At 70.9% G+C, this 56,736-nt stretch carries 53 protein-coding genes (2 of these 53 running past the window's edge); 35 read left to right on the forward strand and 18 right to left on the reverse strand.

Annotated elements, in window-relative coordinates:
• The 6 genes in view from IEY87_RS21320 to IEY87_RS21345 are tightly spaced (at most 2 nt apart) and all read right to left on the reverse strand, a layout consistent with a single transcriptional unit that may run on beyond the window.
• Positions 1 to 316: the beginning of a PfkB family carbohydrate kinase gene (locus tag IEY87_RS21320; protein ID WP_308112950.1), read on the reverse strand. Its footprint begins 1,082 nt before the window's first position; the window shows 316 of its 1,398 coding nt (coding positions 1–316); the start codon lies at positions 314 to 316; its stop codon lies beyond the left edge, outside the window.
• Positions 313 to 861, reverse strand: a complete 549-nt coding sequence (locus IEY87_RS21325) for a D-sedoheptulose-7-phosphate isomerase (RefSeq protein WP_189140485.1) — start codon at positions 859 to 861, stop codon at positions 313 to 315. Before IEY87_RS21325 ends, IEY87_RS21320 begins: the two co-directional genes overlap by 4 nt.
• A gap of 2 nt (positions 862 to 863) precedes the next feature.
• Positions 864 to 2,063 (reverse strand): glycosyltransferase, encoded by a 1,200-nt coding sequence (locus IEY87_RS21330; protein WP_189140486.1) that lies wholly within the window; start codon positions 2,061 to 2,063, stop codon positions 864 to 866.
• Positions 2,060 to 3,163: a glycosyltransferase family 9 protein gene (locus IEY87_RS21335; protein WP_189140487.1), complete on the reverse strand. Its 1,104-nt coding sequence runs from the start codon at positions 3,161 to 3,163 to the stop codon at positions 2,060 to 2,062. The genes IEY87_RS21330 and IEY87_RS21335 overlap by 4 nt, the downstream gene beginning before the upstream one ends.
• Positions 3,160 to 4,185 carry a glycosyltransferase family 2 protein gene (locus tag IEY87_RS21340; protein ID WP_225277222.1) on the reverse strand — a complete coding sequence of 342 codons (1,026 nt, stop codon included), beginning with the start codon at positions 4,183 to 4,185 and terminating at the stop codon, positions 3,160 to 3,162. Before IEY87_RS21340 ends, IEY87_RS21335 begins: the two co-directional genes overlap by 4 nt.
• Positions 4,182 to 5,813 (reverse strand): carbamoyltransferase family protein, encoded by a 1,632-nt coding sequence (locus tag IEY87_RS21345; protein WP_189140489.1) that lies wholly within the window; start codon positions 5,811 to 5,813, stop codon positions 4,182 to 4,184. Before IEY87_RS21345 ends, IEY87_RS21340 begins: the two co-directional genes overlap by 4 nt.
• Positions 5,814 to 5,987: 174 nt before the next feature.
• Between IEY87_RS21345 and IEY87_RS21350 the strand changes: the two genes are divergently transcribed.
• From IEY87_RS21350 to IEY87_RS21360, 3 genes are read left to right on the forward strand one after another with little or no spacing between them, the layout of a single operon-like run.
• Complete coding sequence (locus tag IEY87_RS21350) at positions 5,988 to 6,602, forward strand: D-glycero-alpha-D-manno-heptose-1,7-bisphosphate 7-phosphatase (protein ID WP_189140490.1); 615 nt, start codon at positions 5,988 to 5,990, stop codon at positions 6,600 to 6,602.
• Positions 6,599 to 7,519 (forward strand): glycosyltransferase, encoded by a 921-nt coding sequence (locus tag IEY87_RS21355; RefSeq protein WP_189140491.1) that lies wholly within the window; start codon positions 6,599 to 6,601, stop codon positions 7,517 to 7,519. Before IEY87_RS21350 ends, IEY87_RS21355 begins: the two co-directional genes overlap by 4 nt.
• 34 nt (positions 7,520 to 7,553) lie before the next feature.
• On the forward strand, positions 7,554 to 7,835 hold the full coding sequence (locus tag IEY87_RS21360; RefSeq protein WP_372462254.1) for a WhiB family transcriptional regulator: 282 nt from the start codon (positions 7,554 to 7,556) through the stop codon (positions 7,833 to 7,835).
• Here IEY87_RS21360 and IEY87_RS21365 read toward each other — a convergent pair.
• A complete protein-coding gene (locus IEY87_RS21365; protein WP_189140493.1) occupies positions 7,771 to 8,253 on the reverse strand; it encodes a peptide deformylase in 483 nt (160 codons plus the stop codon). The two genes, IEY87_RS21360 and IEY87_RS21365, sit on opposite strands and share 65 nt — an antisense overlap.
• Positions 8,254 to 8,483: 230 nt before the next feature.
• Between IEY87_RS21365 and IEY87_RS21370 the strand changes: the two genes are divergently transcribed.
• Complete coding sequence (locus IEY87_RS21370; RefSeq protein ID WP_189140494.1) at positions 8,484 to 9,659, forward strand: uroporphyrinogen-III synthase; 1,176 nt, start codon at positions 8,484 to 8,486, stop codon at positions 9,657 to 9,659.
• 87 nt (positions 9,660 to 9,746) lie between these two features.
• A complete protein-coding gene (locus IEY87_RS21375) occupies positions 9,747 to 10,442 on the forward strand; it encodes a sirohydrochlorin chelatase (RefSeq protein ID WP_189140495.1) in 696 nt (231 codons plus the stop codon).
• 122 nt (positions 10,443 to 10,564) lie between these two features.
• Here the strand turns inward: IEY87_RS21375 and IEY87_RS21380 are convergent, their stop codons facing one another.
• Positions 10,565 to 11,119, reverse strand: coding sequence for a hypothetical protein (locus tag IEY87_RS21380; RefSeq protein WP_189140496.1), 555 nt, complete (start codon positions 11,117 to 11,119; stop codon positions 10,565 to 10,567).
• Between the two features lie 72 nt (positions 11,120 to 11,191).
• Positions 11,192 to 12,046: a PAC2 family protein gene (locus IEY87_RS21385; protein WP_189140497.1), complete on the reverse strand. Its 855-nt coding sequence runs from the start codon at positions 12,044 to 12,046 to the stop codon at positions 11,192 to 11,194.
• 147 nt (positions 12,047 to 12,193) lie between these two features.
• On the opposite strand from IEY87_RS21385, the gene metH reads away from it, so the two are divergent.
• The 8 genes from metH to IEY87_RS21425 all read left to right on the forward strand — a co-directional run bounded on the left by metH (position 12,194) and on the right by IEY87_RS21425 (position 23,538).
• Positions 12,194 to 15,655: a methionine synthase gene (gene metH / locus IEY87_RS21390; RefSeq protein ID WP_189140498.1), complete on the forward strand. Its 3,462-nt coding sequence runs from the start codon at positions 12,194 to 12,196 to the stop codon at positions 15,653 to 15,655.
• Positions 15,656 to 15,866: 211 nt separating this feature from the next.
• Positions 15,867 to 16,511 (forward strand): HAD family hydrolase, encoded by a 645-nt coding sequence (locus tag IEY87_RS21395; RefSeq protein WP_189140499.1) that lies wholly within the window; start codon positions 15,867 to 15,869, stop codon positions 16,509 to 16,511.
• Between the two features lie 359 nt (positions 16,512 to 16,870).
• A complete protein-coding gene (locus IEY87_RS21400) occupies positions 16,871 to 17,371 on the forward strand; it encodes a cellulose synthase (RefSeq protein ID WP_189140500.1) in 501 nt (166 codons plus the stop codon).
• 222 nt (positions 17,372 to 17,593) lie between these two features.
• Positions 17,594 to 18,586: an ABC transporter permease gene (locus IEY87_RS21405; protein WP_189140501.1), complete on the forward strand. Its 993-nt coding sequence runs from the start codon at positions 17,594 to 17,596 to the stop codon at positions 18,584 to 18,586.
• Positions 18,587 to 18,633: 47 nt separating this feature from the next.
• A complete protein-coding gene (locus IEY87_RS21410) occupies positions 18,634 to 20,397 on the forward strand; it encodes an ABC transporter substrate-binding protein (RefSeq protein WP_189140502.1) in 1,764 nt (587 codons plus the stop codon).
• 86 nt (positions 20,398 to 20,483) lie between these two features.
• On the forward strand, positions 20,484 to 21,497 hold the full coding sequence (locus tag IEY87_RS21415; RefSeq protein ID WP_189140503.1) for an ABC transporter permease: 1,014 nt from the start codon (positions 20,484 to 20,486) through the stop codon (positions 21,495 to 21,497).
• Entirely contained in the window at positions 21,494 to 22,519 is a 1,026-nt protein-coding gene (locus IEY87_RS21420) for an ABC transporter ATP-binding protein (RefSeq protein WP_189140504.1), read from the forward strand. The genes IEY87_RS21415 and IEY87_RS21420 overlap by 4 nt, the downstream gene beginning before the upstream one ends.
• Entirely contained in the window at positions 22,480 to 23,538 is a 1,059-nt protein-coding gene (locus IEY87_RS21425; protein ID WP_372462251.1) for an ABC transporter ATP-binding protein, read from the forward strand. Before IEY87_RS21420 ends, IEY87_RS21425 begins: the two co-directional genes overlap by 40 nt.
• 34 nt (positions 23,539 to 23,572) lie before the next feature.
• Here IEY87_RS21425 and IEY87_RS21430 read toward each other — a convergent pair whose 3' ends face one another.
• The 3 genes from IEY87_RS21430 to IEY87_RS21440 are packed head-to-tail and all read right to left on the reverse strand — an operon-like array spanning position 23,573 to position 26,342.
• Positions 23,573 to 24,256, reverse strand: coding sequence for a response regulator (locus IEY87_RS21430; RefSeq protein WP_189140506.1), 684 nt, complete (start codon positions 24,254 to 24,256; stop codon positions 23,573 to 23,575).
• Positions 24,253 to 25,422: a sensor histidine kinase gene (locus tag IEY87_RS21435; RefSeq protein WP_189140507.1), complete on the reverse strand. Its 1,170-nt coding sequence runs from the start codon at positions 25,420 to 25,422 to the stop codon at positions 24,253 to 24,255. The genes IEY87_RS21430 and IEY87_RS21435 overlap by 4 nt, the downstream gene beginning before the upstream one ends.
• 59 nt (positions 25,423 to 25,481) lie before the next feature.
• A complete protein-coding gene (locus tag IEY87_RS21440; protein ID WP_189140508.1) occupies positions 25,482 to 26,342 on the reverse strand; it encodes a RecB family exonuclease in 861 nt (286 codons plus the stop codon).
• A 114-nt stretch (positions 26,343 to 26,456) separates the two neighbouring features.
• On the opposite strand from IEY87_RS21440, the gene IEY87_RS21445 reads away from it, so the two are divergent.
• Together IEY87_RS21445 and IEY87_RS21450 are read left to right on the forward strand one after the other, a co-directional pair.
• A complete protein-coding gene (locus IEY87_RS21445) occupies positions 26,457 to 27,593 on the forward strand; it encodes a site-2 protease family protein (protein WP_225277223.1) in 1,137 nt (378 codons plus the stop codon).
• A gap of 340 nt (positions 27,594 to 27,933) precedes the next feature.
• Positions 27,934 to 29,400, forward strand: a complete 1,467-nt coding sequence (locus tag IEY87_RS21450; RefSeq protein WP_189140509.1) for an FHA domain-containing protein — start codon at positions 27,934 to 27,936, stop codon at positions 29,398 to 29,400.
• A gap of 211 nt (positions 29,401 to 29,611) precedes the next feature.
• Here the strand turns inward: IEY87_RS21450 and IEY87_RS21455 are convergent, their stop codons facing one another.
• Positions 29,612 to 30,709, reverse strand: a complete 1,098-nt coding sequence (locus IEY87_RS21455) for a GNAT family N-acetyltransferase (protein ID WP_189140510.1) — start codon at positions 30,707 to 30,709, stop codon at positions 29,612 to 29,614.
• Between the two features lie 55 nt (positions 30,710 to 30,764).
• Between IEY87_RS21455 and IEY87_RS21460 the strand changes: the two genes are divergently transcribed.
• The 4 genes from IEY87_RS21460 to dop all read left to right on the forward strand — a co-directional run bounded on the left by IEY87_RS21460 (position 30,765) and on the right by dop (position 36,584).
• Positions 30,765 to 31,616 (forward strand): tRNA (adenine-N1)-methyltransferase, encoded by an 852-nt coding sequence (locus IEY87_RS21460; protein WP_189140511.1) that lies wholly within the window; start codon positions 30,765 to 30,767, stop codon positions 31,614 to 31,616.
• 194 nt (positions 31,617 to 31,810) lie between these two features.
• Positions 31,811 to 33,583, forward strand: a complete 1,773-nt coding sequence (gene arc / locus IEY87_RS21465) for a proteasome ATPase (protein ID WP_225277224.1) — start codon at positions 31,811 to 31,813, stop codon at positions 33,581 to 33,583.
• Positions 33,584 to 33,853: 270 nt separating this feature from the next.
• Positions 33,854 to 34,984 carry an acyltransferase family protein gene (locus tag IEY87_RS21470; RefSeq protein WP_225277225.1) on the forward strand — a complete coding sequence of 377 codons (1,131 nt, stop codon included), beginning with the start codon at positions 33,854 to 33,856 and terminating at the stop codon, positions 34,982 to 34,984.
• A gap of 85 nt (positions 34,985 to 35,069) precedes the next feature.
• Positions 35,070 to 36,584 carry a depupylase/deamidase Dop gene (dop, locus tag IEY87_RS21475; protein ID WP_263651904.1) on the forward strand — a complete coding sequence of 505 codons (1,515 nt, stop codon included), beginning with the start codon at positions 35,070 to 35,072 and terminating at the stop codon, positions 36,582 to 36,584.
• Between the two features lie 88 nt (positions 36,585 to 36,672).
• Here dop and IEY87_RS21480 read toward each other — a convergent pair whose 3' ends face one another.
• Positions 36,673 to 37,077, reverse strand: coding sequence for a hypothetical protein (locus IEY87_RS21480; RefSeq protein WP_189140513.1), 405 nt, complete (start codon positions 37,075 to 37,077; stop codon positions 36,673 to 36,675).
• 150 nt (positions 37,078 to 37,227) lie between these two features.
• Here IEY87_RS21480 and IEY87_RS21485 point away from each other — a divergent pair, with 150 nt between their 5' ends.
• Entirely contained in the window at positions 37,228 to 37,437 is a 210-nt protein-coding gene (locus IEY87_RS21485) for a ubiquitin-like protein Pup (protein WP_189140514.1), read from the forward strand.
• Positions 37,438 to 37,655: 218 nt separating this feature from the next.
• Here the strand turns inward: IEY87_RS21485 and IEY87_RS21490 are convergent, their stop codons facing one another.
• A complete protein-coding gene (locus IEY87_RS21490; protein WP_189140515.1) occupies positions 37,656 to 39,029 on the reverse strand; it encodes an extracellular solute-binding protein in 1,374 nt (457 codons plus the stop codon).
• Between the two features lie 155 nt (positions 39,030 to 39,184).
• Between IEY87_RS21490 and prcB the strand changes: the two genes are divergently transcribed.
• The 8 genes from prcB (at position 39,185) to IEY87_RS21530 (ending at position 46,197) form a co-directional block, all read left to right on the forward strand.
• Positions 39,185 to 40,048, forward strand: coding sequence for a proteasome subunit beta (prcB, locus tag IEY87_RS21495; protein WP_225277226.1), 864 nt, complete (start codon positions 39,185 to 39,187; stop codon positions 40,046 to 40,048).
• Positions 40,049 to 40,069: 21 nt separating this feature from the next.
• Entirely contained in the window at positions 40,070 to 40,846 is a 777-nt protein-coding gene (gene prcA, locus IEY87_RS21500; protein ID WP_189140739.1) for a proteasome subunit alpha, read from the forward strand.
• Positions 40,847 to 40,949: 103 nt separating this feature from the next.
• A complete protein-coding gene (locus tag IEY87_RS21505) occupies positions 40,950 to 41,471 on the forward strand; it encodes a hypothetical protein (RefSeq protein ID WP_189140517.1) in 522 nt (173 codons plus the stop codon).
• Between the two features lie 110 nt (positions 41,472 to 41,581).
• Positions 41,582 to 42,940, forward strand: coding sequence for a Pup--protein ligase (gene pafA, locus IEY87_RS21510; protein WP_189140518.1), 1,359 nt, complete (start codon positions 41,582 to 41,584; stop codon positions 42,938 to 42,940).
• 76 nt (positions 42,941 to 43,016) lie between these two features.
• A complete protein-coding gene (locus IEY87_RS21515; protein ID WP_189140519.1) occupies positions 43,017 to 43,958 on the forward strand; it encodes an FKBP-type peptidyl-prolyl cis-trans isomerase in 942 nt (313 codons plus the stop codon).
• A gap of 145 nt (positions 43,959 to 44,103) precedes the next feature.
• Positions 44,104 to 44,964, forward strand: coding sequence for an FKBP-type peptidyl-prolyl cis-trans isomerase (locus IEY87_RS21520; RefSeq protein WP_189140520.1), 861 nt, complete (start codon positions 44,104 to 44,106; stop codon positions 44,962 to 44,964).
• Between the two features lie 76 nt (positions 44,965 to 45,040).
• On the forward strand, positions 45,041 to 45,685 hold the full coding sequence (locus tag IEY87_RS21525) for a helix-turn-helix transcriptional regulator (protein ID WP_189140521.1): 645 nt from the start codon (positions 45,041 to 45,043) through the stop codon (positions 45,683 to 45,685).
• Positions 45,686 to 45,717: 32 nt separating this feature from the next.
• Complete coding sequence (locus IEY87_RS21530) at positions 45,718 to 46,197, forward strand: DUF3291 domain-containing protein (protein WP_189140522.1); 480 nt, start codon at positions 45,718 to 45,720, stop codon at positions 46,195 to 46,197.
• Here the strand turns inward: IEY87_RS21530 and IEY87_RS21535 are convergent.
• Positions 46,143 to 47,243: a DUF3866 family protein gene (locus IEY87_RS21535; RefSeq protein ID WP_225277227.1), complete on the reverse strand. Its 1,101-nt coding sequence runs from the start codon at positions 47,241 to 47,243 to the stop codon at positions 46,143 to 46,145. The two genes, IEY87_RS21530 and IEY87_RS21535, sit on opposite strands and share 55 nt — an antisense overlap.
• Before the next feature lie 37 nt (positions 47,244 to 47,280).
• Between IEY87_RS21535 and IEY87_RS21540 the strand changes: the two genes are divergently transcribed.
• From IEY87_RS21540 to IEY87_RS21565, 6 genes are all read left to right on the forward strand, one after another.
• Positions 47,281 to 48,243 (forward strand): helix-turn-helix transcriptional regulator, encoded by a 963-nt coding sequence (locus tag IEY87_RS21540; protein ID WP_189140523.1) that lies wholly within the window; start codon positions 47,281 to 47,283, stop codon positions 48,241 to 48,243.
• Positions 48,240 to 49,205, forward strand: coding sequence for a helix-turn-helix transcriptional regulator (locus IEY87_RS21545; RefSeq protein WP_225277228.1), 966 nt, complete (start codon positions 48,240 to 48,242; stop codon positions 49,203 to 49,205). Before IEY87_RS21540 ends, IEY87_RS21545 begins: the two co-directional genes overlap by 4 nt.
• 227 nt (positions 49,206 to 49,432) lie before the next feature.
• Positions 49,433 to 49,777, forward strand: coding sequence for a Sec-independent protein translocase subunit TatA (gene tatA / locus IEY87_RS21550; RefSeq protein ID WP_189140525.1), 345 nt, complete (start codon positions 49,433 to 49,435; stop codon positions 49,775 to 49,777).
• 103 nt (positions 49,778 to 49,880) lie between these two features.
• Positions 49,881 to 50,666: a twin-arginine translocase subunit TatC gene (tatC, locus tag IEY87_RS21555; RefSeq protein WP_225277229.1), complete on the forward strand. Its 786-nt coding sequence runs from the start codon at positions 49,881 to 49,883 to the stop codon at positions 50,664 to 50,666.
• A gap of 16 nt (positions 50,667 to 50,682) precedes the next feature.
• Entirely contained in the window at positions 50,683 to 51,570 is an 888-nt protein-coding gene (locus IEY87_RS21560) for a diacylglycerol/lipid kinase family protein (RefSeq protein WP_189140527.1), read from the forward strand.
• Positions 51,571 to 51,661: 91 nt separating this feature from the next.
• Positions 51,662 to 54,385: a DEAD/DEAH box helicase gene (locus IEY87_RS21565; protein WP_189140528.1), complete on the forward strand. Its 2,724-nt coding sequence runs from the start codon at positions 51,662 to 51,664 to the stop codon at positions 54,383 to 54,385.
• 54 nt (positions 54,386 to 54,439) lie between these two features.
• On the opposite strand, the gene IEY87_RS21570 is transcribed toward IEY87_RS21565, so the two are convergent.
• Positions 54,440 to 54,967, reverse strand: coding sequence for a helix-turn-helix domain-containing protein (locus tag IEY87_RS21570; RefSeq protein WP_189140529.1), 528 nt, complete (start codon positions 54,965 to 54,967; stop codon positions 54,440 to 54,442).
• Positions 54,968 to 55,025: 58 nt separating this feature from the next.
• On the opposite strand from IEY87_RS21570, the gene IEY87_RS21575 reads away from it, so the two are divergent.
• A complete protein-coding gene (locus IEY87_RS21575; RefSeq protein WP_225277230.1) occupies positions 55,026 to 55,979 on the forward strand; it encodes an alpha/beta hydrolase in 954 nt (317 codons plus the stop codon).
• Positions 55,980 to 56,134: 155 nt separating this feature from the next.
• Here IEY87_RS21575 and IEY87_RS21580 read toward each other — a convergent pair whose 3' ends face one another.
• Positions 56,135 to 56,736 carry the end of an RNB domain-containing ribonuclease gene (locus tag IEY87_RS21580; RefSeq protein ID WP_189140530.1) on the reverse strand. 823 nt of this gene lie beyond the right edge of the window, so the window shows 602 of its 1,425 coding nt (coding positions 824–1,425); its start codon lies beyond the right edge, outside the window — the gene reads right to left on this strand; its stop codon occupies positions 56,135 to 56,137.

The following is a 56,736-nucleotide window of genomic DNA, read 5'->3' on the forward strand; positions in this document are numbered from 1 at the left end:
GTACCAGATCCAGCTCGTCCGACAGCAGGCCGCACAGGCGGCGGCCGGCCGGGTCGTCGCCGATCGCGGTGATCAGCACCACCTCGGCGCCGTCGCGGGCGGCGAGCAGGGCCGCCAGGCCCGCGCCGCCGGGGCGGGCGTGCTCGGCGGCGACGTCCACCACCGGGACGGGCGCGTCCGGGCAGAGCCTGTCGGTGTCCCCCTCGACGTCCACGTCCAGCAGCGTGTCGCCGATGACCACGAGCGGCCCCAGCACGGGCCGGCCCCTGCCCGGGGCGCCGTGGCGGAGGTCCGCGCTCCGCCGCTGACCCGTCACAGCGCCTCCTCGACCGCGTCGCAGAGCATGTGGATCATCGCCAGATGCACTTCCTGTACGGTCGCCGCGTCGTCGGCGGGCACGGCGACCGTCTCGTCGCAGAGGCCGGCCAGCGGGTTCGGCGCCGGGCCGGTCAGCGCCCACGCGAGGATGCCGTGCTCCTGGGCCGCGCGGGCGGCGGCGAGCACGTTGGCGCTGACGCCGCTCGTCGACAGGCACACCAGCACGTCACCGGGGCGGCCGTGGGCGCGCACCTGCCTGGCGTAGACCTCCTCGGCGCCGAAGTCGTTGGCGATCGCGGTCATCGAGGAGCTGTCGGCGTGCAGCGGGATCGCCGCGTACGGCGGCCTGTCGGCCCGGAACCTGCCGACCAGCTCGGCCGTCAGATGCTGGGCCTCCGCCGCCGAGCCGCCGTTGCCGCAGGCCAGCAGCCTGCCTCCGGCCGACAGCACGCCCGCGAGCTTTCCTCCCCAGGCGCGAACCGTGACCGCGTGGCCGTCGACCTGGGTCAGGGCGGCGCGGAGCTTGCGCAGGTGCGTGTCCATGGCTAACCCCCCAGAGCGGTCAGACGGCCCAGTTGCCCGTCGATGACCTGCGTGTACACGGTCTCGGTCTGTTCGGCGACCCGCGGCCAGCCGTACCTCTCACGAGCGCGGCGCGCCCCGGCCGCGCCGAGCGCCCGCCGGCGGTCCGGATGCTCGAGGACCTCCCTCAGCGCCCTGGCGAGCGCTCGGGGCCGGCGCGGCGGCACCAGCAGACCGCAGCCCGCCACCGTGTCCAGATGCCCGCCGACCGCCGACGCCACGACCGGCACGCCGCACGCCATCGCCTCCACGGGGACCAGGCCGAACGGCTCGTACCACGGCACCGTGACCAGCACGTCGGCCGCGCGCATCAGCGGCGGCACCTGCTCGCGCGGCACACTGCCGATCACGTGCACCCGGTGGCCGAGCCCGTAGCCGGCCGCCAGCTCCCGCAGCCGTACGGCCTCCTCGTCGTCGGCCCGGCCGCCCGCGATCACCAGCTCGGCGTCCGGCAGCTGCCGCAGGGCCGCGATCACCGTGTCCACGCCCTTGCGCGGCACCAGGCGGCCGATGCTGAGCACCATCGGCCCGCCGGTGCGCGGCGCGACCGGCCCCTGCGGGCGGAACATGTCCACGTCGACGCCGCACGGCACGACCGCGATGCGCTGCTCGGGCACGCCCATGGCGCGCAGCTCGTCCACCTCGTCGCCGCAGGTGGCCAGCACCGCGTCCGCCCGCCTGCCGATCTCGCGCTCGGTCTCGATCCGGTGCGCCGGGCTGGTGTCGGCGTCGCCCTGCCAGCGCCGCTTCACCGCGCCGAGCGCGTGAAAGGTCTGCACCACCGGCACCCCCACCGGCAACGTCTGCGCGGCCCGCAGCGCCGCCTGGCCGCTCATCCAAAAGTGCGCGTGCACGATGTCCGGCCGCCGCCGGGCCCAGCGGTCGGCCAGCCGCTCGGTGAACTCCGGCATGTACGGCGGGAGCTCGTCCTTCGGCAGCGGCGTGGCCGGACCGGCCGGGACGTAGGCGACCGTGACGCGCGGCGCGAGCCGCACCGTGGCGGGCCGCATCGGATCGGAGCGCCGGGTGTGCACGACCACCGTGTGCCCGCGGGCGCCCAGCGCGGCGGCCAGCTTGGCCACGTACACGTTCTGGCCGCCTGAGTCGACGCCGCCGATCGTGGCCAGCGGATCCGCGTGCTCGGAGACGAGATCGATCTTCACTGCGTCAGCTCCCTCACTGCCTTGACCACCTGCTCACCGGTCACCTCCGACAGGCACGGGTGCCCGGCGACCGGGCAGGTGCGCGCCCTGCTCAGCCGGCAGGGGGCATGCTGGTCACCGAGCAACACCGTCGGCACGCGGTACGGGGCCCACCGCGCGGCGGGGACGACCGGCGCGAACAGGCTCACGACGGGGGTGCCGACAGCCGCCGCCAGGTGCGCGGGGCCGGTGTTGCCGGCCACGAGCACGCCGGCGCGTTCGATCACGGCGGCCAGCTGGCCCAGCGTCGTCCTGCCGCCCAGGTCGACGGCGACCCCGTGGGCGACGAAGGCGGTGAGCTCACGTTCCTTGCCGGTGACGACGACCCGATGGCCGTCCTCTACCAGCTCCCGCACGGCCTGCCGGTGCCTGTCGGCCGGCCAGGTCCTGGCGGGGGCAGAAGTCCCTGGGTGTACCACGACATACGCGCCTGCGTCGGCAGCGCCGCCGACGCCCAGGGACTTCCCCAGAACGGGGCCGATATCCGGAAGGGGCCTGCGAACTGCGAGTCGGCCGTCGTCGCCGGGTGGCAGCTCGAATCCGGCGGCGCGGGCGAGCGCCAGCATCCGCTCCGCCTCGGGCACGTCGACGCTCTCGTCCACGACGTGGCGCACGTCCAGCAGGGAGCCCGGGTAGTCGTTGCTGATCGCGGCGATCCGCCGTACCCCGGCCAGCCGCAGCAGCAGCGCCAGCGGGAGGGCCGACTGGTGGAAGGAGGTGAGGATCAGCGCCTCGCCGATCCCGCCGAGCCGCCGGACCAGCTCGGTGACCTGGCCGAGGTCCACCGGCGGGGGGTCGCCGTCGATCCACGGGGCCCGCCACTCGATCACCCGGTCCACGCCGGGCAGCAACTCGGCGGCCGCCCTGCCGTTCGGGCCCGCCAGCATCACCACCTCACGCGCGCCTTCCCGTACGGCCCGTACGGCGGGCCCGGCCAGCAGCACGTCCCCGGCGTCGTCGAGCCGGGCCACGAGGACCCGCTCCCGGCGGGGTCGCCGCCGGGCGGCCGGCTCACCCGCCGCCGGTCTGGCTCGCGACAGCACCCCCAAGCGACCGTTCATCGCCGTGCCCTCCATTCCCCCCGAAGCCGGTGCGCGCAGGCGACCGGCGGGATCACGACGCTGGTGACCACCATCCGCAGCACCTCCTGGGGAGTCCGGGGCCCGGGCGCCACCCTGGCCCACACGAACTCCGCGGTGAGCCCGATCCACCCAGCGGCGGCCACCACCCCCAGCACCGCCCCGACGACCGGCCTGGCGACCGGCACCGCCCCTACGAGCGGCGCTGGGGCCGGTCCGGCGCCCAGCGCGCGCCCACGGGGTGGTGCTGTGCTGGGCATGAGCCTCGTAAGGGCGTAGGTGGCGAGGGCGGTGAGGCCGAGGGCGGTGGTGAGCGCGTGGCGGCGTAGCCGGGTGGGGCCGCCGCCGATGGCCTCCCGCCAGCCCGGCCCGAAGCGGCGGCGCAGGCGGGCGTCGTCGGCGTTGCCCCGCTGGAACCGCACGCTCGACCAGAACCCGTCCACCCGCACCGGGTGAACCGTCACCCGGGCCCCCTTGACGAGCCGATAGCCCGCCTCGAACATCCGCAGCGCCAGGTCGGCGTCCTCCCGGTAGGCGCGCGGGAAGCCCTCGTCGAACCCGCCGACCCGCTCCAGCGCCGCCCGGCGGTAGGCCATGTCGGCGGTCGGCCAGTTCGCGCCGACCAGCCCGGCGGTGTGGCGCTCGGCGTCGGTGGGGCGGCGGTCGCGGGGGAGCGGCACCACGATGCGCCCCTGACTGCCCGCCACGTCGTCGGCCAGACCGGCCAGGTCCTGAAACGCGGCCCGTGCCCAGCCGTCCCCTGGCACCACGTCGTCGTCCAGGAAGGCCACCCACGGCGTGCCGGTCGCCCGCCAGCCGGCGTTGCGCGCCGCGGCGGGCCCGCGACCGCCGGTGCGGACGACCCGTACATGCTCCGGCATCTCCAGCGGCGCGGCGCCGTCCGGGCGGTCGTCCACGACGACGGCCGGCACGTCCGGCCCGAGCGCGGCCAGCGTGGCCCGCAGGCTCGGGCGGCCGATCGTCGGGATCACGACGGTGATCACCGGGCGAACACCTCCCCGCGCCGCACCAGGTACGGCCCCAGGGCGAGCACCTCCACCGGGGAGGAGCCGAAGCATTCGAGCGCGTCCCGCGGGTCGTCCACCATGGGCCGCCCGGCGGTGTTGAGGCTCGTGTTGACCACCACCGGCAGCCCGGTGCGCGACTCGAACTCCGCGAGCATGCGGGCGAGCAGCGGCTGGGCGGCGGGGGAGACCGTCTGCACGCGGGCGGTGCCGTCCACGTGCACCACCGCGGGGATCCGCGCGCACCACGACGGCCGCACCTCGTGCACGAACAGCATGTACGGCGAGGGCGTCGGGCCCCGGCCGAAGATCTCGGCGGCCCGCGACTCCAGCACCATCGGCGCGATCGGCCTGAACTGCTCGCGCCCCTTGACGTCGTTGAGCCGTTCGGTGTTGCGGGCGTGCCCGGGGTGGGCCAGCAGCGACCGGTTGCCCAGCGCCCGCGGGCCGTACTCCGACCTGCCCTGGAACCAGGCGACGATCCGGTCGGCCGCCAGTTCGGCGGCCACGGCGGCGGCCAGGTCGGTGGGCCGGGAGTGCGGCACCCTGGCCACGTCCAGCCAGGCGCCGAGCTCCTCGTCGGTGAAACCGCGGCCGAGCGCCGCGCCCGGCATGGGGGCGGCGGGCTCGCCGTGGGCCTGCGCCAGGTGCAGCGCGCCGCCGAGCGCGGTGCCGGAGTCGCCGGCGGCCGGCTGCACCCACACCTCGTCGAACGGGCCCTCGGCCAGCAGCCGGGTGTTGGCCACGCAGTTCAGCGCCACCCCGCCCGCCAGCGCCAGCCGGCGCTCCCCGGTGCGCTCGTGCAGCCAGCCGACCAGCTCCAGCAGCACCTCCTCCAGCCGGACCTGCACGCTGGCGGCCAGATCGGCGTGGTCGGCGGTCCACGGCTCGCCTCGGGCCAGCGCCTTGGCGTAGCCGTTCCAGTCGATGGCCGCGACGTGGAAGCCGCCGTCGCCCGTGGTGCGGATCAGCTCGCGCAGCGCGTCCAGATGCCGGGGGCGGCCGTAGGAGGCCAGCGCCATCACCTTGTACTCGTCGCAGGAGCGCAGGAAGCCCAGATGCTCGGTCACGTCCTCGTACATGAGACCGAGCGAGTGCGGCAGCCGTTGCGCGGCGAGCACCTCCAGCTCACCGTCGCGGTAGCGGCCGGCCAGGTGGGAGACGTCCTCGCCGCGGCCGTCGCACACCAGCACCGCGCAGTCGCGCCACGGCGAGGCCAGCCCCGCCGAGGCGGCGTGCGCCACATGGTGCGGCACGAAACGCACCCGCGCCGGGTCGAGACCGGGCAGCGCCGTGGACAGGAACAGTGGCGCGCGCACCGCGTACCTGGTGCGCAGATCCTCCCAGTCGCCGTCGGGGCGCTGGCGGACCAGGGCCGGATCGTAGGAGTAGGCCACCGCGTCGAGGTCCTCGGGCCCGATCCCCGCCTCCCGCAGGCACCAGGCGGCCGCCTGCTCCGGCAGCTCCCAGGCGGAGAACGGCAGCGGCCGCTTGCCGTGCTTGCGCCGGCTGAAGCGCTCCTCCTCCGCGGCGGCGACCACCTTTCCGTCGGCCACCAGAGCGGCGGCCGGGTCGTGGAAGATCGCGTTGATGCCGAGAAATCTCATCGGTCCCCTCCCCCTGAGGAATGGAGAACCGCTACCGAGAGAAGCGGCTCTCAAACACTGAGGCATCCCGTGAGGTGTGAAAACAGGCTGAACCGCCTGGGGTTGGTCACGGAGAGTAGCGTTGTTTGCCGGGTGGCCCCCCGGGTAGCTGGCGAAGACGTGAGCCGGAGGTGAATGGTGTTCGAACAACGACGTCCCGGAGCCGTACTCTTCGACAGGGACGGAACCCTGATCAGGGATGTCCCCTACAACGGCGATCCGGCGCGCGTGGAGGTCATGCCGGGCGCGCAGGAGGCGCTGGGCCGGCTGCGGCAGGCCGACGTGCCGGTGGCGGTCGTGACCAACCAGTCCGGCGTCGCCAAGGGCCTGCTGACGGCGGACGAGATGGAGCAGGTGAACGCCAGGGTCGAGCAGTTGCTCGGGCCGTTCGACGCCTGGGCCATCTGCGTGCACGACGACAACGACGGCTGCACCTGCCGTAAACCCGCGCCCGGACTGGTGATCAGAGCCGCGGCCGTGCTCGACGTGAGCCCGCGCGACTGCGTCGTGGTGGGCGACATCGGCCGCGACATGGACGCCGCCAGGGCCGCCGGCGCGCGCGGCATCCTGGTGCCCACCCCGCAGACGCTGCGCGAGGAGGTGGGGCGCGCCCCCGAGGTGGCCGACGACCTGCTCGACGCCGTCGACCGGATGCTGACCGGCACCGTCACCGCCACCCCCGTCACCGTGGGGACGACCGTCGGAACCTCGACCACCTGGTCCCGGACGACCGGCTGGAACCGCTGGTGAGAATCCTGCTGTGGCACGTCCACGGCTCGTGGACCACCTCGTTCGTACGCGGCCGCCACGACTACACGCTGCCCCTCGTCCCCGGCCGGGGGCCCGACGGCCGGGGCCGGGCCGCCACCTACGACTGGCCGGTCACCGCCCGCGAGGTGCCCTGGGACCGGCTCCGCGACGAACCCCTCGACCTGGTCGTCTACCAGCGCCCGCACGAACTGGAGCTGGCCCGCCAGTGGCTCGGCCGCGACCTGCCCGGCGTCTACGTCGAGCACAACACCCCCGGCGGCGACGTGCCCCGCACCCGGCACCCCCTCGCCGGGCGCACCGACCTCCCCCTGGTGCACGTGACCCACTTCAACGAGCTGTTCTGGGACAACGGCCGGGCGCCCACCCGGGTGATCGAGCACGGCATCCCCGACCCCGGCCACCTCTACACCGGCGAGCTGGCCCGAGCCGGCGTCGTGGTGAACGAGCCCGTCAGGCGCACCCGCGTCGCCGGCACCGACCTGCTGCCCCGCTTCGCCGCCCAGGTGCCGCTCGACGTGTTCGGCATGCGGGTCGAGGGCCTGCCGTACGGCACCTACGAGGATCTGCCGCAGGCCCGCATGCACGCCGAGCTCGCCAGGCGGCGCGCCTACCTGCACCCCTACCGGTGGACCTCGCTCGGGCTGGCGCTCATCGAGGCGATGACGCTCGGCATGCCCGTGGTCGCGCTGGCCGCCACCGAGGCCGTCGAGGCGGTGCCGGCCGAGGCCGGCGTCCTGTCCACCAGGACCGACGTGCTGGTACGGGCGCTGACGGATTTCGTGTCCGACCCCGAGCGCGCATCCCAGGCGGGCAAGGCCGCGCGGGCCGCCGCGCTGGCCCGATACGGGCTCGCCAGGTTCCTCGACGACTGGGACCGCCTGCTCGAAGAGGTATGACCCCAGGACGCCTGGGTAGGCGCGGACCATGGTGATGAAGCTGGAATGGTCGCGCAGCGCCGCCTGCCTCGACCTGGACCCAGAGCTCTTCTTTCCGATCTCGCTGCAGGGCGCCGGCCACTCTCAGGTCGAACGCGCCAAGGCCGTGTGCCGGGGCTGCCCGGTGCGCCGGCCCTGCCTGGACTACGCCGTCAGCAGCGGCCAGACCCACGGCGTCTGGGGCGGAACCGATCCCGAACAGCGCCGGTCCCTCATTCCGAGGGCAATGCCGCCGCCAGGAAACGTTCCCGCTCGCTCGCTTCGAGGTGGTCGCTGAACAGCACGCCGTCGAGATGGTCGGCCTCGTGCTGCAGCACCCTGGCCAGCACGCCCAGCGCGCGCACGGTCACGGACTTGCCGAACATGTCCCGGCCACGCGCCGTGACCATGTAGGAACGTTCCAGGGGCCACCACACACCGGGCGCCGACAGGCACGCCTCGTCGGCCGTGATCCGCCTCGGCGACAGCTCCAGCCGCGGATTGACCAGATGGCCGGACGCGCCGTCGTAGGCGTAGACCAGCACCCGCAGCGGCACCCCCAGCTGGGGTGCGGCCAGCCCGGCCCGGCCCGCGCCGGCGCGCATCGTCAGCGTCAGCGACTTGACCAGCCTGCGCAGCTCACGATCGAAGTCCCGCACCGGCGCCGCGACAGCGCGCAGCACCGGATCGTCGAACCTTCGGATGGGCTCTGTCACCCGCGACTCCCCGATCGATCACCCGCCGGACACCGGAGTGGTTTCCCGCCGGAAGGGCTCGCCAACCATGCGGGATCTGGCTTGTAGCACAGCGGTAACAACAGGGACCCAACCCGGAAACCCCCCGAACGCACTATCAGGTGCGTGATCTCACTACCGGCTCACGTGCCTGTGATGCCTGGCCGAGTGCTCGGGGCCCGGCCAGGCATCCCCCTTGACGAGGAGTTCGCATGAGCGCGCATCCCATCGAGGGCGCCGCCTCCTCACCGGAGACCGCGCCCGACGCCCTGGCGGGCTTCACCGTCGGCGTCACCGCCACCAGGCGGCGAGAGGAGTTCGGCGCGCTGCTCGAACGCCGCGGCGCCCGCGTGCTGAGCGCCCCAGCGATCCGGCTGGTGCCGCTCGCCGAGGACACCGACCTGCTCGCCGCCACCCGGCACAGCCTGGAACGCCCCGTCGACGACGTGGTGATCACCACAGGCGTGGGCTTTCGCGGCTGGATGGCGGCGGCCGAAGGCTGGGGCCTGTCCGGCGACCTGGCCGACCACCTGGCCGGGGCCCGCCTGCTCGCCCGCGGGCCCAAGGCCAGGGGAGCCGTGCGCGCCGCCGGGCTGACCGACCACTGGACCCCCGCCACCGAATCGTGCGAGGAGGTCAAGCAGTATCTCCTCGCCCAGGACCTGCGTGGCCGCCGTATCGCGGTGCAGCTGCACGGCGAGCCGCTGACCGAGTTCGTCGCCGCCCTGCGGGAGGCGGGGGCCGAGGTGATCGAGATCCCGGTCTACCGGTGGCTGCCGTACCGCGACCCGTCACCGCTGCGCCGACTGATCACCCAGACCATCTCGGGCGCGGTCGACGCGGTCGCCTTCACCAGCGCGCCCGCCGTCCACGCCATGCTCGGCGCGGCCCGCGCAGAAGGCGTGGAGGACGCGCTGGTCGCCGCCTTCTCCGGGTCCGTGGTGGCCGCCTGCGTCGGCCCGGTCACGGCCGCCCCGCTGGACGCGCGCGGCGTGCCCACGCTCCAGCCCGACCGCGCCCGGCTCGGCGCCCTGGCGCGGGCGCTGGCCCGGCACCTGCCCGAGCACTCCGTCACCCGCCTGGACGCGGGCGGGCACCGGCTGGAGATCCGCGGCCACGCCGTGGTGGTCGACGGCGAGCTCCGCCCGCTCCCGCCCGCCCCGATGTCGGTGCTCAAACGCCTGGCCGACAAGCCCGGCCACGTCGTGTCCCGCGCCGACCTGCGTACGGTGCTGCCCGGCAGCCTCGCCAGGGACACCGCCGAGCACGCCGTCGAGATGGCCATCACCCGCCTGCGCCGCGCCCTCGGCGCCTCCGGGATCGTCGAGACGGTCGTCAAACGCGGCTACCGCCTGGCCTGCACCTACGGCTACGAGGCCACCCCGTGACGCCCACCCTGGCCTGCACCTACGGCTACAAGGTGGCCCCGTGACACTTCCCCTCGTGTTTGCCGCCTACGGTTATGAGGTGGCCCCGTGACGCCTACCCTCGTGCTGGCCGCCCACGGCACCAGGAGTGAGCAGGGGGAGCGGACCCTGGCCGCGCTGGCCGAAGCCGTCAGGCGGGACCGCCCCGGGCACCGCGTCGAGCTGAGCTACCTGGAGATCAGCTCACCGCTGCTGGCGCAGGTGCTGCCCGCCGTCCCCGGGCCGGTCGTCGTGGTCCCGCTGCTGCTCGCGGGCGGTTACCACGTCCACATCGACCTGCCGGAGATCATCGCCGAGCACCGCCCCGACGCGCTCATCGCCCCCAAGCTCGGACCGCACCGGCTCCTCACAGCAGCGCTGGCCCGTGCGCTGGCACGCTCGGGCCTGCGCCCCACCGACGCCGTCATCCTGGGCGCCGCGGGCTCCTCCGACCCGGCCGGGCTGGACGACGTACGCGCCGCCGCGCACCTGCTCGCCCTACGCCTGGCCCGCCCGGTCACGGCCGCGTTCGCCTCGGCGGGCACGCCGACCCTGGAGCAGGCCATGGACCGGCTGCGCTCGGGACCGGCCACCCGGGTGGCCGTCGCCTCCTACCTGCTGGCGCCCGGCCACTTCCACTCCCGCCTGGCCGCGGCGGGCGCCGACCTGGTCAGCGTCCCCCTCGGCGCCGACCCCGACGTGGCGGCCCTGGTCTGGCACCGCTACGACCAAGCCAGGCGACTCGCCACCAGGCTCATCTCCTAGCGCTCTCCCAACCGATCTCCAAGCCGGTCTTCTCGCCGGTCCTTGACCCAGTCGGTCCCCAAGCCGGTCTTCTAACCCGTCCCTGAGGCCGGTCCCAAAGGCCGGTCCCAAAGGCCGGTCCTTCAGCCGGGAACGGGCTCCAGGCGCAGTTCGCGGACGATCTCCTCGGCGCCCGCGTCGCGCGTGGGGCCCGCGTCGGCGCCCACGAACATCTCGATGTAGGCATGGTGGAAGCAGCCCGCCAGCAGCAGCCGGGCGCTCGCCTCCGGATCCACCCGTGGCACGACCCGGCCGAGCCGCTGCTCGGCCGTCAGGTAGGCGGCCAGCGGCCTGACCTCCGTCGGTGGACCGAGACCGTTGTCCCTGAGCGCCTGCCGGAAGCGGACCCGGACCGAGGGGGAGGTGAACGCGGGCAGCGCCGCCGACTGCACGTCCAGGTAGTAGTCGATGCCCGCCCGCGCCACCGGGACCAGATTGTCCGGCACCCGGCCCTTGCCGGCGCGGTGCGTCAGCTCGTTGAGAATCCGCATCCAGAGCGGGAGCCGGTCCTGGAGCAGGGCGAGGAAGTGGTCGACCGAGCCGTCGACGCGGTTCTCCCTGAGCGGGACGGCCATCTGGAGCACGCGTCGCCTGGTGTCCTGGCTGGTGTGGTGCGGGTCACCGGGGGAAGTCGACATGATCCGCCTAACGTGCGCAGACACGTAAAACCTAAGTATGAACCCAATTGCTGCCTTTGGGTATTTGTCAGGTCAGCCGTCGGTGTCGCGGTCCCGGCGCCTCAGGTAGCGCTCGAACTCGGCGGCGATCGCGTCGCCACTGGCCTCGGGCAGCTCGGCAGCGTCCTTGCGCTCCTCCAGCTCCTTGACGTACTCGGCCACCTCGGTGTCCTGTGAGGCCAGCTCGTCCACCCCCAGCTCCCAGGCGCGAGCCTCCTCGTCCAGCTCGCCCAGCGGCATCGGGATCTCCAGCAGATCCTCCATCCGGCGCAGCAGCGCCAGCGTGGCCTTGGGGTTGGGCGGCTGGGCCACATAGTGCGGCACCGACGCCCACAGCGTGATGGCGTCGAGATCGGCCTCGCCGAAGGCGTGCTGCAGCACCCCCACGATGCCCGTCGGGCCCTCGTAACGGCTGAGCTCCAGATGGGTCGAACGCGCCAGGGCCTCGTCGGTGGCACTGCCCAGGATCGGCACCGGGCGAGTGTGCGGCGAGTCGTTGAGCAGCGCGCCCAGCATCACCGCGAACTCGACGCCCAGCTCACGGCAGACCGCCACGATGTCGGCGCAGAACGACCGCCACCGCATGTTGGGCTCGATGCCGCGCAGCAGCACCACGTCCCGCTCGACACCCGGCGGGCGGGCGTGGAGCAGCCGCGTGGTCGGCCAGATGATCGACCGCGTCAGGCCCTCGCCCATCTCCACGAGCGGACGGGTGACCTGGAAGTCGTAGTAGTCGTCCGGGTCGAGCTGGGCCAGCGGCTCGGCCTTCCAGGCGGACTCGAGATGGGCGATCACACCGCTCGAGGCCTCGCCCGCGTCGTTCCACCCCTCGAACGCGGCAATGAGCACCGGGTCGACGAGCTCGGGGAGCCCTTCGAGCTCGATCACGTGTCGCCTCCTGTCTCAACCATCACGCTAAGCCTATGCGGTGAGGTGGTACTCGTGTCACGTGGTGACCGCGATCCGCGCACACCCGGCGCCGGCGGCGTAGCGGGCGTCGCCGGATGGCCTCGGGGCAGCCGATAAGCTTGCCGCATGAGCCTGCCCACGTCCTTCCGTGAAGTATTGTCCCAGCGCGTGATCGTCGCCGACGGCGCGATGGGGACGATGCTTCAGGCCCAGGACCCGACGCTCGACGACTTCGAAGGCCACGAGGGCTGCAACGAAGTGCTCAACGTCACGCGGCCCGACATCGTGCAGGGCGTCCACGACGCCTACTTCGCGGTGGGCGTCGACTGCGTGGAGACCAACACCTTCGGCGCCAACCTGGCCGCCCTGGCGGAATACGACATCGGCGCCAAGGTCTTCGAATACTCCGAGGCGGGCGCGCGGATCGCGCGCGAGCGGGCCGACCACTGGGCCACGCCGGAGCAGCCCCGCTACGTGCTCGGCTCGATGGGCCCCGGCACCAAGCTGCCCACCCTCGGCCACCTGCCCTACCAGAGCCTGCGTGACGCCTACCGCGACAACGCCGCCGGCCTGATCGCGGGCGGCGCCGACGCGCTCATCATCGAGACCTGCCAGGACCTCCTTCAGGTCAAGGCCGCCGTCATCGGCGCCAAGCGGGCCATCGAGGCGGCCGGCCGGGACGTGCCGATCATCGCCCAGGTGACGATCGAGACCAACGGCGCGATGCTGCTCGGCTCCGAGATCGGCGCCGCGCTCACCGCGATCGAGCCGCTCGGCGTCGACGTGCTCGGCCTCAACTGCGCCACCGGCCCCACCGAGATGAGCGAGCACCTGCGCTACCTCGCCCGCCACTCGCGCCTGAAGCTGTCGTGCATGCCCAACGCCGGCCTGCCGGTGCTGACCTCCGACGGCGCCTACTACCCGCTCAGCGCCGAGGAGCTGGCCGGCGCGCACGACACCTTCACCCGCGACTACGGCCTGTCCCTGGTCGGCGGCTGCTGCGGCACCACCCCCGAGCACATGCGCCAAGTGGTCGAGCGGGTGCGTGAGCGGCAGCCCGTGGTCCGCCGCCCGCACCCGGAGCCCGGCGCGTCCTCCCTCTACCAGACCATCCCGTTCCGCCAGGACACCTCCTACCTGGCGATCGGCGAGCGCTGCAACACCAACGGCTCCAAGGCGTTCAAGTCGGCCATGCTGGAGGGCCGCTGGGACGACTGCGTGGAGACCGCCCGCGACCAGGCCCGCGACGGCGCCCACATGCTCGACCTGTGCATCGACTACGTCGGCCGTGACGGCGTCGCCGACATGAAGGAGCTGGCCTTCCGCCTGGCCACCGCCTCCACGCTGCCGATCATGCTGGACTCGACCGAGCCCGAGGTCCTGCGGGCCGGGCTGGAGATGCTCGGCGGGCGCGCGGTCGTCAACTCCGTCAACTACGAGGACGGCGCCGGCCCCGACTCCCGGTTCCAGAAGATCATGAGGCTCGTACGCGAGCACGGCGCCGCCGTCGTCGCGCTGACCATCGACGAGGAGGGCCAGGCCCGCACCGCCGACTGGAAGGTGCGCGTCGCCTCCCGCCTCATCGAGGACCTCATCGGCAACTGGGGCATGCGGGTCGAGGACATCATCGTCGACTGCCTCACCTTCCCCATCGCCACCGGCCAGGAGGAGACCAGGCGCGACGGCCTGGAGACCATCGAGGCCATCCGCGAGCTCAAGCGCCGCTACCCGGCGGTGCAGACCACCCTGGGCCTGTCCAACATCAGCTTCGGCCTCAACCCGGCCGCCCGCGTGGTGCTCAACTCCGTCTTCCTCAACGAGTGCGTCAACGCCGGCCTCGACTCCGCCATCGTGCACGCTTCCAAGATCGTCCCGATGGCGCGCATCCCCGACGAGCAGCGCCAGGTCGCGCTCGACATGGTCTACGACCGGCGCCGCGAGGGCTACGACCCGCTGCAGCGGTTCATGGACCTGTTCGAGGGCGTCGACGCGGCGGCGGTGCGGGCCGGCAAGGCCGAGGAGCTGGCCGCGCTGCCTCTGTGGGAGCGGCTCAAGCGGCGCATCATCGACGGTGAGAAGAAGGGCCTCGAAACCGACCTGGACGACGCGCTCGCCCAGCGCCCCGCCCTGGAGATCATCAACGAGGTGCTGCTCGACGGCATGAAGACGGTCGGCGAGCTGTTCGGCTCCGGCCAGATGCAGCTGCCGTTCGTGCTGCAGTCGGCCGAGGTGATGAAGACCGCCGTCGCCTACCTGGAGCCCTACATGGACCGGGTCGATGGTGAGACCAAGGGCCGCATCGTGCTGGCCACCGTCAAGGGCGACGTGCACGACATCGGCAAGAACCTCGTCGACATCATCCTGTCCAACAACGGCTACCAGGTGGTCAACCTCGGCATCAAGCAGCCTGTGTCCACCATCCTGGAGGCGGCCGAGGAGCAGAAGGCCGACGTCATCGGCATGTCCGGCCTGCTGGTCAAGTCGACCGTCGTGATGAAGGAGAACCTGGAGGAGATGAACTCCAGGGGCATGTCCGACTACCCGGTGCTGCTCGGCGGCGCCGCCCTCACCCGCGCCTACGTCGAGCAGGACCTGGCCGAGGTGTTCACCGGCGAGGTCCGCTACGCCCGCGACGCCTTCGAGGGGCTGCGCCTGATGGACGCCTTCATGGCCGTCAAGCGCGGCGTCGAGGGCGCCAAGCTGCCGCCGCTGCGCGAACGCCGCGTCAAGGCCGGCGCCGTGCTGACCCGCACCCCGGTCGAGGAGCTGCCGTCCCGCTCCGACGTGGCCGCCGACAACCGGGTGCCGCGGCCGCCCTTCCACGGCGACCGCATCGTCAAGGGCATCCCGCTGAACGACTACGCGGCCTTCCTGGACGAGCGGGCGCTGTTCCTGGGCCAGTGGGGGCTCAAGCCGACCAGGGGTGGCGACGGCCCCGGCTACGAAGAGCTCGTCGAGAGCGAGGGCCGCCCCCGGCTGCGCATGTGGCTGCAGCGGATGCAGACCGAGGGGCTGCTGGAGGCGGCCGTCGTCTACGGCTACTTCCCGTGCGTCGCCGACGGCGACTCGCTCATCATCCTCGACGAGGCCGGCGACGAGCGCACCCGCTTCACCTTCCCGCGCCAGCGCCGCGACCGGCACCTGTGCCTGTCGGACTTCTTCCGCGGCAAGGACACCGGCGAGGTCGACGTGGTCGGCTTCCAGGTGGCCACCATGGGCAGCAAGATTTCCGAGGCCACCGCCGAGCTGTTCGCCAAGGACGCCTACCGCGACTACCTTGAGCTGCACGGCCTGTCGGTGCAGCTCACCGAGGCGCTGGCCGAATACTGGCACGCGCGGACCCGGTCGGAGTGGGGGATCGGCGGCGACGAGTCGCTCGACGACATGCTCAAGGTCAACATCCAGGGCTGCCGTTACTCCTTCGGCTACCCGGCCTGCCCCAACCTGGAGGACCAGCGGCAGCTCTTCCAGCTGCTCGACCCGGAGCGGATCGGGGTCACCCTGTCGGAGGAGTTCCAGCTCCACCCCGAGCAGGCCACCTCCGCCCTCATCGTCCACCACCCCGAGGCCAAATACTTCAACGTCTGACCCCGCTCGCCCCGGTCGGGTGACCGGGGCCTGCGGGCGGTTCCCGTCCGGCGCTCGCCGGTCGGGCGGGTGGTGGAGGTCACGGGGGTTTCCGTCCGGTGCTCGGTGGTCGGGCGGGTGGTGGTGGTCACGGGCGTTCCCTATCGGTGCTCGGTTGCCGGGCGGGTAGTGCGTGGTGCGCAGGGTCATGGACGATTCGGTAGGGGGATGTATGGAAGCGGTCTTCTTCGACATGGACGGGCTTCTGGTCGACACCGAGAAGGTGTGGCTGGAGGTCGAGACCGAGGTGATGGCGGAGCTCGGCGGGCAGTGGACGCTGGAGCACCAGACGCACCTGGTCGGCGGGTCCATGGAGCGGACCGTCGACTACATGCTCACCGTGTCCGGCTCCTCGGTCGCCCCGGAGCGGGTGCGCGATTCGATGATCACCGGCATGGTGTCGCGGCTGGCGGGAGGCGTCCAGGTGATGCCGGGCGCGGGCGAGCTGCTCGACGCGCTGCGGGACGAGGGCGTGCCGGTGGCGCTGGTCACCTCGTCCCTGCCGGACATCGCCGACGCGGTGCTCAAGAGCGTCGGCAGGGATCGCTTCGACGCCATTGTCACGGCCGGCGACGTGCTCCGGCCCAAGCCTGACCCGGAGCCCTACCTGACGGCCGCCCGCCTGCTCGGCGTACGGCCGGTCCGCAGCGTGGTGCTGGAGGATTCGCCCACCGGGGTGGCCGCGGCCACGGCGGCGGGCTGCGCGGTGGTGGCCGTCCCCAGCCTCCTGCCCATCCAGGCGGTGCCAGGCCGCCTCGTCGTCTCATCCCTCACCGAGGTCACCGTCTCCACCCTGCGCGCCCACATCTCCGCCTGACGCCCGCGCCCGCCCAGCCCTCGCTCCCGCCGGCTCCCGCGCCCGCCCGCTCCTTCCGCTCCCGATCCTTTCCCCTCCCGGTCCCTTCGCTCCCGCCTGCTTCCGCGCCAGCCCGCTCCTTCCGCTCCCGGTCCTTCGCTCCCGCTTGCTTCCGCTCCCGCCCGGTCCCGCGGTCGTGCCCGTCGGGTGCCGTCGCTCACTGTCAGTGATGGGCGCCGTACGGTGACCTCGGTCGCAGGCGGGCCCGTACGGGATGGTCTGGTCTTCCCCTAGGGGACGGGTGGTTCTCGCGGAGGAGGAGCACGCGCCATATCGCGTGCCAGGATGGAGGGGTAGCCGAAGACGGAGGGTGGCCCCGAATGCCTTTTGACCAGATCGCATGGTTCCCGCTGTGCGTGGGACTGACCGTGGCCGGGCTGGTGCTGAGCTTCATGGCGTTCCGGCGCCGGGGCGCGGCATCCGGGATGCGGGTGGCCGCGTGGGCGTTGCTGCCGCTGGCCGCCTATCTGACGAACGCGCTGCAGGCGCTGTGGACCATCGGCTCGACCCTCGTGGGTTTCGTGACGAGCCTGGTATTCAACCCGCTGGTGTGGGCGGGCGTGGCCGTGGCCGGGCTGTCGGTGGTGCTGTTCGTGGTGTCCGGTGTGCTGCGGGGGCGCAAGCTGGCCAAGGCGGGCGGCGGCAAGAAGGCCGGCGAGGCGGCGGCCGAGGCCCCTGCGGGCCGGCAGGCGCCCGCGGGCCGGCAAGCTCCGGCGGCGCGGCCGGCGGCGGCCAAGCCGGCGGTCGAGTCGAAGAAGAAGAGCGCCGACGACGACTTCTCCGACATCGAAGATCTCCTCAAGAAGCGGGGCATCAGTTAGCCCGCTGTGTCACAGTTCCGGGACGTAACCGAGACTGGTCCCAGACAAACTCCGCAAGATCGATACGAATGAGTTTCGCGACAATCACAGTTGAGCCACATAGCTGCCCTAGGGACTAGTCAGCGCAGCTCAGGGCATAGATCCTGCCTCCTGAGGTCGCGACGAGCGGTCTGTATCAAGAACGCACAGACAACGTCGTCTGAAATCAGGGGGCAATCCGGCATGACCGCACCGCTAGACGTTTCCGGTTCGGCTTCCGAAGCGCAGCCGGAGGTCGTGCTCACGGGAGCGGGGCAGGCCGTCCAGGGACGATCCCTCACCGGGATCGCCTGGATGCGGCTGCGCCGGGACAAGGTCGCGCTGACCGGCGGGATCACCGTGCTCCTGCTGGTTCTGGTGGCCGTCTTCGCGACACCGATCATCGCGCTGTTCGGGCATCCGCCGCTGGAGTTCCACCAGGACATGATCGACTCATCCACGTTGCTGCCCAAGGGCGACTTCGGCGGCATGGGCTCCGAATACCTGCTCGGCGTCGAGCCCGTCAACGGCCGTGACATCTTCAGCCGGATCGTGGCCGGCGCCGGCATCTCGTTGCTGATCGGCTTCCTGGCCACGCTCGTGTCGGTGCTCATCGGCACCGTGATGGGCGTCGTCGCCGGCTACTTCGGCGGCTGGGTCGACCAGGTCATCGGCCGCCTGATGGACGTCTTCCTCGCCTTCCCGCTGCTGGTCTTCGCGATCGCGCTGGCCGGCGTCGTCCCCGACAAGGGGTTCGGCCTGGAGGGCAACGGGCTGCGCATCGCGATGCTGATCTTCATCATCGGCTTCTTCAGCTGGCCCAGCATCGGCCGCATCGTCCGCGGCCAGACCCTGTCCCTGCGCGAGCGCGAGTTCGTCGACGCGGCGCGGAGCCTGGGCGCCCGCAACGGCTACATCCTGTTCCGTGAGATCCTGCCGAACCTGATCGCGCCGATCCTGGTCTACGCGACGCTGCTGATCCCGGCCAACATTCTGTTCGAGGCGGCGCTGTCGTTCCTCGGCGTCGGCATCAACCCGCCCACCCCCACCTGGGGTGGCATGCTCTCGGAGGCGGTGCGCTTCTACACGCTGCCGCACTTCGTGATCTTCCCCGGTCTGGCGATCTTCGTCACGGTTCTGGCCTTCAACCTGTTCGGCGACGGGCTGAGGGACGCCTTCGACCCGCGGGCGCACTGACCCTTCGCCCATGCTCCATCCCCATCTCCACTAACAAGGGGTAGTGAATGAAAAGGAAATCCGCACTGGCGGCGGCCGCGACAGCGGCACTCGCCTTGGTGCTCTCCGCCTGTGGCGGCGGAGGGGGCGGCACAACCCAGCCGGCCCAGTCCGCTTCGGGCGCCGCCGCGCAACCCGTGGCGAACGCCGCGCTGACCGAGGTGTTCAACCCCTCGACCAAGAAGGGCGGCACCCTCAAGGCCGCCCACTCCGCCGACTGGGACAGCCTCGACCCGGGCGACACCTACTACGGCTACTCGTTCAACTTCGGCCGGTTCTACTGGCGGACGCTGACGATGTACAAGCCGGGTCCCGGCCCTGACGGCAACACGGTCATCCCTGACCTCGCCGAGTCGCTGGGTGAGCCGAGCGACGAGGGCAAGACCTGGACGTACAAGATCAAGCCTGGTCTGAAGTACGAGGACGGCACGCCGATCGGGGCGAAGGACGTCGCCTACGCGGTGGCCAGGACCTTCGACAAGGAGACCTTCCCGCACGGCCCGTCCTACCTGAACGAGCTGCTGGACTGGCCGAAGGACTTCAAGGGCGTCTACAAGACCCCTGACGTCGACTACAAGTCGGCCGTCGAGGCGACGGACGACACGACGGTCGTCTTCCACCTGAAGAAGCCGTTCGCGTCCATGGACTACATCGTCCAGATGCCGATGACCGCTCCGGTGCCCAAGGACAAGGACACCGGCGCGAAGTACCGTGAGAAGATCATCTCCTCCGGGCCGTACAAGTTCGAGACGAACGAGATCGGTAAGAAGTTCGCGCTGGTCCGCAACGACCAGTGGGACCCGGCGACCGACCCGAACCGTCCCGCGCTGCCGGACCGCATCGAGGTCCAGCTCAACGTCAACGCCGACGACCTGGACAACCAGCTCATCTCCGGAGACATCCACCTCGACATCCCGGGCACCGGTCTGCAGCCGGCCGCGCTGGGCAAGGTCCTGCCGGACCCGGCCCTGAAGGCGCGTACGGACAACCCGACCATCCCCAGGCTCTGGTACATCTCCGTCATCCCGGACAACCCGCCCCTGGACAACGTCGACTGCCGCAAGGCCGTGATGTACGCCGCGGACCGCGTCGCCAACCAGACCGCCTACGGAGGCGAGGTCGCCGGCGGCGAGATCGCCACCAACGTGATGCCGCCGCCCATCGTCGGCCAGGAGAAGTTCGACACCTACCCGTCCGAGGGCAACAAGGGCGACACCACCAAGGCCAAGGAGGCGCTCACCGCCTGTGGCCAGCCCAACGGCTTCTCCACCACGATGACCTTCCGTGCCGACCGCCCGCGTGAGAAGGCGCTGGCCGAGGCCATGGAGCAGGCGCTGTCCAAGGTGGGCATCAAGCTCACGCTCAAGGGCTTCCCGGCCTCCAGCTACTTCTCCGACTACGCCGGCAACACCGCGTACGTCAAGAAGAACGGCATCGGCCTGGCCACCCACGGCTGGGGCTCCGACTGGCCTGACGGCTACGGCTTCATGCAGGCCATCGTCGACAGCCGCACCATCCGTGACGCCGGTAACTACAACCTGAGCGTCAAGAGCGACAAGGTCGACGGCCTGATCGACCAGGCCTCGGGTGAGCTCGACACAACCGCCCGCAACAAGCTGTGGGTCGACGTCGACAAGGCCGTCATGGAGGACGCCTCCCTCCTCCCGGTCGTCTGGGCCAAGGCGCTGCTGCTGCGCGGCCAGGGCGTGACGAACGTCGCCTACAACGAGGGTCAGAGCATGTACGACTACATCATGCTCGGCGTCGAGTGACCAGGCGATATTCGGGGATCTAAGCGAAGGCAGGTGAAGGCAGGGATGGCCTGCCCGGCGACGGGCAGGCCATCCGGCCGGTAGCGGTGCTCACATACATCATCAGACGACTCATCGGCGCTTTCGCCATGCTGATCGTCATCAGCATGGTCACCTTCGGCATCTTCTTCGTGGTGCCGCAGTGGGCCGGTTCCACCCCGGAGGCTCTCGCCTCGCGGTATGTCGGCCGCGCGGCCACTCCTGAGACGGTGCACCTGGTCGCCGAGCGACTGGGCTTCAACGACCCGATCGTCGTGCAGTACGGCCGGTTCCTCAAGGGCATCTTCGTCGGTGCCGAGTACGACTACGGAGCCGGCGTCGAGCAGTGCCCGGCGCCCTGCCTGGGCTACTCCTTCATCAGCGGCCAGCCCGTCTGGCCGGACCTGCTCGACCGCATGCCGGTGACCTTCTCCCTGGCCATCGGGGCGGCCCTCCTCTGGGTGGTCTTCGGCGTGTCCGTCGGCGTGCTCTCCGCGCTGCGGCGCGGCAGCTTCTTCGACCGGCTGTCCATGGGCACCGCGCTCGCCGGGGTGTCGCTGCCGATCTTCTTCACCGGCATGGTCTCCCTGGTCGTCTTCAGCTACGGCCTCGGCTGGACCCCGCCGGGCGGCGCGTGGACCGACCTGACGGAGAACCCCGCCCAATGGGCTTACAACCTGCTGCTGCCGTGGATCACGCTGGCGTTCCTGTTCGCGGCGACCTACGCCAGGCTCACCCGCGCGGGCATGCTGGAGACCATGGGTGAGGACTACATCCGCACCGCGCGCGCCAAGGGCCTGCGCGAACGCGAGGTCGTGGTCAAACATGGGCTGCGCGCCGCGCTGACCCCGATTCTCACCCTGTTCGGCATCGACTTCGGCCTGCTGATCGGCGGAGCCATCCTGACGGAGACGACCTATACTCTGCCCGGACTCGGCCAGTTCGCCATCCTGGCCATCAGAAACCAGGACCTGCCGCAGGTCATGGGCGTGGTCCTGTTCGCCGCCGGCTTCGTGGTGGTCGCGAGTTTCGTCGTCGACCTCCTCTACGCGGTGGTCGACCCGAGGGTGAGGTTGTCGTGAGCTTCCTGGACGTCAAGGATCTGCGGATCCATTTCCCCACCGACGACGGGCTCGTCAGAGCCGTCGACGGCCTGACCTTCAGCCTCGAGCGCGGCCAGACCCTCGGCATCGTCGGCGAGTCCGGCTCCGGCAAGAGCGTGACCAGCCTCGGCATCCTCGGCCTGCACAAGGGCGGCCGGGCCAAGATCTCCGGTGAGATCTGGCTCGACGGCGAGGAGCTCGTCGGCGCCTCGGCCGAGGCGGTGCGCGGCCTGCGCGGCAAGAAGATGGCGATGATCTTCCAGGATCCGCTGTCCTCGATGCACCCCTACTACACCGTCGGCCACCAGATCATCGAGGCCTACCGGATCCACCACGACGTGAGCAAGCAGGTGGCGCGCAAGCACGCGGTCGACCTGCTCGGCCGCGTCGGGATCCCCGAGCCGGCCAAGCGCGTCGACAGCTACCCGCACGAGTTCTCCGGCGGCATGCGCCAGCGCGCCATGATCGCCATGGCGCTGTCGTGCGACCCCGAGCTGCTCATCGCCGACGAGCCCACCACCGCGCTCGACGTGACCGTACAGGCACAGATCCTCGACCTGATGCGCGACCTTCAGCGCGAGTTCAACTCCGCGCTGATCGTCATCACGCACGACCTCGGCGTCGTGGCGGAGCTGTCGGACGACATCCTGGTCATGTACGGCGGCAAGTGCATCGAGTACGGCAAGGCCGACGACATCTTCTACCAGCCCGAGCACCCCTACACCTGGGGCCTGCTCAGCTCCATGCCCCGCCTCGACCGGGAGCGCACCGAACGGCTGCTGCCGATCAAGGGCTCCCCGCCGTCCCTCATCAACGTGCCCCCGGGCTGCGCCTTCCATCCCCGCTGCCCGTACGCCGACCGCACCGACGGCCGCTCCTCCACCGAGGTGCCGGACCTGGCCCCGACCGAGCGCGGGCACCTGGTGCGCTGCCACATGGGCAGGACCGAACGGCGGACGCTGTGGGAGACCGAGATCAAGCCAGTGCTGGAGACCCAGTGAGCGAGAACGAGCCGCTTCTTTCGGTACAGAACCTCGAGAAGCACTTCCCCGTCACCAAAGGCCTCCTCAAGCGGGAGGTCGGCGCCGTCAAGGCGGTCGACGGGATCAGCTTCGACGTGTTCAAGGGCGAGACGCTCGGCCTGGTGGGCGAGTCGGGCTGCGGCAAGTCCACCACCGGCCGGCTGGTGACCAGGCTGCTGGAGCCCACCGGCGGCAAGGTCGTCTTCGAGGGCCGCGACATCACCCACATGGGTCAGGGCAAGCTGCGCCCGCTCCGCCGCGACATGCAGATGATCTTCCAGGACCCCTACTCGTCGCTCAACCCGCGGCACACCGTCGGCGCCATCGTCGGCGCCCCGTTCCGCATCCAGGGCGTGAAGACCGAGAACGGCACCAAGAAGGCCGTACAGGACATTCTGGAGATGGTCGGCCTCAACCCAGAGCACTACAACCGCTACCCGCACGAGTTCTCCGGCGGGCAGCGGCAGCGCATCGGCATCGCCCGCACCCTGGCGCTCAAGCCGAAGCTGATCATCGCCGACGAGCCGGTCTCCGCGCTCGACGTGTCGATCCAGGCCCAGGTCGTGAACCTGCTCGAAGACCTGCAGAACGAGCTCGACCTGACGTACGTGGTCATCGCCCACGACCTGTCGGTGGTGCGCCACATCAGCGACAGAGTGGCCGTCATGTACCTCGGCAAGATCGTGGAGATCGCCGACCGTAAGCGCCTCTACACCGCGCCCATGCATCCGTACACCAACGCGCTGCTGTCGGCGGTGCCGGTGCCGGACCCCAAGGCGCGCAGGGACCGCGACCGGATCCGCCTCACCGGCGACGTGCCGAGCCCGCTCAACCCGCCTCCCGCGTGCCGCTTCCACACCCGCTGCTGGAAGGCCCAGGAGATCTGCAAGACCGTCGAGCCGCCGCTCGAGGAGCTGGCCGGCGGCCACCGCGTCGCCTGTCACTTCCCGGAGAACGCGCCCGTCGCCGCCACCGCAGAGGACGCCACCAAGGCGTGAGGTGACCCACCCGGCCCTGTCCTGGCCCGTCGGCTCAGGACAGGGCGCCCGGGGTGATCAGGCCGGTCTCGTAGGCCAGCACCACTGCCTGCACCCGGTCGCGCAGCCCCAGCTTGGTCAGCACGTTGCCCACGTGCGTCTTGACCGTGGTCTCGCTCACCACCAGCTTGGCCGCGATCTCCGCGTTGGACATGCCCTTGGCGATCAGCCGCAGCACCTCCAGCTCCCGCTCGGTGAGCCGGTCCAGCCGGACGGGCGTGGTCTGCGCGTAGGCCGACGGCAGCCTGGCCGCGAACCGGTCGAGCAGCCGCCGGGTCACGCTCGGCGACACGATCGCGTCACCCGCCGCCACCACCCTGATCGCCTGCACCAGCTCGTCGGGCGGCACGTCCTTGAGCAGGAACCCGGACGCGCCGGCCCGCAGCGCCTCCACGATGTACTCGTCCAGGTCGAAGGTCGTCAGCACCAGCACCTTCGGCACGTGCGCGCTCGGCGCCGCCTCCCGCACGATCCTGCGGGTCGCCTCGATGCCGTCGACCCCCGGCATCCGGATGTCCATGAGCACCACGTCGGGCAGCAGCGCCCTCGTCTGCTCCTGCGCCACCTGGCCGTCGCCCGCCTGGCCCACGACCGTGATGTCGGGCTCGGCCTCCAGGATCAGGCGGAACCCCGTACGCAGCAGCGGCTGGTCGTCGACCAGCAGCACTCTGATGGTCATTGTCCGTCCTTCAACGGGAACCTCGCCCGCACCTTGAAACCGCCTCCGGCTTTCGGGCCGATGGTCAGGATTCCACCATAGAGGGCGACTCTCTCGCGAATGCCCACCAGACCATGGCCCGGCCGCCGCGGCGAGGCGGCCGCGCCCAGCCCGTCGTCCTCCACCCGCACCTCGAGCTCGTCCCGCCCGTGCCGCACGGTCACCTCGGACCGCGCGCCCGCGCCCGCGTGCCGCAGGGAGTTCGTCAGACCCTCCTGGACCAGGCGGTAGGCGGCCAGGTCCACCCCGGCGGGCACCCGCCGCGCCGCGCCCTCCACCGACAGCGTGGTGCTCAGCCCGGCCTCGCGCATCTGCTCCACCAGCGCCGGCAGGTCCCGCAGGCCCGGCTGCGGCGTCAGCTCGGCACGGGCGTCCGCCCGCAGCACGCCGACGATGTCGCGCATCTCCGCCATCGCCGTGCGGCCCGTCGACTCGATCGCCGACAGCGCCTCACTCGCCGACTCCGGATCGGTGGCCAGCACCTTGCGCGCCGCCGCCGCCTGCACCGTCATCACGCTCACGTGGTGGGCGACGACGTCGTGCAGCTCGCGGGCGATCCGCGTACGCTCCTCCGCCCTGGCCGCCCGGGTGTCGGCCGCGCGCGCCCGCTCCAGGCGGGCGGCCCGGTCCCGCAGCTCCTCCAGGTAGGCGCGGCGCAGCCGCAGGCTCCGCCCGCCGCCCCAGACGGCCACCAGCACCACGAGCACCGCCACATGATCGCTCCAGCGGGTCGTGGTGAGAGGGCCGGCCGCCGCGCCCACCCCGTAGACGACCAGCGACAGCAGCAGCCCGCCCAGCGCCGCCGCCAGCCCGCGATAGGACGCCACCGCGTACAGCAGCACCACCACCGCGACGCCCGCCAGCCCCACGCCGTAGCCGAGGGCGGACAGCAGCGTCGCGGACACCAGGCTCGCGCACAGCCCGGCCAGCGGCCAGCGCCTGCGCACGGCCACCGGCACGCACATCAGCAGCACGAGGGTGACGCCCACCGCGTCAGGGGCCCGGCCGGCGAACAGGCCCGGTGGCTCCAGCCGCCCGCCGTCCCGGCCCAGGAACAGCACCACGGAGACCGCGGCCACCAGCACCGCCAGGACCGAGTCATGGAACGTGGTCCGGTCTGCGCGCACCGCTTCACTGTAGGCCCAGGTGAAAGCCCGAAACCTCCTACCCAAGGAGGAGAACGCGGCTACAGCTCGTCGGTCGCCGCGCGCCGGTTGCTGCGGACCGTGTCACCCGGCTGCCGGGCCGGCACCGGCGGGGGAGTGCCGCCGAACTCCGGGCAGAGCGCCTGATGGTCACACCAGTCGCACAGGCGGCTCGGCCTGGCCCGCCACTCGCCCGTCTCCAGCGCCCGCTCGATCGCCGTCCACAGCGCCCGCACCTTGCGCTCGGTCGCCAGCAGATCGGCCTCGTCGGGGGCGTACCGCAGCACCTCGCCGCGGCCGCCCAGATAGACCAGCTGCAACAGCCGGGGCACCTCGCCGCGCAGCCGCCACAGCACCAGCGCGTAGAACTTCATCTGGAACAGCGCCTTGGCCTCGAAGTCCGGCCCCGGCGCGCTGCCCGTCTTGTAGTCGACCACCCGCACCTCACCGGTCGGCGCCACGTCCAGGCGGTCCACATAGCCGCGCAGCATCAGCCCGCCGTCGAGCACCGCCTGCACGTAGAGCTCCCGCTCGGCCGGCTCCAGCCGGGTCGGGTCCTCCAGCGTGAAGTAACGCTCCAGCATCCCGCGCGCCTGCGTGAGCCACTCGGCCCGCTCGGCGTCGTCGGCGAACATCTCCGCGTAGGCCGGCTCCTCGGCCAGCAGCCGCTCCCACTGCGGCTCCAGCAGCCCCAGCGCCGCCTCCACCGAACGGCGCGGAGCGGGCAGGTCGTAGAGCCGCTCCAGCACCGCGTGCACCACTGTGCCGCGCACCGCCGCCGGGGAGGGCTTCTCCGGCAACTGGTCGATCACCCGGAACCGGTAGAGCAACGGGCAGGTCATGAAGTCGCCCGCCCGGGACGGGGAGAGGGCTCCGATGATCACCGGATCGGTCAACGTCATGCACCGCACTCTAGGTCACCGGCCCGACATAACCGGGCTCGCGAGTCCGGGATCACTCCCTCCGGCGCGTAGCATCAAGGCAGCGACAGGCACTGGTGAACGGCAAGGAGCGCGGTGAGCGAGCAGAGCCCCCGACAGGAGTTCTCCGGTATCCGGATGGGCAGACCTTTCGGCATCCCCGTCTACGTGTCATGGACCTGGTTCATCGTCGCGGCCTTCATCACCTGGCTGTTCGGCGACACCGTGCGCGCCATGCTGCCCGAGCTCTCCTCCGCCGCCGCCTACGCCGTCGCGTTCGCCTTCGCGGTGCTGCTGTACCTGTCGGTGCTGCTGCACGAGCTGGCGCACAGTGTCCTGGCCAAGGCCTACGGGCTGCCGGTCCGCCGGATCACCCTCTACCTTCTCGGCGGCGTGTCGGAGATCGAGAAGGAGCCGCCGACGCCCGCCAAGGAGTTCATGGTGGCCGCCGCGGGGCCGCTGCTCTCGCTCGGCCTGGCCGGCGTCGGCTGGCTCGCCGACGTCTTCCTCATCAACGGCGGCGGCATCCCAGAGGTGCTGATCTGGCAGCTGTGGGTCGCCAACCTCATCGTCGGCGTCTTCAACCTGCTGCCCGGCCTGCCGCTGGACGGCGGCCGGATGCTGCGGGCCGGGGTGTGGAAGCTCAGCGGCAACCCCGGCACCGGCACCGTCGCCGCCGCCTGGGGCGGCCGGGTGCTCGCCGTGCTGCTCATCGCGGCCCCCTTCGCCATGGCGATGTCGACTGGGCGGGACGTCGACTACCGCGACCTGATCTGGCCGCTCGTGCTGGCCTCCTTCATCTGGATGGGTGCCACCCAGTCGCTCCGCGTCGCCCGCGTCCGCGCCAGGATTCCGCAGGTCAACGCACGTAACCTGGCCCGCAGGGCGATCCCGGTGACGGCCGAGACGCCGCTGGCCGAGGCGCTGCGGCAGGCCGCCCAGAGCGGGGCGGGCGCCCTGGTCGTGGTGGACCACGACGGCCGGCCCCTCGCCATCGTCAACGAGTCGGCCGTGCAGGCCACCCCCGAGCACCGCCGCCCCTGGGTGAACGTGGGCTCCATGGCCAAGTCCCTGGAGCCGTCCCTGGTGCTCGGCGCCGACCTGGTGGGTGAGCCGCTGATCGACGCCATGCGCGAGGCGCCGGCCGGCGAATACCTCCTGGTGGAGCAGGGCGGCGAGATTTACGGGGTGCTGGCCACCGCCGACGTCAACCGGGTCTTCACCGGCGTCTGATTTGTCCCACTCGTCTAAGCGGCTGACCCCGGCTAATGTCATGTCCAGTGATCAGGACGTTGCGGCCCGCTCACGCCCCCGGCGATTCGAAGATGTGACCTCTGGCCGATAGTGTGCTGTTTGGCCAACCTTGCACAGGTGGGGGGTTTGCCGTGGCCCGCTGGTTCACCGAATCGAGACGGTGCGGCCGCGACACCGTTCCGTCGTCTGGGTATGCGTATGGCTGGGCCGGCACGGCGGTGCGGGTGCCGCCACATCGCCAGGCTTCCGGGGAGGAGAGTTGAGTGACCGAGCGCAGCGAGGGCACCGATGAGCGCAGCACGGTCATGAGGGAGGACTCATGACGGACCAGGGCTTCCGAGCGGTGCGCCCGCTTCCCGGCAACGGGCTGGTCGCCTACGAAGGCGGGCTGCTGCTGGTGTGCGACGCGGACGAGACCGCGGGCACCGGCCTGCTCGAGGCGCTGCGCGAGACGGCCGCCTCCGGAGGCGACGGCAGGGCCCTGGCCCGCCGGGCCGCCCAGGTGCTCGCCGCCAACATGGCGCGTGACCCCGCCACCTGCGCCGTGGCCGGCCCCGTCGGCGACGGCGTGGCCGTCCTGGTGAGCGGCTCCGCCTCGGCCACGATCAACACCGCCGCGGGCCAGACCCGGCTGGCCGGCAGCGACTCCCTCACCTGGGCCGACCGGCTCATCGGCGGCCCCGTCGAGAGCGTGGAGCTGAGCCTGCCCGGCGCCGGCCAGGCACACCCCGCCGTCCGCTTCGACGGCGGCGGCATCGTGCACGGCGGCGGCGTCGCCGCCGAGCTCGGCGAGCAGGTCTCCGCCGGCCCGTCCAGGCCGTTCACCGCCGAGATGCCCAACACGGCCTACCACCTCGAGCCCGACCTGCTGCCGCAGCGCGCCGAGCCGCCGAGCCGGCCGTCGCCGCAGCCGGCCCAGGCGCCCCCCTACCCGATGTCCGGAGCCGACCAGCAGCCGCCCATGCGGCAGCCGTCCTCCGGCCCCCAGTTCCCGCCGCCGCCCGTGCTGGAGCAGCCCCCGGGGCAGCCGGAGCCGGTCTCCTTCCCCTCCTATGACGAGCCCGCCCCCTTGGGCAACGGCACGGTCCCCGAGCCCTACGACCAGCCCATGGGGCCGCCGTCGCAGGACCCCTTCGACCCGGGCCCGCCGCCGCACCAGGGGCAGTCGCAGGATCACTTCGACCCCGGCCCGCCGCGCCTGGGACCGCCGCAGGACCACTTCGAGCAGGGCCCGCCGCCGCTCCTGGGGCCGCCGCCGCAGGAGCACTTCGAGCAGGGGCCCCCGCCGCAGGAGCAGCAGGACCACGGCGACCGGCCGCTGGTCTACGGGGTCGACTGCAAGAACGACCACTTCAACGATCCGCGCGCGCCCTACTGCGCGGTGTGCGGTATCGCCCTGGTCCAGCGCACGCTCGTCCCCTACAAGGGGCCGCGCCCGCCGCTCGGCGTCCTCGTCCTGGACGACGGCACGGCGCTGCCGCTGGACAGCGACTACCTGCTGGGCCGCGACCCCGAGCGGGCCCCCGAGGTGGCGGGTGGCACCGCCCGCCCCGCCAAGGTCACCAGCCCCGACGGGTCGGTCTCCCGCAGGCACCTGCGGGTGGCGCTGGACGGCTGGGACGTCAACCTGGTGGACCTCGGCTCCGTCAACGGCACCCAGATCCAGCCGCCCGGCGACCCCAACTTCTACGACATCCCGCCCAACGAGCCCGTGACCATCGCGCCCGGCACCACCGTGCGCGTGGGCGTCTCCCGTACCCTCCGCTTCGAGGCACACCGCGGCTGACCGGCCCGCACCCCCGCGGGGGCCGCGGCGACCGTCCCTCCGCTCGGGCGTACGCCGCGCTGAGGTCCAGGATCTCCCGGTGAAGGCCCGCACGCTGACCTGGAGCCGTGCGGCGGTTCCGGGCCGCTGGGAGGGTTCAGGGGCCCGCTGGGAGGCCGTGGAGAAGCGCTCAGGACCGGACCTGTGCGTCCGGAGCGGGCGCTGTGCCCGCTCAGAGGGTGTCGGGGCGCAGCAGGAGCCACTCGATCTCGTCGGAGCGGGAGCCGTCCGGCTGGGGGAACACCTGCCGGCGCACGCTCTCCTGGACGAACCCGGCGCGCCGCAGCACCGCCTGCGAGGCGGTGTTGGCCACGTCGGTCCCGGCGATCAGCCGGTGCAGCCGGGTATGGGCGAAGGCCCAGTCGGCCAGCAGCCCGACCGCGCGCGTCATCAGGCCGCGGCCGCGGAAACGCGGCACCAGCGAGTAGCCCACCATGGCCTCCCCGAAGGCCGGGATGATCCGTGTCAGCTGCAGGTTGCCGGCGAACTCGCCGGTGGCCGCGTCCCTGACCGCCAGCTCGACCCGCTGCCCCGACAGCCAGAAGTAGCCGGTGCACCGGCAGCGCTGCTCGTCGTCCTCCAGCGTGCCGAGCGGCCCCATGCCGAACCGGGCGACGCTCGGCTCGGCCATCATCCGGTGGAAGTCCGCGGCGTCCCGCTCGTCCATCGGCGTCAGCCGCACCACGCCGTCGCCCAGCTCGCCGCCCTCGAAGAACGGCAGGTAGGGCTCCATCGCCTCGCCCGCGTCCCGGGCGAGCCTGGCGAACATCACATGATCCACCCGCTGCCCGTCCCGCAGCGCCTTGGCGTCCCGCCTGCGTCCCTCCTCGCGGAATCCGGCCTTGTACGCGACCCGCAGGCTGGGCAGGTTCGCCACCTCGGCCGCCAGCTCCACCCGCTCCACGCCCCGGTCGAGCAGCCACTCGGCCAGCCCGCGCGCCACCGCCCCGGCCACGCCCTTGCCGCGCGCCCACGGCGCCACCAGATAGCCGAGCTCGACCGAGCCCCACGGGGACGGCGCGCTGGTGCCGATGGAGCCGATGTAGCGGCCGTCCTCGGTGATCGAGTATTCCGTGCCGCCGCTGTCCCACTTCGCCCGCGCACGCCGTACGTAGGCGCGCGCGTCCTGCGCCGTGTACGGCGACGGGATCAGCGGCAGGAACCGGGCCGTCACGGGATCGTCGCAGGTGGCCACGATGGCCTCCACGTCGTCGTCGACCGGTGGACGCAGCACCAGGGAGCCTACGGCGATCACTTCGCGCGGGAACATCCTCCATAGATATCGCGCGTCAAGTCGTGCTCGAAAGCCCTATAACCTTGCCGCCATGGGTTTCCGCAGGCATGGGCCGTTTCAGGCGGGGGATCAGGTGCAGCTCACCGACCCCAAGAACAAGCGCCACACGATCACGCTCAAGGACGACGGCGTCTTCCACACCCACAAGGGCGCCATCCCGCACAGCGAGCTGATCGGGCAGCCCGAAGGCTCCGTGGTGCGCTCCTCCGGCGGCACCGCCTATCTCGCCTTCCGTCATCTGCTGCAGGACTACACCCTGGCGATGCCGCGGGGCGCGGCCGTGATCTACCCCAAGGACTCGTCCCAGATCGTCGGCATGGCCGACATCTTCCCCGGTGCCCGGGTGGTCGAGGCGGGGGTCGGCTCCGGCGCGCTGACGTGCTTCCTGCTGCGCGCCGTCGGTCCCGAGGGTCATGTCACCTCCTACGAGCGCCGCCAGGACTTCGCCGACATCGCCCGCACCAACGTGGAGAAGTTCTACGGCGGCTCGATGGACGACAACTGGCGGCTGGTCGTCGGCGACCTGGTGTCCTGTCTGGACACCTCCGACGTGGACCGGGTGATCCTGGACATGCTCGCCCCCTGGGAGTGCGTGGACGCCGTCGCCAAGGCCCTCACACCAGGCGGTGTGATCTGCTGTTATGTGGCCACGACGACCCAGTTGTCGAAAACCGTCGAGGTGATTCGCGATCACGGGAGTTTCACCGAGCCTCATGCGTGGGAGACCCTGGTTCGCGACTGGCATGTCGAAGGGCTCGCCGTTCGGCCCGATCACCGGATGATCGGGCACACCGGGTTCCTCGTCACCGCCCGCCGCATGGCCGACGGCGTCACCCCGCCGCCGCGCCGTCGACGACCGAAGGGAACCACCGAAGAACTATGACAATTTGGCCACAAGGGTGCGTTGGTGCGTGACACGGGAACACTTCGCCGTGTTCATATGCTGGAAGTATTAAACGCCCTATTGGGGATTATTCACCGAATACTGATTGTCACTCTACGAACACTGCCCGGCCAGGTTACGGAGGGGCCCGAGATAGGTAAGGTCCTTAGTAGTCGCCCTCGACTGGGAAGGAGGTGACGGGCGTGGCAGCTCGCGATGATGCTGAGGCTCGAGCCGCGCAGCGCGAACGGGAGGTCGCTGATCTTTCAACACAGGTCTCCTTCCTCCAGGAGGAGATCACCGCGCTGAGGCGGAAACTGGCCGAGTCACCCCGTCAGGCCAGAGTCCTGGAAGAACGTCTCCATGAAGCACAGGCGAACCTCGCGGCCGTTACCGGCCAGAACGAACGCCTGGTGTCGACGCTCAAGGAGGCACGGGACCAGATCGTCGCTCTCAAGGAGGAGGTCGACCGGCTGGCGCAGCCGCCATCCGGATTCGGCACCTTCCTCGAGGCCAGAGAAGACGGCACGATCGAGGTGTTCACCGGCGGCCGCAAGCTGCGGGTGAACGTCAGCCCGGCCGTCGACGCCGACTCGCTGCGGCGTGGCCAGGAGGTCATGCTCAACGAGGCGCTCAACGTGGTCGAGGCTCTCGGCTACGAAGAGGTCGGCGAGATCGTGATGCTCAAGGAGTTGCTCGACGAGGGCAAGCGCGCCCTGGTCATCTCGCACGCCGACGAAGAGCGCGTCGTGCGACTGGCCGAGTCGCTGGTCGGCCAGCCCATCAGGGCGGGCGACTCACTCCTGCTCGAGCCTCGCTCGGGTTACGTCTACGAGCGCATTCCCAAGTCCGAAGTGGAAGAGCTCGTGCTCGAAGAGGTCCCCGACATCTCCTACGAGGAGATCGGCGGCCTCATGCGGCAGATCGAGCAGATCAGGGACGCCATCGAGCTCCCCTATCTGCACGCCGACCTGTTCCGCGAGCACAAGCTGCGCCCGCCCAAGGGCGTCCTGCTCTACGGCCCGCCGGGCTGCGGCAAGACGCTCATCGCCAAGGCCGTCGCCAACTCCCTGGCCAAGCAGGTCGCGGAGAAGACCGGCCAGTCCGGCAAGAGTTTCTTCCTCAACATCAAGGGTCCCGAGCTGCTCAACAAGTACGTCGGCGAGACCGAGCGGCACATCCGCCTGGTCTTCCAGCGTGCTCGTGAGAAGGCTTCCGAGGGCACCCCCGTGATCGTGTTCTTCGACGAGATGGACTCGATCTTCCGCACCCGCGGCTCGGGCGTGTCCTCCGACGTGGAGAACACCATCGTCCCTCAGTTGCTGTCGGAGATCGACGGCGTCGAGGGGCTGGAGAACGTCATCGTCATCGGCGCCTCCAACCGCGAGGACATGATCGACCCGGCGATCCTGCGGCCCGGCCGCCTGGACGTCAAGATCAAGATCGAGCGGCCGGACGCCGAGGCGGCCAAGGACATCTTCTCCAAGTACCTCCTCGCCGAGCTGCCCCTCCATCCGGAAGATCTGACCGAGCACGGTGGTTCCCGTGAGGCCACCATCCACGGCATGATCCAGAGCGTCGTCGAGAGGATGTACACCGAGAGCGAAGAGAACCGCTTCCTCGAGGTGACCTACGCCAACGGCGACAAGGAAGTCCTCTACTTCAAGGACTTCAACTCCGGCGCGATGATCCAGAACATCGTCGACCGGGGCAAGAAGATGGCGATCAAGCAGTTCCTGGAGAGCGGCCAGAAAGGCCTGCGGGTGCAGCACCTGCTCACGGCCTGCGTGGACGAGTTCTCCGAGAACGAGGATCTGCCCAACACCACCAACCCCGACGACTGGGCCCGCATCTCCGGCAAGAAGGGCGAGCGGATCGTCTACATCCGCACACTCGTCTCCGGCAAGCAGGGCGCCGAAGCCGGCCGTTCCATCGACACCGTCGCCAACACCGGCCAATACCTGTAGCACCAGCGCCGGAAGGGGCCACTCAGCCCCTTCCGGCGTCGGTCTTGTCGGGATGTGCCGCGCAGAGCCTGCGGCCCACCCAGGCCGGCCTTCTCCTCGCCTTGGGCACGTTCCCCTTGTGCCTCGCCTTGGGCGCGTTCGGTGATGCCGCAAGGCGACACGGCGGCGAGTGCGGCCCCACGGCCTTACGCCTCTCAACGACGAAGATTCCGATGCTTCGCTGTGACAGAGGTGAAGGAAGGGAACCGAAAGGATCTTTGGGGCGTCTAAGTGGCCGTGCACCATCCCAACCGGCCGAAGCACGCTCACGGAGACGGCCGGCTGGCCGAGCTCGACCTTCTGCGGTTCATCGCCGCCCTGGCCGTGCTGGCCTTCCACTACCTGGTCGCCTACGCCTCCGTCTGGGGGGACCGGCCCGCCGAGCTCTTCCCCGCGGTCGCCCCCGTCGCCGGGCTCGGCATCTTAGGCGTCGAGCTGTTCTTCATGATCAGCGGGTTCGTCATCCTCATGAGCGCTTGGGGGCGTGGTCTCGGCGCCTTCGCCCGCTCCCGGGTCGTCCGGCTCTACCCGGCCTACTGGCTCAGCCTGATCGCCGTCGCCGCGCTCTACGGGCTCACCAGCGCCACCGCGCTCAACCCAAAACTTTCGCCAGAGCACTACCTGGTGAACGCCAGCATGTTCCAGCGGTTGTTCAAGATCACCGACGCCGCCGGCGTCTACTGGTCGCTCTGGGCCGAGCTGCGCTTCTACCTGCTCATCGCGATCCTCGTCCTGGTGGGCGTCACCTACGGTCGAGTCCTGGTCTTCGGGGGCGTCTGGCTGGCCGCCGCGCTCGGCGCCGAACTGCTCGGCGACCCGGTGCTCAACGAGATCGTCATGCCGCGCTACGCGCCGTACTTCGTCGCCGGAATGGCCCTGTACCTCATCCACAAGCACGGCAGCGCCTGGCTTCCGTGGATCTACTTCGTCGCCGGCTGGGCCATGTCGCTGCACTCCGCACTCGAACGGGTGCACGGGCGCATCAAGGTCGCGGGGTTCAAGAACATGCCCGTCACCGACCTGAGCGTGATCATCACCATCACGGTGATCTTCGCCGTCATGGCCCTGGTCGCCCTCGGGCTGTTACGGGTGCGGTCGCGCGGCTGGCTCACCGCGCTCGGCGCCACGACCTACCCGCTTTACCTGTTCCACTCCACGATCGCGGTCGCGCTCATCCCCCTGCTCGTCGGGGATCTGCCGCCCTGGGTGGTGGCCACGGTCACCACGCTCGCGGCGGTCCTGCTGTCGTACGCCGTCTACTTCTTTGCCGAACGCCCCATCCAGCGGCTAATGAAGCCCCGCAGAACACCACAAAGCACATCAACGCCTGCCGTACAGGATGAAAAGGCTTCGGTGCCATAACCTTGTGACCCTGGGGCACTGTGAAGGGCATAGGCTCGGGCATATAAACGGCGGATAGACAGATCCGGACGAACAGAGGGTGCGCATGACGGTGCGTCGGGTGATGGGCATCGAGACCGAGTACGGCATCTCCGTACCAGGTCAGCCAGGCGCCAACGCGATGGTGACCTCCTCACAGGTGGTCAACGCCTACTTGGCGGCCTCGGCCGCCCGGGCACGCAGAGCGCGCTGGGACTTCGAGGAGGAGAACCCCCTACGCGACGCCAGAGGCTTCGACCTGGCCAGAGAGGTGGCCGACCCCACTCAGCTCACCGACGAGGACCTCGGCCTGGCCAACGTCATCCTGACCAACGGCGCCAGGCTCTACGTCGACCACGCCCACCCGGAATACTCCACGCCCGAGTGCACCAACCCGCGCGCCGCGGTGATCTGGGACAAGGCGGGGGAGCGGGTCATGTACGACGCGGCCCAGCGCGCCAGCGCCATCCCCGCCAACGCGCCCATCCAGCTCTACAAGAACAACACCGACGCCAAGGGCGCCAGCTACGGCTGTCACGAGAACTACCTCATGCGCCGGGCCACGCCCTTCGCCGACATCGTGCGCCACCTCACTCCGTTCTTCGTCTCCCGGCAGGTGGTCGTCGGCGCGGGCAAGGTCGGCATCGGGCAGGACTCGCGCGGTGACGGCTTCCAGATCAGCCAGCGGGCCGACTTCTTCGAGGTGGAGGTCGGGCTCGAGACCACGCTGAAGCGGCCGATCATCAACACCCGGGACGAGCCGCACGCCGACCCGGAGAAGTACCGGCGCCTCCACGTGATCATCGGCGACGCTAACATGTCGGAAATTTCGACATATCTGAAGCTAGGGTCGACGGCGCTCGTCCTTGCCATGATCGAAGACGGCTTCCTCACCCGCGACCTGGCCGTCGACAACCCCGTCCAATCCCTGCGCGCCGTCTCCCACGACCCCACCTGCCGCTACGAGATCCCGATGCGCGACGGCCGCAAGCTCACCGCCGTCCAGCTGCAGATGGAATACCTCGAACAGGCCCGCAAGTACGTCGAAGAGCGCGGCACCGCCCAGGACGAGATGAACAAGGACATCCTCGACCGCTGGGAGTCCGTCCTCACCCGTCTGGCCGAAGACCCCATGCAACTGGCCGGAGAGCTCGACTGGGTCGCCAAGCTCGAACTCCTCGAGGGCTACCGCAGCCGCGACGGCCTCGACTGGTCCCACCCCCGCCTCGGCCTCGTCGACCTGCAATACTCCGACATCCGCCCCGACCGCGGCCTGTACAACCGGCTCGTGGCCCGTGGCCGCATGCGGCGCCTCATCACCGAGGACGAGGTCGACCGGGCCGTCGAGAACCCGCCCACCGACACCCGCGCCTACTTCCGCGGTCGCTGCCTGCGCCAGTACAGCGAATCCGTGGCCGCCGCCTCCTGGGACTCCGTCATCTTCGACATCCCCGGCAGAGAGTCGCTGCAGCGCGTCCCCACCTTGGAGCCGCTGCGCGGCACCAAGGCCCACGTGGGCGAGCTCTTCGACCGCTGCCGCACCGCCGCCGACCTCGTCGCCGCCCTCACCGGCGGAGACTAGGGGCCCTGGACGGCCGTGGCCGGCGAAAACCCAGGCTTTCGTACGACGTCCGTACCTTTCTGATCTATAACGTAAAGGCGTCCGGCTGTCAGAGCAGCCCGATGCCGAGCGTGAGCGTGCCCACCGCCAGGCTCGCCCCGCCCGCCATGGCCAGATAGATCAGCTTGCTGGGCTTCCTGTCGCTGGGGCGGGCCACCGACAGGAAGAAGCCCAGGGGCATCAGGATCGGGGCGGCCACGATCGACGTGCGTACCAGAGTCTTCCAGGCGTCGGACAGGTCGGCCTGGTCCACGTACAGCAGCGCCACCAGGCTGAACAGGACCAGCACGCCGGCGTGCGCGTGCCCGGCCCGCCACAGGCCGCGCCGGACCGGGTTGTCCCGGTAGCCGGGCACGTCGCGCATGAGGAACGCCAGCAGGGAGACGCCGCCGAAGGCGATCGTCGGGACCGTGATGAGGAGCACGCCGGCCGTGCTCAGGGATGCGGGGGACATGGTGAACCTCCTGGTGGGGCGAGGTTCCAGTATTGGATAGTGAAGCTATCTAGTCAAGTCGGCAAGATCGCGGGACGATCGGCGCGAAATGTCGCCCCGTTCGGGGAAGATATGGGCTAGAGAGGTAGTCCCCCACCGTGGAGGTTGGACATGGCCAGCAAGGACACCGGCGGACAGAAGCAGACCGGTCGGCGTGAGTCCGAGGTCGAGGAGACCGAGGCGTCGGCGGCACCGGAGGTGCAGGAGCGCCAGGAGAAGCTCACGGACGATGTGGACTCGATCCTGGACGAGATCGACGAAGTGCTCGAGGAGAACGCAGAGGAATTCGTGCGCTCGTATGTACAAAAGGGCGGCCAGTAGCGCAAGCGGACAGGGCCTGAAGGGCTGAAGATGTGCCCGGATGCGGGGCGGCGAAGGGCGCCTCCGAGTTCGGGCGCCGGACGGAGGTGAAGGCGGTCACGGGGTTCGGCAGGCATCGAGCCGAGCCATCCGGGCCGGCCGCCTGTGGCAAGCCCTGTCACACACGGTGATGCGGGATGAACGGGTGAAGAACCACGGGGGTGAGGGCCGGGGTCACGTCAGCCGGAGATGGAGATGTTGGCTGCGCCGCCTACCAGGTCCTCCAGCTTCCTCTGGTAGGCGGCGGCCGCCTCGTCGGCGCTCTTGCCGCTGACGACGTCGGCGGTGGCTTCCTGCAGCAGGACGGAGACCTGCGGGTAGATGGCCAGGCCGGGCCGGTAGGCGGTGACGGGCAGCACGTCGTCGGCGATGTAACTCAGCATCGGGTCGCCGGCGAGCACGTCGTCGTTGACGTCGATGCGGGAGCTGACGCGGGTGCGGCCGGCGAGTTCCGAGGTGGTGGCCTCGGCGGAGTGCATGAAGGACAGCAGTTCCCAGGCGAGCGCGGGGTTCTCGGAGAACGGGTTGAGCACGCGTACGGCGCCGCCTGACATGCTGACATGGTCCTGGCCGCGGATGCCGGCGCCGGGCTTCTTGGCGGGGATTTTGGTGTAGCCGACGATCTGGTCGCGGTCCTTCATGGGGGCTATGCCGGCGCCTGGTTCGATGACCGAGCGCCAGAAATAGTCGCTCTCGGCCAGGATGGCGATCTTCCCGTCGGCGAACTGGGCGAAGGATTTGTCGCGGCCTTTGGCCTCCTGCTGGAGTTTGGGGTCACCGAGGCCGCTGCCGCCGTAGATCTGCTGGTAGAAGCCGAGCACGTCCTTCATGGCCCGGCTCGCGCCGGTCCACTTGTCCTGGGCGTGGATCTCCGCCCCGGCGCCGGCGAGCAGCGGCAGGACGCCCTGCATGGTGGTGGCCTCGCCCGTGGCGCTGCCGGCGTTGATCTGGATGGGGGTGGGCACGCCGGCGGCCTTGAGCGCGGTGCCGGCGTCGATGATGTCCTGCCAGCTGCCGGGGTTCCAGGTTCGTGGCAGGCCCGCCTTGGCGAACAGGGTCTTGTTGTAGAACAGGACGCGGCCGTCGGTGCCCTGGGGCAGCCCGTACTTCCTGCCGTCGAAGATGCCGAGTCCTTGCACGGCCGGGGGGATCTGGGACCAGCCGCTCCAGGAGTCGACGGCGGCGCCGCTGACTTCGGCGAGCGGCTCGATGTAGCCGGCCTGCGCGAACTCGCCGATCCAGATGCCGTCGAGGTCGATGACGTCGGCGGCGGTCCTGGCCTTGAGGTCGAGTGCGATCTTGGTCTTGTACTGCTCGTCGTCGACGCCGCTCGGCTCGAAGAGCACCTTGACGTCGCGGTGGGTCTTCTCGAACCGGGGGATGACCCACTGCTTGATCCAGTCGGCGGACGCGGAGTTCTTGCCGCCGGAGATGGCGTTGGCGGCGATGGTGAGGGTGATGCCGCCGTCTTCGGCGGGGGCGCCGGTTCCGCAGGAGGTGAGCGCCAGGAGGGCGAGGGCCGCGAGCACCGCTGGGCGGCTCGGGAGTCGCATGTCGGCCTCCTGTCGAGGGCGGGCGGACATATCGACGATCGCATGGGCTTTCGTGGGCGTAAAGAAACGATCTGGTGATCGGTTCGCCGTGAGCTGATCGTGGGAAGTGCAGACAGCGACGCAAGAACAGTAGGGTCGCTTCAGGGACGACTGACATGGGAGGGAGTCGCGTGGCATCGCACAGGGATCTGCCCGCCGGCTTGAGAGACCAGCTTTTCCACAACACAGGGAGTTCCTCGTTCACCGACTTCGTCGGCTCATATGCGCCCGAGCTGTTGCCGCTTCGGAATGAGGTGCTGGCCACGCCGATCGGCGACCAGGTCCCGCACGCGACCACGATCATCGCCGCGACCTTCGCCGGGGGTGTGGTGATGGCGGGAGACCGGCGTGCGACGTCGGGCAACATCATCTCCCAGCGTGACGTCGAGAAGGTGTTCCGCACTGACGACTATTCCTGCATGGGCATCGCGGGCACGGCCAGCACCGGCATCGAGATGGCCAGGCTCTACCGGGTGGAGCTGGAGCACTACGAGAAGCTCGAGGGCCGCACCATGTCGGTGGCCGGCAAGGCCAACCGGCTGGCGACGATGATCCGGGGCAACCTGGCGATGGCGATGCAGGGGCTGGTGGTGGTGCCGTTGTTCGCCGCCTACGACCCTGCCGCCGACGCCGGGCGGATCTTCAGCTACGACGTGGCGGGCGGGCCTTACGAGCGGGAGCGGTTCGACGCGATCGGCTCCGGTTCGATCTTCGCGCGGGGTTCGCTGAAGAAGCTCTACCGTGACGGCGCCTCGGCCGACGACATGGCGATGACGCTGATCCAGGCGCTGTACGACGCGGCCGACGACGACTCGGCGACCGGTGGTCCTGACGTGACGCGGAAGATCTGGCCGATCGTGTCGGTGGTCGACGCCGACGGTTTCCGGCGCCTGAGCGAGGAGCAGGTGACCGGTTATGTCGAGCGGATGCTCGAGGCTCGCTTGATCTCCCCTGACGGCCCCATCGCCCCGCTGCGTTAGAAAGGACCACCCCACGTGTCGATGCCTTTCGGATATGCGTCCCCTGAGCAGATCATGCGGGACAAGGCGGACTACGCGCGCAAGGGGATCGCGCGGGGCCGCTCCGTCGTCGTGCTGCAGTACGTCGACGGGATCCTGTTCGTCGCGCCCAACCCTTCCAAGGCGCTGCACAAGATCAGCGAGATCTACGACCGCATCGGGTTCGCGGCCGTGGGCCGCTACAACGAGTTCGAGGAGTTGCGGCTGGGCGGCATCCGCTACGCCGACATCAACGGTTACACCTACGACCGCTCCGATGTGACGGGTCGTGGCCTGGCCAACCTCTACGCCTCCAACCTGGGCCGGATCTTCACCGATTCGATCAAGTCGCTCGAGGTGGAGGTGGTGGTGGCCGAGGTGGGTGACGGACCTGACGGTGACGCCATCTACCGGTTGACGTTCGACGGCTCGGTGTTCGACGAGCACGGGTTCGCGGCGATGGGCGGTCAGGCGGAGGCGGTGTCGACGCGGCTGAAGGAGCGCTACCGCGAGTCGATGTCGCTGTCGGCGGCGCTGGAGGTGGCGCTGGCGGCCCTCACCGAGCCCGGTGGCGAGCGGCCGCCGGTGACGCAGCTGGAGGTGGCGGTGCTGGATCGCAATCGCGAGCACCGCAAGTTCCTGCGGCTGACGGGCTCACGCCTGGAGCGCCTGCTGCCTTCTGCCGACGCCTCGGCGCCCGCACCCGCCGCGGAGGAGGGTGAGAAGCCGCCGCCCACCGGCCCCGAGGGAGACGTGGACGACGGCTCTTCGCCGCTGTAGGACCAGGCCGCCGGCATCCCAGGGTGTCGGCGGCCCTTTGGGTGTGATTTGTATCACTATGTGCCGGTCGAACTCCGGGACGGCCCTGGCCATCGAACGATCCATGAAGATTCTTACGCGTAGCCTCCTCGCGACCGGTGCGGCCGCGGCCATGATCCTCGCGTCCGGCGCGGCGGCCGAGGCCGCCGCCATCCCGAAGTACAAGGCCCCGGAGGTCTTCGGGAAGACGTTCCAGGCGGATCCGAAGCATGACTTCACCAAGCGCATCAGCCCCCGGCACAACGGCATCCTGCGCGGCTGGATCACCCACGTGAGTGGCTCCGTGGCCGAGTACGAGCCCATCAAGTGGAAGAAGGGCACCGTCACCGAGGGCCGCTTCGTCGGCCCGCCCGAGGGTGACGTGACGGCCTACGCCTCGCCCATCGCCACGAACGTGGTCTTCCTGTCGGCGTTCGGCTGCGGATCGAAGATGGTCAATGTGACCGTCAGCGGAAAGCACGGGCTCGGCAGCAAGCGCTGCTCCAGGGCGGACCTGGTCAAGCGGCACAAGGGTGGCGGGCACCCGGCGCTCATTACCGTCCACCAGGGCAAGATCGTAAAGCTTCAGGAGATCTACACGCCCTGACGGGCGGCGAAAGGGCTCCGCGGGGGCGCGAGCACAGGTGAAGCGGGGTGCGCGGAAAACACCAGGAGAGATCTCTCCCGTTGGCCGATCCGTGGGCATAGTGTGAGGTGATGGATCGTCGCATCTTCGGGCTGGAGAACGAGTACGGCGTGACCTGCACGTTCAGGGGGCAGCGCAGGCTGTCCCCGGACGAGGTCGCGCGCTACCTGTTCCGGCGAGTCGTGTCCTGGGGCCGATCGAGCAACGTCTTCCTCCGCAATGGCGCACGCCTGTATCTCGACGTGGGCAGCCACCCTGAATACGCAACACCTGAATGTGACAACGTCATCGAGCTCGTCACCCATGACAAAGCCGGTGAGCGCATCCTCGAGGGCCTTCTGGTCGACGCCGAGAAACGGCTGCGCGAAGAGGGCATCGCCGGGGACATCTATCTCTTCAAGAACAACACCGACTCGGCCGGCAACTCCTACGGCTGCCACGAGAACTATCTGGTCGGCAGGCACGGCGAGTTCGGCCGCCTGGCCGACGTGCTGATTCCGTTCCTGGTGACGAGGCAGATCATCTGCGGTGCCGGCAAGGTGCTGCAGACTCCGCGCGGGGCGGTCTACTGCGTGTCGCAGCGGGCCGAGCACATCTGGGAGGGCGTCTCGTCCGCCACCACCCGCTCCCGGCCGATCATCAACACCCGGGACGAGCCGCACGCCGACGCCGAGCGGTTCCGCCGCCTGCACGTCATCGTGGGCGACTCCAACATGAGCGAGACCACCATGCTGCTCAAGGTCGGCGCCACCGACCTGGTGCTGCGCATGATCGAGGCGGGCACGGTGATGCGTGACCTGTCGCTGGAGAACCCGATCAGGGCGATCCGGGAGGTCTCCCACGACATGACGGGCAGGCGCAGGGTGCGCCTGGCCAACGGCCGTGAGGCCTCCAGCCTGGAGATCCAGCAGGAATACCTGTCGAAGGCGAAGGACTTCGTCGACCGGCGCGGCGGCGATGCCATCGCCCACCGGGTGCTGGAGCTGTGGGAGCGCACGTTGCACGCGGTCGAGACGGGCAATCTCGATCTGGTGGCGCGGGAGATCGACTGGGTGACGAAATATCAGCTGATCGAGCGCTACCGCAAGAAGTACGACCTGCCGCTGTCGTCGCCGCGCGTGGCGCAGCTCGACCTCGCCTATCACGACGTGCACCGTAAGCGCGGCCTGTTCTACCTGCTGCAGAAGCGCGGCTCGGTGGAGCGGGTGGCCTCCGACCTCAAGATCTTCGAGGCCAAGTCGGTGCCGCCGCAGACGACCAGGGCGCGGCTGCGGGGCGAGTTCATCCGCAAGGCGCAGGAGAAGCGGCGCGACTTCACCGTCGACTGGGTGCATCTCAAGCTCAACGACCAGGCTCAGCGGACGGTTCTGTGCAAGGACCCGTTCCGGTCGGTGGACGAAAGGGTCGACAAACTCATCGCGGGCATGTAAACAAAGCAGTTTACCTCGGCCCTACCGAGAGTCAGATAGTGTGGCGCGAATCTGACGTCTTTTCCGAGGGAAGTCCATGCGCCGCGCTCTGGCCGTCCTGGCCGCCGTGCCTTTGATCTTCTTCGCCGCCGCGTGCGGCTCCGATACCCCGGCGGCTCCGGCCGCCGGGGGCTCGTCCTCAGCGGCGGGCGCGGGGGTGAAGGTCACCGGTGAGGTGGGTGCCAAGCCCACGGTGACCTTCCCCTCCGGGTCGCCTGCCACCAAGTCCTCCTTCGAGGTGCTGACGGCGGGGACGGGTCCGGCCGTGAAGGCCGGTGACAAGGTCATCGTCAACCTGACCGTCTACAACTGGGACGGTCAGCAGAACGCCTTCCAGGGGTCCTCCTACGACACCAAGGCTCCGGAGACCATCCCGGTCAACGAGCAGCTCCCGCAGGTGCTGCGCGACGGCTTCACCAAGGTGAAGCACGGCGGCCGCCTGCTGGCCGTGATGGCCGGCGACTCCGCTCCGCAGCAGCAGCAGGGCACGCCGCCGCAGCCGACGAAGGTGTTCGTGCTGGACGTGGTCGGCGCGCCGCCGGTGGCCCTCAAGGCCGCCACCGGCAAGGAGACCGGCGACAAGCTCAAGGGCGTCAAGGTCGACAACCCGGGCGGCGAGAAGGCGCCCACGCTGACGACCAAGACGGGTGACAAGCCGTCGAAGGAGCTCGTCGTCAAGACCCTCATCAAGGGCACCGGCGAGAAGGTCAAGCCGACGCAGACGCTCACCGTCCACTACACGGGCAAGATCTGGGGCACCGACAAGGAGTTCGACTCCAGCTGGACCCGGGGCGAGCCCGCGGCGTTCCCGCTGGCCAACGTCATCCAGGGCTGGCAGAAGGGCCTGGCCGGGGTGCCGGTCGGCAGCCGGGTCGTGATGAGCATCCCGCCGGACCTCGGCTACGGAGCTCAGGAGCAGCAGGGCATCCCCGCCAACAGCACGCTGGTGTTCGTGGTGGACATCCTGTCGGCCTACTGACCGACGTTCGCGCACGTGGGCGCCCTGCCGGGCACCCACGTGGCGCATCCTGCGTGGCCTGCTGACCGGCGGTCGCGGTACGCGGTAGCATCGCGAGGCCCGGTTGGCATGACGCCGCCGGGCCTCGCCGCACGGGAGGTCGCCGATGCGCCGCCGTACCATCGCGTTGCTGCTGATCCCGCTGCTGGCCCCGGCGGCGTGCTCCGGTTCGCCGTCCGAGCCGGAGGTGGCGGGCGCGTTCGGCGCCCGGCCCACGGTCGTCTTCCCCACCGGCAGGCCGGCGGCCGAGCTGCGGATCGACCAGCTCGCCGCGGGCAGCGGCGCGACGCTGGAGCAGGACGACGTGGCGATCGTGCAGTACACCGCGCACGTGTGGGACGGCGGCGCGAACCGGCTGGTGGACTCCAGCTTCAACCGTGGCGCCCCGGCCGCCTTCCCGCTCGGCCGGTTACCGCCCGGCCTGGACCGGGCGCTGCGGGGCCGCAAGGTGGGCAGCCGCGTCGTCGCCGCCATCCCGCCGGGTGACGGCCTGCGCGACGAGCTGCTCTACGTGGTCGACATCCTCGGCGCCCACGGCCGGGACACCACGGTGGAGGCGGCCGGCGGGTCGCTGGCGGGCGTACGCGTCACCGGCACGGACCGGCCACGGCTGACAGTGCCCCGGACGGCTCCCCCCACCGCGTTCACCGCCACGGTCCTGTCCCGCGGCTCCGGCCCCGCCACGCAGACCGGCCGGCTCCTCGTCGCCCAGTACGTGGGCGTGGTCTGGGACGGGGGCCGGGTCTTCGACTCCACCTGGCGCACCGGCCGGCCGAAGACCTTCACGATCGGCGACGGGAGCGTGATCAGAGGCTGGGACCGGGCACTGCTCGGCGTGCCCGTGGGCAGCCGCGTCCTGATGATCGTCCCGCCCGCCGACGGCTACGGCGCCGCCGGCCACCCGCCCTCCGGCATCCGCCCGCAGGACACCCTGGTCTTCGCGATCGACATCCTGGCAGCGTACTGAGCCACGCGCGTCGGAGGCTCGCCCGCGCCCAGAAGCGGCTCTGAGAGCGCCGCGCGGGCTCCCCTAGACTGCGGCTGTGAGCGACGACGACCTCCAGGCGCTGGGGCTGCTGCAGGATCCGGTCCGGCGGAGCCTGTACGACGCCGTGGCGGCCGGAGGCGGCGAGGTGGGCAGGACGGAGGCGGCGCAGGCCGCCGGGGTGTCCAGGACGCTCGCCGGCCACCATCTGGACAAGCTCGTCGAGGCGGGGCTGCTGGAGAGCGGGTTCCGCCCCCAGGAGCGCAAGGGGCCGGGCAGCGGCAGGCCCGCCAAGGTCTACCGAAGGGCGGCGGGGGACCGGTCGGTGAGCCTGCCGCCGCGCGACTATGTCTCGCTCGCCTCGGTGCTGGCCGAGGTGGTCGACGAGCTGGGCGCCGAGGAACGGGCCGAGCGGGCGGCACGCGGGGCGGGCCGCCGGCTGGCCGGGCGGCACGGCGGCGAGCCGGTGGAGTCGGTGCTGCGCGGGCGCGGCTACGAGCCGTACCCCGACGACGGCGTCCTGCGCATGCGCAACTGCCCCTTCCACGTGCTGTCGCATGAGCAGCCGCTGCTGGTGTGCTCGATGAACCTGGCCCTGTGCCAGGGCCTGCTGGAAGGGCTCGGCGACGATCCGGGGCGGGCGCGGCTGGATCCGCGCCCGGGGGAGTGCTGTGTCACCGTTTCTAAAACAAATGACAATTGACATAGAAGGGGGAAGGTGATCTGCTGAGCGTCATGCATCTCGCTCAGCTCAACATCGCGCACCTGCGCGCGCCCGTCGACTCCGCCGAGCTCGCCGAGTTCGTGGCCCTGCTGGAGCCCATGAACGACCTCGCCGACCGGTCGCCAGGCTTCGTGTGGCGGCTCAAGGAGAGCGACGTGGACCCGACCGCCACCGTCGTGCACGACTACGGCGACCACCTGCTGGTCAACTTCTCGGTGTGGGAGTCCCGCGACGCGCTGTGGGACTACGTCTACCGCAGCGGCCACCTGGACGTGCTGCGCCGCCGCAAGGAGTGGTTCCACCGGGTGGCCGAGCCGTACACCGTGATGTGGTGGATCCCCGAAGGCGACCTCCCGTCACTCGACGAGGCGATGCGGCGTCTCGAACGCCTCAGGACGGAGGGGCCGGGCCCCGAGGCGTTCACCTTCAAGGACTCTTACGCCAGCAGCGAGGCGGCGAACCTGCCCGCCGCCGCCGAGGCCAGGAAGTAGGCCAGGTCCTCCTCCAGGCCCCGGCCCATCGTCGACAGCCTGACCGGCGAGGCGCGCAGCGCCTCGTGCAGGCCGTCGACCGGCACCGGCACCAGCTCGTGCCGGACCGCCAGCAGCTCCGCCTGATCTCTGACCCGCTCGCCGAACGCGCCCGCCAGCATCGGCACCGGCACCTGGGCGCGGGTCAGCGCCACCCGCCCGTAGGCGGTCAGCGAGTGGTGGGAGACGCCGAGGTGGCGCTCGCGCAGGTCGCCCTCGCTCACCCGCAGCGCCGCCACCGGCCGCCCCTGCAGCACCGACGCCGCGTTGACCGCCTCGCCCGCCGACACCCCGGAGAACCCCCAGCGGGTGCCTGTGCCCAGGTTGCCGGGCCCCTGGGTGACGATCGCCACGTCCGCCTCCAGTACGTGCCGGGCGGCCAGCAGCCCGGTGTGGGTGGTGACGGCCTCCACGTCCCCGCCGAACGCCTGCCCGACCGTGACCACCCCGGACAGCCAGCCGATCTCCCGCAGCCGGGCGGCCGCCATGGAGAACCACGCGGGCAGCGCCCCGCCGTCCAGCATCACGTACGCCACCCGCAGGTCCCGCGCGGCCGTGTCGTACAGCCCGCACAGGATCGGCGGCAGCGCCGAGTGCAGGTCGGCGACCACGACCGGCATCCCGTCGACGGAGTCCGCCTCGCGCAATCGGTCATGGAACGGGGAGTCCTGCTCGTCCGCGCCCAGCACCGTGGCCTGCAACGGCGTGTAGCGGGCCTTCACCAGGTGCCCGGGGCCTTGCGGATCTTGCGGCAAACGGTTCGGCACGGCCACCACCATGGCGTAACCTCCCGTACCGAGACCCATTGCGAGTGCCGTCGTGTTGAGCAGCACCTCGTCGCCGGGCTCCGGGCGGCCCACCAACGCTGGATAGGCCAGTGCCCGGTACAACGCACCGGGCTCCGCGCCCGGTGGGTTGTCCCCTTCGGGGACGGCGACTTCCAGCTCCATCGCTCCCGGCCACTCGCGCCGGATCCGCACAACCTCGCCCTTGCGCCATCTGATCACGGGGGCAGGGTAGCGTCGTTGAAGGAGGAGTGAGCAGATGTCGCGCCGTAAGACCGAGCGGTTGCTGAACCTGGTGATCTGCCTGCTCGCCACCCGCCGCCCGCTGTCGGCCGAGCAGATCCGGCACGCCGTCCCCGGTTACGACCGTGACGGCGACGAGGCGTTCCAGCGGATGTTCGAGCGGGACAAGAACGAGTTGCGCGAGATCGGCATCCCGATCGACGTGGTGCGCGACCCGTGGGAGGACGAGCCCGGCTACCGCATCGAGCGGCAGTCCTACGAGCTGCCGGAGATCGTGCTGGAGCCGGACGAGGCGGCGGTGCTGGGCGTGGCCGCGCAGGTGTGGCAGCGGGCCAGCCTGGCCGAGGCCGCCTCCGGCGCGCTGCTGAAGCTGCGCGCCGGCGGCGTCGCCACCGACGAGACGGTCGGCGGGAGCGTCGGGGGAGGGGCGCTGGAGCTGCGGGTCGACACCCGCGACCCGGCCTTCCCCGCGCTGTGGGAGGCCGTCCGCGACCGGCGGGTGGTGCGCTTCGACTACCGCGGCGCGGGCAGCGAGAACGTGCACACCCGCACCGTCGAGCCGTGGGGCGTGGTGAGCCGCCGCGGCCGGTGGTATCTGGCCGGGTTCGACCGGGGACGGGACGCGCCGCGGGCCTTCCGGCTCAGCCGCATCACCGGGCCGGTCACGGCCGTGGGCAGGAGCGGCGCCGTCGAGGTGCCGCAGGGCGTCGACCTGCGGGCCATGGTGGGCTTCCCGGACGAGCCGACGCAGGCGCGCACCGCGCTCGTCCGGGTCCGGCAGGGCACCTGCGAGGGGCTGCGCCAGCTGTCCGGCGCCGTGCGCGCGGGCGCCGGCGGGTGGGACGAGGCCGAGCTGTCCTTCACCGACCCGGACCGGCTGGCCGGATGGATGGCCAGCCTGGGCGCGGACGTCGAGGTGGTCGAGCCACCGGACGCCCGCGAAGCCGTCATCCGCCGACTGAAGGGGGCGCTGGCGTGAGTGGATCCGCCGACCGGCTGCCAAGACTCCTCGCGCTCGTCCCCTACCTGATGTCCCACCCGGGCGCGCAGGTGGGCGAGGTGGCCGAGGTGTTCGGGCTGAGCGAGAAGCAGCTCATCGACGACCTGCAGCTCGTGTGGATGTGCGGGCTGCCGGGGCACACCCCCGGCGACCTCATCGACGTGTCGTGGGACGGCGGTGAGATCCTCATCGACAACGCCGACACCATCGCCAGGCCGCTGCGCCTGGGCATCGACGAGGCCAGCGCGCTGCTGGTGGCGCTGCGCATGCTGGCCGCCAGCCCGGACCTCGCCGAGGTGCGCGGCGACGCGCTGCCGCGTGTGGTGGCCAAGCTGGAGCAGGCCGCCGGCGAGGGCGCCGCCCTGGTGAGCAACCAGGTCGCGGTGGACGTGGACGCCGCCCCCGACGCGCTGCCGCGGGTGCGCGAGGGCCTGACGCTGCGGCGCAGGCTGTCGCTGCGCTACTACGTGCCGGGCCGCGACGAGGTGACACCGCGTGAGGTGGACCCGATGCGGATCGTGGTCGCCGACGGCCGCACCTACCTGGAGTGCTGGTGCTACCGCGCCGAGGCGATGCGGCTGTTCCGGCTGGACCGGATGCTCGGCGTGCAGGTGCTGGACGTGCCGGCCGACCCGCCCGCCGGGGCCGAGCCCATCGACGTCGCCCAGGGGGTCTTCCGGCCGTCGCCGACCGACGAGCTAGTGGAGCTGGAGGTCACCGCCGCCGGGCGGTGGGTGGCGGAATACTACCCGTGCGAGCAGGTGACCGAGCTCGGTGAGGGCCGGTTGCGGATCACGCTGCGCGCCCGCGACGAGGACTGGATCGTCAAGCTCGCGCTACGGCTGGGCGACACGGGCAGGGTCGTGGCGCCCGCCGCGATGGCCGTCCGGGTGCGGCAGGAGGCCGAGCGGGCTCTGTCCCTGTACGCTCATCGGGCATGACGGTGATCTTTCTGGCGACCGGTCTCGGTGTGGCCGGAGTGGCCGTGCTCGCGATCGCGGGTGGCCGTGTGACACTCGCGGCACGTAGTCTTGACAGAGAAATAGCCGAGGCGCGTGCTCAGCTCGAGCCGAGGCAGGCCAGATCGGACGCCACTCAGGGGTGAGACCACCCCCAGGGCAGCGTACGATCGGGGCTGATAAGAGCCTTCGCACCATAAGGACGTCCCATGTCGCAACTCGGAGTTCCCGAACTTCTGATCATCGCAGGCGTGCTCGTCCTGCTGTTCGGCGCCAAGAAGCTGCCGGATGTGGCCCGCGGCGTCGGCAGGTCGCTGCGCATCTTCAAGTCGGAGACCGCCAAGCTCCGCGACGACGACGATGACGCTCAGCCGGCCGCACAGCCGACCGTGCAGGCCACGCAGACCACCACCCCGCAGCCGCAGCAGCCGGTCGCGCCGCAGCAGATCCCGCCCGCCGCGCCGGTGATCTCGGCCGAGGAGCAGGCCCGTCAGCTCGAGGAGCAGGCGGCCAGGCTGCGCGCCGGTGCCGGGCAGGCCAACAAGCAAGCCTGACCTCATCCCTCCTCACCACCTGGACCGCTAGATGGCGCTGTTCAAACGGTCACGACCCCAAGCACCGGCCGCCGAGGCCGATCTTGAGGGTCGCATGCCGCTCATGGAGCATCTGCGTGAGCTGCGCAACCGGCTGCTGATCGCGACGATCGCCGTGGTCGTGGGCATCATCGTCGGCTGGTTCGTCTTCGACCCGGTGTGGGCGTTCATCAAGGCGCCCTTCTGTGAGACGCCGCAGGCCCGGGTGTTGCGCGAGGGTGCCTGCACGCTCACCTACAGCGGCATCTTCCAGTCCTTCTTCCTGACGTTGAAGGTCTCGGCGATGGTGGGCCTGATCGTTGCCTCGCCCGTCTGGCTCTACCAGCTCTGGGCGTTCGTCACTCCTGCCCTCTACCGCACGGAGAAGCGCTACTCGCTGACCTTCCTGGCGCTGGCGATCCCGCTGTTCCTGGTGGGCGCCCTGCTGGCCTACCTGATCATGGACACCAGCCTGGCGATCATGCTGGGCTTCTCGCCCACCGACGCGGTGGCCACGATCCAGATCGACGAGTACGTCAACTACGTGCTCATCATGCTGGTGATCTTCGGAATCTCGTTCGAGCTGCCGCTGCTGCTGGTGTTCCTCAACATCATCGGCGCGCTGTCGCGGTCCACCGTGACCAAGCACCGCCGCACCATCATCGTCGGGATGTTCGCCTTCGGCGCGATCATCACGCCCGGCGGCGATCCGTTCGCGATGATCGCACTCGCCCTGCCCATGATCGCTCTGTACTTCCTTGCGGAGCTGTTCATGTACGTCCGCGAGAGGCGGATGCCGGCCGACGAGTTCGCCGGTCTGGACGACGACGAGGCTTCGCCACTAGAAGAGGATTCCGGTTCCACGCGATAGGCGATAAGTTCCGGGCGTGGCCCCTCAACTAGCCCTGCTCGTGAACCCGGCCGCCCGCGGCGGCCGGACGCTCCGCCTGCTCGACCCCGTGGCCCGCCGCCTGCGCGCGGGCGGGGCCGAGCTGTCGGTGATCGTCGGCGTGGACGCCGCCGACGCCCTGGAACGGGCCTGCGCCGCCGTGGCCGAGCGCCCTGACGCGCTCGTGGCCTTCGGCGGCGACGGCCTGGTCCACCTGGCCGTGCAGGCCGTGGCGGGCACCGACGTGCCACTCGGCATCATCCCCGCCGGGACGGGCAACGACATCGCCGGCGCGCTCGGCGTGCCGGGCAAGGATCCGATCGCCGCGGCCAGGACCGTGCTGCGGATGCGGCCGCGGGTGATCGACGCGGTGGGCGTCAGCTCCGGCACCGGGCAGGAGCTGTTCGCCGGGGTGCTGTGCAGCGGGTTCGACTCGCGGGTGAACGAGCGGGCCAACGAGCTCACTTGGCCGACCGGGATGGCCCGCTACCTGGTGGCCACCGTGCAGGAGCTGCGCGCGTTCGAGCCCATCCCGTTCCGGGTCACGCTGGACGGCGGCGAGCCGATCGAGCGGGAGGCCATGATGGTGGCGGTGGCCAACACCGGCTCCTACGGCGCCGGCATGCGGGTCTGCCCCGGCGCGCTGCCCGACGACGGGCTGCTGGACGTGGTGATGGTGGGGGCGCTGTCCAAGCGGGAGTTCCTGCGGGTCTTCCCGCGCGTCTACCGCGGCTCGCACATCACCCACCCGGCCGTGTCGGTGTGGCAGGCCAGGAGCGTCACGCTGGAGGCGCCAGGCGTGGTGGCCTACGCCGACGGGGAACGCATCGGGCCGGTCCCGGTCACATGCGAGATCCGGCCTGGGATGTTACGTGTCCTCACGTGAGCCGTACTTTGTAAAGGCGCCGGCGCGGGGAGATGATCTCAACAGCCCCGTGAGGGCCGACCGGAATGCCGATTTCGGTAGGCTGGCGGTTATGACAACGCCAGCGGAACGCTACGCGGCCTTCCGTCAGAGATATGCCGATGACGGGGCCGCTCTCAGGTCGTTCCGGGGCCTGTACGACTTCGAGCTCGACGACTTCCAGATCGACGCCTGCCGGGCGCTGGAGGCAGGCGACGGCGTGCTGGTGGCCGCGCCCACCGGCTCGGGCAAGACGGTCGTCGGCGAGTTCGCCGTCCACCTCGCCCTGGAGCAGGGCCGCAAGTGCTTCTACACCACCCCCATCAAGGCGCTGTCCAACCAGAAGTACAACGACCTGGTGAAACGGTACGGCACCGCCAAGGTGGGGCTGCTGACCGGCGACAACAGCGTCAACGGCGAGGCCCCGATCGTCGTCATGACGACCGAGGTGCTGCGCAACATGCTCTACGCCGGCTCCGCCACGCTGGCGGGGCTGGGGTTCGCCGTCATGGACGAGGTCCACTACCTGGCCGACCGCTTCCGCGGCGCGGTGTGGGAAGAGGTCATCATCCACCTGCCCGAGTCGGTCAGGCTGGCGGCCCTGTCGGCGACGGTGAGCAACGCCGAGGAGTTCGGCGAGTGGCTCGGCGAGGTGCGCGGCGACACGACCGTGATCGTGGACGAGGTCCGGCCGGTCCCGCTGTGGCAGCACATGATGATCTCCGGCAAGATCTACGACCTGTTCATGACCGACGACGAGACGCCGCGCATCAACCCGACGCTGATGCGGGTGACGCGCGACGCCGAGCGGCTCAACGGCGGCCGGGGACGGCGCGGCTACAGCAGGCCGGGCCGGTCGGGGCCGCCGGACCGGGCCCAGGTGATCGAGAAGCTCGACGCCGAGGGGCTGCTGCCGGCGATCACGTTCATCTTCTCCCGGGCGGGCTGCCAGGCGGCCGTCAAGCAGTGCCTGTACGCCGGGATCCGGCTCACCACCGAGCGGGAGCGGCACGAGATCAGGCAGCTCGTCGACGAGCGGACCGCGCACCTGCCGGACGAGGACCTGGCGGTGCTCGGCTATCTGGAGTGGCGCGACTGCCTGGAGCGCGGCCTGGCGGCGCACCACGCGGGCATGCTGCCGGCCTTCAAGGAGGTCGTCGAGGAGCTGTTCACCCGCGGCCTGGTCAAGGCGGTGTTCGCCACCGAGACGCTGGCGCTGGGCATCAACATGCCCGCCCGCAGCGTGGTGATCGAGAAGCTCGACAAGTGGAACGGCGAGACCCACGCCGACCTCACCCCGGGTGAATACACCCAGCTCACCGGCCGGGCGGGGCGGCGCGGCATCGACGTCGAGGGCCACGCCGTGGTGCTGTGGCAGCCGGGCATGGACCCGCTGTCGGTGGCCGGTCTGGCGAGCACCCGCACCTACCCGCTGCGCTCCAGCTTCCAGCCCTCCTACAACATGGCGGTCAACCTGGTCGGCCAGTTCGGCCGCGAGCGTGCCAGGGCGCTGCTGGAGGAGTCGTTCGCGCAGTTCCAGGCCGACCGGGCGGTCGTCGGGCTGGCCAAGCAGCTGCGCAAGCACGAGGAGGCGCTGGAGGGCTACCAGGAGGCCATGACCTGCCACCTGGGTGACTTCACCGAATACTCGGGGCTGCGCAGGCGGCTGTCGGACCGCGAGGCGGAGCTGTCCAAGCAGCGCGGAGCCGTGCGCCGGGCGGCGGCCGTGCGGTCGCTGGAGGCGCTGCAGCCGGGCGACGTGATCAGGGTGCCGGGCGGGCGCCGGGCCGGGCTGGCGATCGTGCTCGACCCGGGCCGCAACCCGCGTGGCAACGGCCCCAGCCCGCTGGTGCTCACGATCAGCAAGCAGGTCAAGAAGCTCGACCCGGCGGACTTCCCGGTGCCGGTCGAGCCGATCGAGAAGCTGCGCATCCCGAAGAATTTCAACGCCCGCGCCCCGAAGGAGCGCGCCAACCTCGTCTCCACGCTGCTCGCCAAGATCGGTGACCGCGACCTGGGCAAGCCGGCCAGGGCGCGTGACCACGCGGTGGAGGACGACGAGATCAACGAGCTGCGGCGGCGCATCCGGCAGCATCCCTGCCACGGCTGCGACGAGCGGGAGGACCACGCCCGCTGGGCCGAGCGCTACTACAAGCTGCAGCGCGAGACCGAAGGGCTGCGCCGCCGGGTGGAGGGCCGTTCGCACGTCATCTCGCGGACCTTCGACCGGATCTGCTCGGTGCTGGAGCAGCTCGGCTATCTGCAGGAGGAGGCCGTCACCGACGAGGGCCGCCGGCTGGGCCGCATCTACACCGAGCTCGATCTGCTCACCGCCGAGTGCCTGCGCAGCGGGCTGTGGGAGGACCTGGAGCCGGCGGAGCTGGCGGCGTGCGTGTCGGCGCTGGTGTTCGAGTCGCGCCAGTCGGAGGACGCCAGGCGGCCCAAGATCCCGGCGGGTCGCGCCCAGGACGCGCTGACGGCGATGACCCGGCTGTGGGCGGAGCTGGAGGGCATCGAGTCCGACCACGGGCTGTCCACCATCCGCGAGCCGGACCTGGGCTTCGCCTGGGCGGCGTTCCGGTGGACCAAGGGCCACAGCCTGGACGCCGTGCTGATGGACGGCGTCAACGGCAACGAGCTCGCGGCCGGCGACTTCGTACGGTGGATCAAGCAGCTCATGGACCTGCTCGGCCAGCTCGGTGGCGCCGCCCCGGAGGGCAGCAAGATCAGGCAGACGGCGAACAAGGCCATGGACGGGATGCGCCGGGGCGTGGTGGCCTACTCGTCGCTGACCTAGGCGCACGCTCGCCGGCCGGTCACCCGTCCTGACCTGGGCACGCTCGCCGGCCGGTCAGCCGTCCGAGGGCATGGCGATCAGGCTGATCATGCGGCGGGTGCGGTCCGGGCCGGGGGCGCGCCCCTGCCGGGCGGTGACGGCGGTGCGCACCTCGGTGAGCAGCTCGGCCAGCTCCTCGTCGGTCAGCCATAGCGCGGCCTGCTGATAGGTGACGCCGTCGGCCGTCGGGTCGGCCGGCTCGCGTGTCAGGTAGTGGTCGAAGTCCGCCAGCAGGCCGCCGGTGAACGCGGTGAAGGCTCGCCGGTGGTCATCGGGGGTCATGGCGGCACGGTCGGCCGGGTCGATCTCGGCGCGGTCCCAGTGCACCCGGTAGGTGCGCTCCACCGCGCCCCGGACCCGCTTTTCCTCCAGCACCTCCAGCACCCCAGCGGCGGTGAGCACCGCGATGTGCCGGTACATCGTCGCCGGGGCGATGTCGGGCAGGCGCCCGCGCAGTTCGGCGGTCGTGCTGGGGTGGCCGTCCAGCAGCGCCCGCAGAATGCGCAGCCGGACGGGGTGCAGCAGCAGATCGAGGCTTGCCATGGATCCATTATTCCCCCATATGATACCTTTATCAAAACTGATAATGATGGAGGTGCGCATGACCGGACGGAACAGGCCCTCGGGACAGGCACCCGCGGACGCGGGCGTCTTACGCGAGATCGAGATGATCGCGACGGCCGATGACGGCCTGGCCCTGGCGGGGACCCTCACCCTGCCCGCCGGCCTGGGCCCGCACCCTGCCGTGGTGTGCCTGCCGGGCTCCGGCCGGCTGGACCGCGAGTCCAACGCGGGCCGGCTGCGCATGGCCCTGGGCCGCCCCCTGGCCACCGCGCTGGCCCAGCGGGGTGTCGCCTCGCTGCGCTATGACCGGCGCGGTGTCGGCGCGACCCCGGGAGACTGGCGCGCGGTCGGTTTCCTCGACAACCGCGCCGACGCGGCGGCCGCCCTGCGCGGGCTGCGGGCGCGTCCGGAGATCCGGGCGGAAGCCACCGGAGTGGTCGGGCACAGCGAGGGCGCGATGCACGCGATGTGGCTGGGCGCGCACGAGCACCCCGCGGCCGTGGTGCTGCTCGCCGGCTACGCCCGTCCCGGCGAGAGCGCACTGCGCCGGCAGGCCGCCCGGCTGGCCGCCACCCTGCCCCGCCCGGCCCGTCCGCTGCTGCCGCTCCTGCGCAGGATCGCGGCCCGGCAACTCACCCGGCTGGCGGCCACCACCACCGACGTGGCCCGCCTCGGCGGCACGCGGATCAACGCCCGATGGTGGCGGGAGCAACTGGCCTATGACCCGTGTGCGGATCTGGCCCGCATCCAGGCTCCCGTACTGGCGATCACCGGCGAGAAGGACCTCCAGGTCGATCCCGGCGACCTGGCGACGATCGCGCGGCTGGTCCCGGGCGGAGCCGACACCCGCCTGATCCCCGACCTGACCCACATCCTGCGGCGCGACCCCGGCCCGGCGTCGATCCTGTCCTACCGCCGCCAGCTACGCCGGCCGGTGGACACCGACGTCCTGACCGACGTCGCGCGCTGGCTGGCCGACCGGCTGCACTGATCGCCGGCCACGCAGCGGACGGCGAAGGCGCCGCGACGACGAGGGACGCAAGCGCGAGCCCCGGAGCGGACGGCGAAGGCGCCGCGATGACGAGGGACGCAAGCCCGAGCCTCGATGACCTCCCCACGCCCGTCTGCGGGTGACCAGGTGAGTCCTCAAGCGAGGGTGAAGCGGACCTCTCGGGTCGCCGGGTCGGCCTGGACGAGCCGTACGCTCACCCGCTCGCCCAGCGGCAACTCGCCGTCGCAGCGCGCGATCACCGCGGGATCGGCGAGCTGCACCAGCCCGCCGCCGCGCTTGGCGTCGACGTCGATCACCATCGCGTCGAACGCCTGCCCCACCCGGTCGCGCAGCAGGAACGCCTCCACCAGGTCCACGCAGGCGCGCTCGGCCGCACTCGCCCGCCGCCCGCTCACGGACATCGCCTCCGGCAGCGCCGCAAGCGCCGCCCGCACGTCCGAAGGAACCGGCTCCCCGGCGGCCACCGCCAGGCACACCTCCGTCGCGTAGCGGTCCACCAGCCGCCGCAGCGGCGCCGTCACATGCGCGTACGGCGCGGCGACGGCGGCATGGTCGGCCAGCTTCGGCGGGGCCCCGTCGAAGGCCACGTAACCGGCGCCGCGCAGCAGCACCCGCGCCTCATGCAGAAACGCCGCCTGCTGCGGGACCTTGGCGTCCAGCCCGTGCACCACGGAGCCGTAGGCGGCCCCCTCGGGCCAGGGCACCTCCAGCGCCTCGGCCACCCGGCGGACCTTGG

The organism is Nonomuraea glycinis (genome assembly GCF_014646515.1).
GTDB lineage: Bacteria > Actinomycetota > Actinomycetes > Streptosporangiales > Streptosporangiaceae > Nonomuraea > Nonomuraea glycinis.

Excerpts from the sequence above, each read along its gene's own strand:
- IEY87_RS21360 (WP_372462254.1), top strand. The coding sequence starts at position 7,554 with ATGAAGCTGGAATGGTCGCGCAGCGCCGCCTGCCTCGACCTGGACCCA.
- IEY87_RS21490 (WP_189140515.1), bottom strand. The coding sequence starts at position 39,029 with ATGCGACTCCCGAGCCGCCCAGCGGTGCTCGCGGCCCTCGCCCTCCTG.
- IEY87_RS21520 (WP_189140520.1), top strand. The coding sequence starts at position 44,104 with ATGCGCCGCCGTACCATCGCGTTGCTGCTGATCCCGCTGCTGGCCCCG.
- dop (WP_263651904.1), top strand. The coding sequence starts at position 35,070 with ATGACGGTGCGTCGGGTGATGGGCATCGAGACCGAGTACGGCATCTCC.
- IEY87_RS21460 (WP_189140511.1), top strand. The coding sequence starts at position 30,765 with ATGGGTTTCCGCAGGCATGGGCCGTTTCAGGCGGGGGATCAGGTGCAG.
- prcB (WP_225277226.1), top strand. The coding sequence starts at position 39,185 with ATGGGAGGGAGTCGCGTGGCATCGCACAGGGATCTGCCCGCCGGCTTG.
- IEY87_RS21570 (WP_189140529.1), bottom strand. The coding sequence starts at position 54,967 with ATGGCAAGCCTCGATCTGCTGCTGCACCCCGTCCGGCTGCGCATTCTG.
- IEY87_RS21325 (WP_189140485.1), bottom strand. The coding sequence starts at position 861 with ATGGACACGCACCTGCGCAAGCTCCGCGCCGCCCTGACCCAGGTCGAC.
- IEY87_RS21505 (WP_189140517.1), top strand. The coding sequence starts at position 40,950 with ATGAAGATTCTTACGCGTAGCCTCCTCGCGACCGGTGCGGCCGCGGCC.
- IEY87_RS21345 (WP_189140489.1), bottom strand. The coding sequence starts at position 5,813 with ATGAGATTTCTCGGCATCAACGCGATCTTCCACGACCCGGCCGCCGCT.
- IEY87_RS21455 (WP_189140510.1), bottom strand. The coding sequence starts at position 30,709 with ATGTTCCCGCGCGAAGTGATCGCCGTAGGCTCCCTGGTGCTGCGTCCA.
- IEY87_RS21430 (WP_189140506.1), bottom strand. The coding sequence starts at position 24,256 with ATGACCATCAGAGTGCTGCTGGTCGACGACCAGCCGCTGCTGCGTACG.
- tatA (WP_189140525.1), top strand. The coding sequence starts at position 49,433 with ATGTCGCAACTCGGAGTTCCCGAACTTCTGATCATCGCAGGCGTGCTC.
- IEY87_RS21395 (WP_189140499.1), top strand. The coding sequence starts at position 15,867 with ATGGAAGCGGTCTTCTTCGACATGGACGGGCTTCTGGTCGACACCGAG.
- prcA (WP_189140739.1), top strand. The coding sequence starts at position 40,070 with ATGCCTTTCGGATATGCGTCCCCTGAGCAGATCATGCGGGACAAGGCG.
- tatC (WP_225277229.1), top strand. The coding sequence starts at position 49,881 with ATGGAGCATCTGCGTGAGCTGCGCAACCGGCTGCTGATCGCGACGATC.
- IEY87_RS21515 (WP_189140519.1), top strand. The coding sequence starts at position 43,017 with ATGCGCCGCGCTCTGGCCGTCCTGGCCGCCGTGCCTTTGATCTTCTTC.
- IEY87_RS21370 (WP_189140494.1), top strand. The coding sequence starts at position 8,484 with ATGAGCGCGCATCCCATCGAGGGCGCCGCCTCCTCACCGGAGACCGCG.
- IEY87_RS21405 (WP_189140501.1), top strand. The coding sequence starts at position 17,594 with ATGACCGCACCGCTAGACGTTTCCGGTTCGGCTTCCGAAGCGCAGCCG.
- IEY87_RS21530 (WP_189140522.1), top strand. The coding sequence starts at position 45,718 with ATGCATCTCGCTCAGCTCAACATCGCGCACCTGCGCGCGCCCGTCGAC.
- IEY87_RS21480 (WP_189140513.1), bottom strand. The coding sequence starts at position 37,077 with ATGTCCCCCGCATCCCTGAGCACGGCCGGCGTGCTCCTCATCACGGTC.
- IEY87_RS21400 (WP_189140500.1), top strand. The coding sequence starts at position 16,871 with ATGCCTTTTGACCAGATCGCATGGTTCCCGCTGTGCGTGGGACTGACC.
- IEY87_RS21410 (WP_189140502.1), top strand. The coding sequence starts at position 18,634 with ATGAAAAGGAAATCCGCACTGGCGGCGGCCGCGACAGCGGCACTCGCC.
- IEY87_RS21575 (WP_225277230.1), top strand. The coding sequence starts at position 55,026 with ATGACCGGACGGAACAGGCCCTCGGGACAGGCACCCGCGGACGCGGGC.
- IEY87_RS21440 (WP_189140508.1), bottom strand. The coding sequence starts at position 26,342 with ATGACGTTGACCGATCCGGTGATCATCGGAGCCCTCTCCCCGTCCCGG.
- IEY87_RS21565 (WP_189140528.1), top strand. The coding sequence starts at position 51,662 with ATGACAACGCCAGCGGAACGCTACGCGGCCTTCCGTCAGAGATATGCC.
- IEY87_RS21335 (WP_189140487.1), bottom strand. The coding sequence starts at position 3,163 with ATGAACGGTCGCTTGGGGGTGCTGTCGCGAGCCAGACCGGCGGCGGGT.
- IEY87_RS21540 (WP_189140523.1), top strand. The coding sequence starts at position 47,281 with ATGTCGCGCCGTAAGACCGAGCGGTTGCTGAACCTGGTGATCTGCCTG.
- pafA (WP_189140518.1), top strand. The coding sequence starts at position 41,582 with ATGGATCGTCGCATCTTCGGGCTGGAGAACGAGTACGGCGTGACCTGC.
- IEY87_RS21350 (WP_189140490.1), top strand. The coding sequence starts at position 5,988 with ATGGTGTTCGAACAACGACGTCCCGGAGCCGTACTCTTCGACAGGGAC.
- metH (WP_189140498.1), top strand. The coding sequence starts at position 12,194 with ATGAGCCTGCCCACGTCCTTCCGTGAAGTATTGTCCCAGCGCGTGATC.
- IEY87_RS21485 (WP_189140514.1), top strand. The coding sequence starts at position 37,228 with ATGGCCAGCAAGGACACCGGCGGACAGAAGCAGACCGGTCGGCGTGAG.
- IEY87_RS21380 (WP_189140496.1), bottom strand. The coding sequence starts at position 11,119 with ATGTCGACTTCCCCCGGTGACCCGCACCACACCAGCCAGGACACCAGG.
- IEY87_RS21450 (WP_189140509.1), top strand. The coding sequence starts at position 27,934 with ATGACGGACCAGGGCTTCCGAGCGGTGCGCCCGCTTCCCGGCAACGGG.